The organism is Pseudomonas urmiensis, assembly GCF_014268815.2.
In the GTDB taxonomy this organism is placed as follows: Bacteria; Pseudomonadota; Gammaproteobacteria; order Pseudomonadales; family Pseudomonadaceae; genus Aquipseudomonas; species Aquipseudomonas urmiensis.
The window spans coordinates 4,272,451-4,327,750 of sequence record NZ_JABWRE020000001.1 but is presented as its reverse complement, the minus strand read 5'-3'; the positions used below and the strand labels follow the sequence as shown (position 1 = coordinate 4,327,750).

Below are 55,300 nucleotides of genomic sequence, written 5' to 3'. Positions count from 1 at the left end.
GCTGCAACGCCCGGATGCCGATGTCGAACCCCCTGACGAGCTGCGCAACCTTCTGGCGGCGCGCTCGGAGAGCGATCCCGCCGCCATGTCTGGCCCGGCGGGGCATATTTCGTTCGTCTGGCAGACGCCGCTCGCGGTGTCTGCCACGCAAATCCGACAGCTGCTGGCCAGCGGCAAGTCGGTGCGGTTCCTGGTGCCGGACGCAGTACTGGCCTATATCGAGGCGCACGATCTGTATCGTGCGTCCAACTGACGGCGCCATTGGGCGCCTCATTCAATGAGTTGAACGAGTTTTATATGACCAAGCAAAACATCATCAAGGCCGAAGAACTGGTCGAGCTGGCCAAGGCCGCACTGGAAGACGTCAAGGCCCAGGACATCCAGGTCATCGACGTACGCGAGAAGCACAGCCTGACCGACTACATGATCATCGCCACCGGTACCTCCAACCGCCAGATCAACGCGATGCTGGAAAAGGTTCGCGAACTGGTCAAGGCCAAGGGTGTGCAGCCGCTGGGCGAAGAAGGCAAGGGCGAGAGCGACTGGGTCCTGCTCGACCTCAACGACGTTATCGTGCACATGATGACCGCCGCAGCGCGTCAGTTCTACGACCTGGAGCGCCTGTGGATGGGTGCCGAGCAGAGCCGTGCCGCCGATGGCAAGCACCACAGCTCGGAAACCGGTGCCAACGAGTTCTTCGACAAGCTCACCAAGTAATAAGGAAGTGCCGTGCGTCTGCGATTGATCGCGGTCGGCTCGCGTATGCCCAAGTGGGTCGAGGAAGGCTGGCATGAATATGCCAAGCGCCTCCCTTCGGAGCTGTCGCTGGAGCTGGTGGAAATACCGCTGAACACCCGGGGCAAGAATGCCGACGTCGCTCGCCTGATTCGTCAGGAGGGCGAGGCCATGCTCGCCAAGGTGCAGCCGGGCGAGCGTATCGTCACCCTCGAGGTGCACGGCAAGCCTTGGAGCACCGAGCAGTTGGCGGTCGAGCTGGATCGCTGGCGCCTGGATTCGCGCACGGTGAATTTGATGGTGGGTGGGCCGGAGGGCCTGGCGCCGGAGGTGTGTGCGCGCAGCGAACAGCGCTGGTCGCTGTCGCCGCTGACCCTGCCGCATCCGTTGGTAAGGATACTGATCGGCGAACAGATCTACCGCGCCTGGACCGTGTTGTCCGGGCATCCCTACCACAAATGAGCCTGTAAGCCCGCCCGATGTCGCAGCCGATTCGCCTCAAAGACCACGAGAAAGACGCCCGCCTGGTGCGCAACCGCGTCGTGGTCGGCGCTGTGGCGATCATGTTGCTGGTGTGCGTGCTGATCGCGCGGCTGTATTACCTGCAGATCATCCAGTACGACTATCACTCCACCTTGTCGGAGAACAATCGGGTGCATGTGCAGCCGATTCCGCCGACCCGTGGGCTGATTTTCGACCGAAATGGGGTGATCATCGCCGATAACCGGCCCAGCTTCAGCCTGACCATGACCCGCGAGCGGGCCGGTAACTCTGGCAAATGGCAGGAAGTGCTGGATGTGATCGTCGAGGTGCTGGAGCTGACCCCGGATGATCGTGCGCTGTTCGAGAAGCGCATGAAGCAGGGGCGCCGACCGTTCGAGCCGGTGCCGATCCTGTTCGAGCTCAGCGAAGAACAGATCGCCCGGGTGGCGGTGAACCAGTTCCGTCTGCCGGGGGTGGAAGTGGCGGCGCAGCTGGTGCGCCATTACCCGCAAGGTGCGCATTTCGCCCATTCGGTCGGCTATGTCGGGCGGATCAACGAGAAAGAGCTGAAAACCCTCGATCCGGTCAACTACAGCGGCACCCACCATATCGGCAAGACCGGCATCGAGCGCTTCTATGAAGACGCCTTGCACGGCCAGGTCGGTTACGAGGAAGTCGAGACCAACGCGCGCGGTCGTGTTCTGCGGGTGCTCAAGCGTACCGACCCGATTCCTGGCAAGGACATCGTCCTGAGCCTGGACATCAAATTGCAGGAAGCGGCCGAGCTTGCCCTGGGCGGGCGGCGTGGCGCGGTGGTGGCGTTGGATCCGCGCTCGGGTGAAGTCCTGGCGATGGTCAGCCAGCCGAGTTTCGACCCCAACCTGTTCGTCACCGGTATCGGCTTCAAGGCCTATGCCGAGCTGCGCGACTCGATCGACCGGCCGCTGTTCAACCGCGTCTTGCGCGGCCTGTATCCGCCAGGCTCGACCATCAAGCCGGCGGTGGCGATTGCCGGGCTGGACAGTGGCGTGGTCACCGCCAGCAGCCGGGTCTTCGACCCGGGCTACTACCAGTTGCCCAACTATGACCACAAATACCGTAACTGGAACCGCAGTGGTGATGGCTGGGTCGATCTGGACCTGGCGATCATGCGTTCCAACGACACCTACTTCTACGACTTGGCGCACAAGATGGGCATTGATCGCCTGTCCACTTACATGAACAAGTTCGGCCTCGGCCAGAAAGTCTCGCTGGACATGTTCGAGGAGTCTTCCGGCTTGATGCCGACCCGTGAGTGGAAGCGCGCCACCCGCCGTCAGGCCTGGTTCCCGGGCGAGACGCTGATCCTGGGTATCGGCCAGGGCTACATGCAGACCACGCCCTTGCAGATGGCCCAGGCTACGGCGCTGATCGCCAGCAAAGGCAAGTGGTTCCGGCCGCATCTGGCCAAGACCATCGAAGGCCAGCCGCCGGTGGACGAAAACCCGATCGATGACATCATCCTGCGCGACAAGGCCGACTGGACCCGAGTCACCCATGGCATGGAGCAGGTCATGCACAACGCCCGCGGTACTGCCCGCGCCGCCGCCGCTGGCGCCCAGTACCGGATTGCCGGCAAGAGCGGTACCGCCCAGGTGGTGGCGATCAAGCAGGGTGAGAAGTACGACCGTAACAAAGTCCAGGAGCGCCATCGTGACCACGCTTTGTTCGTCGGCTTTGCGCCGGCAGAAGACCCCAAGATCGTGGTCTCGGTGATGATCGAGAACGGCGAAGCCGGTGGCCGTGTGGCCGCCCCCGTGATGCGTCAGGTGATGGATGCCTGGTTGCTCGATGAGAGCGGCCGGCTGAAAACCGAGTTCGCGCCGCCCACCGTCGCCCAGGAAGCGCCGCAATGATGAACAACTTTGATCGCATGCTCTCCAGCGAAGACGTGATGCGTCGGCGCGCCAGCTTCCTGCAGCGCATCCATGTCGACGGCCCGCTGCTGATCATCCTGCTGACCCTCGCCGCTGGCAGCCTGTTCGTGCTCTATTCGGCCAGCGGCAAGAACTGGGACTTGCTGATGAAGCAGGCCACCTCGTTCGGCATCGGCCTGGTGTCGATGTTCATCATCGCCCAGCTCGAACCACGTTTCATGGCCCGCTGGGTGCCGTTGGCGTACCTGACCGGGGTGTGCCTGCTGGTGGTGGTCGACGTCATGGGCCACAACGCCATGGGCGCGACCCGCTGGATCAACATCCCGGGGGTGATCCGCTTCCAGCCTTCGGAATTCATGAAGATCATCATGCCGGCAACCTTGGCCTGGTATCTGTCCAAGCGCACCTTGCCGCCGGATCTCAAGCACGTGGCGATCAGCCTGGTGCTGATCGGCGTGCCGTTCATTCTAATTGTCCGCCAGCCTGACCTGGGTACCGCGCTGCTGATCCTCGCCTCGGGCGCGTTCGTGCTGTTCATGGGGGGCCTGCGCTGGCGCTGGATTATCAGTGTGCTGGCCGCCGCGGTGCCGGTGGCCGTGGCGATGTGGTTCTTCGTCATGCACGACTACCAGAAGCAACGGGTATTGACCTTCCTCGACCCGGAAAGCGACCCGTTGGGCACCGGCTGGAACATCATTCAGTCCAAGGCCGCGATCGGCTCGGGCGGGGTGTTTGGCAAGGGTTGGTTGCTCGGTACCCAGTCGCACCTGGATTTTCTTCCTGAAAGCCACACCGACTTCATCATCGCCGTGCTCGGCGAGGAGTTCGGTCTGGTCGGGATCTGCCTGCTGTTGATCGTCTACCTGCTGCTGATCGGCCGCGGCCTGGTGATCACGGCCCAGGCGCAGACCCTGTTCGGCAAGCTGCTGGCGGGCAGCCTGACGATGACCTTCTTTGTATACGTGTTCGTCAATATCGGTATGGTTAGCGGTTTGTTACCCGTAGTGGGGGTGCCGCTGCCCTTCATTAGTTATGGCGGAACTTCGTTGGTGACGCTGCTGTCAGCGTTTGGCGTTCTGATGTCGATCCACACACACCGCAAATGGATCGCGCAGGTTTGAATAAGGTGACCAATTTCATGCAAGCAGTGCGTACCTGGGCTGCCCGTTGTCTGCCGTGGATCGGCGCAATCGGTCTGTTCGGCGCTGTCCAGCAAGCCAATGCCGGCGACTATGACGGCTCGCCACAGGTGGCCGAGTTCGTTGGCGAAATGACCCGCGACTACGGTTTTGCCGGCGAACAACTGATGGGCGTGTTCCGCGAGGTGCAGCGCAAGCAGTCGATCCTCGATGCGATTTCGCGTCCGGCCGAGCGGGTCAAGCCGTGGAAAGAATACCGGCCGATGTTCATTACCGACGCGCGCATTGCCCGCGGGGTCGACTTCTGGCGTCAGCACGAGGCCACCTTGGCCCGTGCCGAGCAGGAATATGGCGTGCCGGCCCAGGTGATCGTGTCGATCATCGGCGTGGAGACCTTCTTTGGTCGCAACACCGGCAACTACCGGGTGATCGACGCGTTGTCGACCCTGGGCTTCGATTACCCGCCACGGGCCGAGTTCTTCCGCAAGGAGCTGCGCGAGTTCCTCTTGCTGGCCCGGGAGGAGCAGCTCGATCCGCTGATGCTCAAGGGCTCCTACGCCGGCGCCATGGGCTTGCCGCAGTTCATGCCGAGCAGTTTTCGCAACTATGCCGTGGACTTCGACGGTGATGGCCACATCAATATCTGGAACAATCCCGATGACGCCATCGGCAGCGTGGCCAGCTACTTCAAGCGCCACGGCTGGGTTGCGGGCGAGGGCGTGGTCAGTCGCGCCCAGGTGCGTGGCGAGCGGGCCGATGAAGGCCTGACCACGGGTATCGAGCCGGTCAAGACGGTCGGGGAGTTGAAAGCCCTGGGTTGGTCGAGCCATGATGCGCTGCGCGATGATCTGCCGGTGACCGCCTTCAAGCTCGAGGGTGAAAACGGTCCTGAATACTGGATGGGCTTGAAGAACTTCTATGCGATCACGCGGTACAACCGCAGTGTGATGTACGCCATGGCGGTGCATCAGCTCTCGGAACAGCTGGTTCTTGCACGGGGCGTCAAGTAATGCGCGTATTTTCTCTGAATTCCTTCAAGCTGCTGACCTGCATCGCCGTTGGCGTGGTCCTGGCCAGCTGCTCGTCCAGCCGGCCGGCCCAGCAAAGCGGCGGCAACGTGGTTCGTTCGCAACCTGGCCTGGACATCAACCGCGCTCACAAGGACGGTGCGCCGTGGTGGGACGTGGATGTCAACAAGATCCCTGACGCCACGCCAACCGTGCACACTGGCAATTACAAGGCCAACCCGTACACGGTGCTGGGCAAAACCTACTACCCGATCCAGGACTCGCGCAACTACCGCGCCGAGGGCACTGCCTCCTGGTATGGCACCAAGTTCCATGGCCAGAACACCGCCAATGGCGAGGTCTATGACCTCTACGGCATGAGTGCCGCGCACAAGACCCTGCCGCTGCCGGCCTACGTGCGGGTGACCAACCTGGACAACCACCGTAGCGTGATCCTGCGGGTCAACGACCGTGGCCCGTTCTATTCGGACCGCATCATCGACCTGTCCTACGCGGCGGCGAAAAAACTCGGTTACGCCGAAACCGGCACCGCGCGGGTGCGCGTCGAGGGGATCGACCCGCAGCAGTGGTGGGCCCAGCGTGGTCAACAGGCGCCGTTGGTGCTCAAGGAACCGCAAGTGGCCCAGACCCAAGCGCTGCCAGCCAGCACGGGCAAGGTCGAGCAATGGACTCCGCCAGCGCAGCAGCATGCTGCGGCGGTAGTACCGGTGCAGATCGCCAGCAACAGCGCGCCAAGCGCCAATGGCGGCATGTACCTCCAGGTGGGCGCATTCGCCAACCCGGACGCAGCTGAACTGCTGCGCTCCAAACTCAGCACCATGGTCAGCGCCCCGGTGTTCATCAGCTCGATCGTACGTAACCAGCAGACCCTGCACCGCGTACGCCTGGGGCCGATGAGCAGCCAGGGCGAAGTCCAGCAGACCCAGGACAGCGTGCGCATGGCCAATCTTGGCCAGGCCAAGCTGGTGACCGACTAGGGAACTCCTGCGCCAGACGGTGGACTGAAGGGGCACGACGCACTGATTTGCGTCACCCCTTTCGCGGGCAAGCCCACTCCCACAAGGACAGCGATGACCCTGTGGCAGCGGGCTTGCCCGCGAAGAAGTCGACGCCGACCTGTCTGTTTTGTCATGAATTGCCAGACGCGCCCATGTACAATGGCCGTTTTTTCCCGCAAGGCCCCTGGCCTCGGGTTTGGGCTGCAGCGCAGCTCGCATAACTAGACTGACTAGCCGTTGGGCCTCGCCCACGAAACATCAGACCATTAGCGATTTTCGAGAGACGGATGAACATCACCAACCTTGCCAAACGACTTTGCCTGCCCGTACTGCTGATGATCACGCCTGCTGCCTTCGCAGCGGAGCAGATGATGCCATCGCCACCGCAGTTGGCCGCCAAGTCCTACGTACTCATGGACGCGTCCAGCGGCAACGTGCTGGTCGAAAACAACGGTGACGAGCGCCTGCCGCCAGCCAGCTTGACCAAGCTGATGACTGCCTACATCGCCACCCTCGACATCCGTCGTGGCCAGATCGGCGAAAACGACCCGGTCACCGTCAGCGAAAACGCCTGGCGTACCGGTGGTTCGCGCATGTTCATCAAGGTCGGCACCCAGGTCAGCGTCAGCGACCTGCTGCACGGCATCATCATCCAGTCGGGTAACGACGCGTCGGTCGCCCTGGCCGAGCACATCGCCGGCAGCGAAGATGCCTTCGCCGACATGATGAACAAGACCGCTACCGATCTGGGCATGGGCAACAGCCACTTCATGAACCCGACCGGCCTGCCGAACCCGGAGCACTACTCCTCGGCCCACGACATGGCCCTGCTGGCGCGTGCGATCATCAACGAAGACCCGGCTCACTACGCGATCTACTCGCAGAAAGAGTTCTTCTGGAACAACATCAAGCAGCCGAACCGCAACCTGCTGCTGTGGCGTGACAAGACCGTCGATGGCCTGAAAACCGGCCACACCGACGAAGCCGGCTACTGCATGGTCGCCTCGGCGGTACGTGACGGCCAGCGCCTGATCGCCGTGGTGTTCGGCACCAACAGCGAGCAATCGCGTGCTGCCGAAACCCAGAAGCTGCTGACCTACGGTTTCCGCTTCTTCGAAACCCAGACCTTCTACCAGAAGGGCACCGAGCTGACTCAGGCTCCGGTCTGGAAGGGCGCCACCAGCCAAGTCAAGGCGGGCCTGGCCAACGACCTGACCATGACTATGCCTAAAGGCCAATTGAAGCGCCTGGCCGCTTCGATGACCATGAACCCACAACTGACCGCGCCAATCGCCAAAGGTGACGTGATCGGTAAAGTGGAAGTCAAACTGGACGAGAAAGTGGTCCACAGCGCTGACCTCATCGCCCTCGATGGCGTCGAGGAAGGTGGTTTCTTCCGCCGTATGTGGGATAGCATTCGTCTATTCTTCTACGGGTTGTTCAACTGATAACGTGACCTGCCACGCTCCCGCTCACTCCAGCGGGAGCGTCGTTGTTGCCACGGCTTACGAGGCCGTTTCCGCCATGAGCGAACCTGACGTCAAGTCGCACAAGATTGAATTCCCCTGCGCCGATTATCCGATCAAGGTGATTGGCGACACCGTAGTCAATTTCAAGGACACGGTGATCGAAATCCTCAAGAAGCACGCCAAGGTCGACATGGCCACTCTGGCCGAGCGTCAGAGCAAGGAAGGCAAGTACACCACGGTGCAACTGCACATCGTTGCCGAGAGCGAGGACCAGCTGCACGATATCAACAGCGCCCTGCGCGCTACCGGCATCGTGAAAATGGTGCTCTGATGCCCGCTTGTCTCGGTTTTCGCGAGCTTGGCCTGCAGCCCTATGAACCGGTGCTGGAGGCTATGCGTCGTTTTACCGAGCAGCGTGGAGCGGACAGCCAGGACGAAATCTGGCTGGTCGAACATCCTGCGGTCTTCACCCAGGGCCAGGCCGGCAAGGCCGAGCACCTGCTGGTGCCGGGCGACATCCCGGTGGTGCAGACCGATCGCGGCGGCCAGGTGACCTACCATGGCCCCGGGCAGCTGGTGGCCTACCTGTTGCTCGACGTGCGCCGGCTGGGCTTTGGCGTGCGGGAGCTGGTCAGCCGGATCGAGCACAGCCTGATCGATCTGCTCGCCAGCTATGAGGTCGACGCCGCCGCCAAACCCGATGCGCCGGGTGTATATGTCGACGGGGCGAAGATCGCCTCGCTCGGCCTGCGAATCCGCAATGGTCGTTCGTTCCACGGCCTTGCCCTGAACGTGGACATGGACTTAGCGCCATTTCGCCGAATCAACCCCTGCGGGTATGCGGGGCTGGCCATGACCCAGCTACGTGATCTGGCAGGTCCGATCGAACTCACCGAGGTCAGGACAAGGCTGCGCGGACAGCTGGTCAAGCACCTCGACTATGCTGAGCAGACGACCCTCACGGGCGGAATCGACTGAATATGACAATTGTGCAAGAAGCCGTGCCGAACCTGATCCCATCCCAGGATGTCACCCCGCGCCCTGCGCCGAAGAAGGTGGAAGCTGGGGTGAAACTGCGTGGCGCCGACAAGGTGGCGCGTATCCCGGTCAAGATCATCCCCACCGAAGAGCTGCCGAAGAAGCCTGACTGGATCCGCGTGCGCATCCCGGTTTCTCCCGAGGTAGATCGCATCAAGCAACTGCTGCGCAAGCACAAGCTGCACAGCGTTTGCGAAGAGGCCTCCTGCCCGAACCTGGGCGAGTGCTTCTCCGGTGGTACTGCGACCTTCATGATCATGGGCGACATCTGCACGCGTCGCTGCCCGTTCTGCGACGTTGGCCACGGCCGACCGAAGCCACTGGATGTGGATGAGCCGCACAACCTGGCCGTGGCTATCGCCGATCTGCGCCTGAAGTACGTGGTGATCACCTCGGTTGACCGTGACGACCTGCGTGATGGCGGTGCCCAGCACTTTGCCGATTGCATTCGCGAAATCCGCAAGCTGTCGCCAGGCGTGCAGTTGGAAACCCTGGTACCGGACTACCGAGGACGCATGGACGTGGCGCTGGCGATCACCGCGCAAGAGCCGCCAGATGTGTTCAACCACAACCTTGAGACCGTGCCGCGCCTGTACAAGGCCGCCCGTCCTGGTTCGGACTACGACTGGTCGCTGGACCTGCTGGAGAAGTTCAAGCAGCTGGTGCCGCATGTCCCAACCAAGTCCGGCTTGATGCTGGGCCTGGGCGAGACCGACGAGGAAGTCATCGAAGTGATGCATCGCATGCGCGAGCACAACATCGACATGCTCACCCTCGGTCAGTACCTGCAGCCTTCGCGTAGCCACTTGCCGGTGCAGCGTTTCGTCCATCCAGACACCTTCGCCTGGTTCGCTGAGGAAGGCTACAAGATGGGCTTCAAGAACGTCGCATCCGGACCACTGGTGCGTTCGTCCTACCATGCTGACCAGCAGGCGCACGAAGCCAAGATCAAGCTCTGAGCCTGGCTTGAGTCAAACATGCCGATGCGCGCCGAAAGGCGCCATCGGCATTTTTATTGGGGGATCGCTACCCGCTGGGCAAGGCTGATGCTTTCGCCCATCGTGGCTCGCCTATCCCCACAAGGAGTTGCTCGATGAACTGTGTTGAACGCGGGGTTGCCCCATTGCCCCAGGCGCTGCCGACCAATGCCTGCTTCGCCATCATTGCTCCCGCAGGCCCTGCGCGGCTGGATCAGGCCAAGGCTGGTCAATGGTTTACCGACCGCGGCTACCAGTGCCGCATCTACCCCGGTGTCAGCCAGGCCCAAGGCTACCTGGCCGGCTCCGATCAGCAGCGTTTGCAGGATCTGCATGATGCCTTCAGCGACCCGCAGATCGACGCCATCCTGTGCATGCGCGGTGGTTACGGCAGCATGCGCCTGCTCGACCAGATCGACTTCGAGCTTATCGCGCGCCATCCCAAGCCGTTGATCGGCTATAGCGATATCACCGCGCTGCACACGGCGATCAACCAGCGCGCAGGATTGCTCACTTTCCATGGCGGCATGCTCAATGCCGATCTACTGGGAGAGAAGCTGGAGCCGACGGTCAGTTCCTTGTTGGAGCAGTTGCGCGGGCGGCTGGGGCAGGGCGCGGCGATTGCCCATCCGCACAACTACCCATTGACCAGCGTGCTGCCAGGCGCTGCCAGCGGGCGTCTGGTGGGCGGTAATCTGTCGTTGCTAGGGGCCACACTGGGCACCTTGGCTGAGATCGATACACGCGACAGCATCTTGTTCATCGAGGATGTCAACGAGCCGCTGTACCGGGTCGACAGGTTGCTGACCCAATTACGCCTAGCTGGCAAGCTGGAGGGTGTGCGTGGGGTGCTGGTGGGGGATTTTGCCGGGGTTACGGTTTCGGCCATGACGCCGCTGCTGGAGGATATCTTCGCGCCGTTGGCGGTGCCGGTGCTGGCCGGATGGCGCAGTGGCCATTGTGATCCGAATATTTGCTTGCCGCTGGGAGCGCGGGTGCGCTTGGACAGCGAAAAGCACAGCCTGAGCTTGGAGCAGACGTTGTTCAGGTCGTAAGGCTATCGCGGGGCAAGCCCGCTCCCACGTTGTAAACGTCAGTGGACGTAACGTGGGAGCGGGCTTGCCCCGCGACAGCTCGCTAGCGGCTACGCAGGCTGTCGAGCAACTTATGCGTCGGGTAGCCATCCGCCGGCATCCCTTGCGCTTGCTGCGCATTGCGAATCGCCTTGCGGGTATTGGCGCCAATGATGCCATCAGCATTGCCCGCCTCATGCCCGCTGGCATTGAGCAAGTTCTGCAACTCGATGCGCTCGCTGCGGCTCAATGGCAGATCTTCTTTCGGCCAGCTGCCAGCAATGAAGCCCCAGCCCGAGAAGCGATCACCCAGCAGGCTTACCGCCAGGGCATAGGATGATGAGTTGTTGTACTTGAGAATCGCGCGGAAGTTGTCCAACACCAGGAAGGCAGGGCCTTTGGCGCCGGCAGGCAGCAGCAGCGCGGCCGACAGCTGGTTGCTACCGGCAGGCAGTTGCGTGCCACTGGGCAGTTTCACGCCCAGTTGCAGCCACTCGCTGACCGTCTTGCGCTGGGCACCGTCGGCGATCCAGTAATCGAAGCTGGCTGGCACCTGGACTTCGAAGCCCCACGGTTGACCACGCTTCCAGCCCGAGCTTTGCAGGTAATGGGCGGTGGATGCCAGGGCATCGGCGGTGCTGTTCCAGATATCGCGACGGCCATCACCGTCGAAGTCCACCGCGTGGGTGTTGTAGGTGGTCGGGATGAACTGGGTCTGGCCCATCGCCCCGGCCCACGAGCCACGCATTGCCTCGGGTTGGATGTCGCCGTTCTGCAGGATCTGCAGCGCCGCAATCAGCTGGTCCTGGGCGAACTGCGGGCGACGGCCTTCGTAGGCCAGGGTCGCCAGCGAGCGGATCACCGACTTGCTGCCCTGGAACTGGCCGAAGTTACTCTCCATGCCCCACACCGATACCAGCACCTGGCGGTCTACGCCGTAGCGCTGTTCGATACGCGACAGCAGCTCGGCATTTTGCTCAAGCAGCTTCTTGCCGTTGCGCACGCGCAGTGGCGACAGCGCGCCATCGAGGTATTCCCACACTGGGCGGGTGAATTCGGGCTGGCTGCGGTCGGCCTTGATCACGTCCATATCGGGTGTGACGCCGCTGAAGGCGCGGTCGAACAAACTTGCGCTGATGCCGGCCTGCAGTGCTTGCTGACGGAAGCCCGCCTGCCATTGGGCGAAGGTCTGCAGGGGCTGGATTTCAGTACTGACGTCAGGTGTGCTGCCGGGCAGGTTGACCACCGGAGCGGGCTGGGCAGGGGCCAGCGGCAGAGCGTCGGCGGCGGTGGGTTTCTCCGCGCAGGCGACGAGCAGGATGAGGCTGGAGGCCGCGATCAGCTGGCGGGGTTGCCAGCGTGGGAACAGACTGAAGAGCATGCACAGATCCAGGAATTACAGGTCAGGTGCCGACCATACCATGCCTGCGCTTTTGATGCTTTCATGCGGCCAAAAAGTAACAAGCCTCCCAATCTCTCGATTGGAAGGCTTCGCGGCGGTAGCTGCCTTTGCCTTTGCCTGGTTGTTCCTGTCGGCTGCGGAACAGTGGCTGGGCGATGATGGATTTGGCCTTGTTCGGGCCGTGTTTTTTCGGCTTTTTGCTCATCTTGAAGGTCCAGCGTAGTGAGTGACGGGCGCACTGTAGGTCGCTTGGAACGGGTGGGCCAATTGATTGTTTATATGATCAGTGAATGGCTCCGCTACGCGGCCCCAAAATCTCAAGCCTACTGAGAAGGCAAGCTCAACCGCTGCCCAGCCATCAACAGCGACAACCGCGCCAGGCTGGTCCAGGGCGAGCCCTCGGCCTGGCCCTTGATCTGCGCATCGATGCGTTGGGCATCCTGCAGCAACTGCGCCCAGCGTTGCGCCGAGAGGCGTTGCAGGGCCTTGCTGACCAGGGGCCGGCGCTTGTCCCACACCGGTGGCCGGGCCTGGCTGAACGCCTTGTCCAGCGGCACGCCCTGGCTGAATTGCTGGGCAATACCCGCCAGCAAGCGCAACTCACGAGCCAGCGCCCAGAGAATCACCGGCGGCTCTACACCCTCGCCGCGCAACCCCTCGAGCATACGCAGCGCATGCGCCGCCTCACCCTTGAGGATCGCATCGACCAGGCCAAACACATCAAACCTGGCACTGTCGGCCACCGCCGCCTGCACGGTTTCCACCGTGATCTGGTTGCCGTCGGCCAGCAGCTTGAGCTTTTCGATCTCTTGCGCGGCGGCCAACAGGTTGCCTTCGACCCGAGCGGCGATCAGGTCCACCGCATCGCGCTGCGCCGACAAGCCTGCCTGGGACAAGCGCTGGTTGATCCATTGCGGCAACTGCTGGGCGTCCACCGGCCAGATCTGGATGAACTGGCAGTGCGCACCTTCGACCAGCGCCTTGCCCCACTTGGTCTTCTGCGCGCTGCCATCGAGCTTGGGCAGGCTGATCAGCAGCAGGGTGTCTTCAGCAGGGTTGGCGCAGTACTCCATCAAGGCCGCCGCGCCTTTGTCGCCGGGCTTGCCCGAAGGCAGGCGCAGTTCCAGCAGGCGGCGCTGGGCAAACAGTGACAGGCTGGCACCCGCCAGGAGCAGGCTGCCCCAGTCGAAGTTGGCGTCGGCACTGAACACCTGGCGTTCGTCGAAGCCTTGCTGGCGAGCAGCCGAGCGAATGGCATCGGCGGCTTCCTGGCACAGCAGCGGATCGTCGCCGCTGACCACGTAGACCGGGGCCAAGGCACCTTGCAGGTGTTTGTTGAGTTGGGCGGGGGCGAGCTTCATGAGCACAAGGCGGGGCACCCGAGGGTGCCCCGTACGGGCTTAAGTGCCCGGGATTTCCAGAGGGGACTGTTGCGGTGTTTCATCGCGATAGCGCTGGGCGGCAGCGGCGGCTTCGGCTTCAGCCTTGGCGCGCTCGTCGGCCTCCTGCTGCAACTGGTCAAGCTGGGCGGGGGTCAGCATCTGCAGGCGCACGACCATGCCTTGCACCAGGTCGCGACGCAGTTCTTCGCGAGTCTGGATGCCTTCCTGGTCGGAGCCGGTGATGTTGTCGCCGTCATGCACGTAGATCTTGCGCACTTCCAGCTTGTCGCTGAGCAGCGGCACGTTGTTCAGGCCAAGAATGCTGTAGTCGAGCACGGTGGTCAGCTCGTACTCGGCCGAACGGTTGCCGCCGCTGTAGGTGGCGGCGCGCTGAGTTTCTTTCTCATCGGTCAGCACCAGGCGGTAAGGAGCGCCGGTGTGCACGTCGACGCCGCTACGCTGCAGCACCTGGCGCAGTTGAGTGACGGTTTCGCCGTAGGCGTTGCGGGCACTGACGTCCAGCTCTTTGATCGCCAGTTCGCTGGTGCCAGTGCCGCGCAGCTGGAAACCACAGGCGCTGAGCATGACAGCCAGGCCCATTACCAGCAGATTGCGTTTGATCATGTTGAAGCTCCCTTGTGGGCCTGTTCCGCCCGCCCGCAGTGGCTGCGGGCGGGCGTTGCCATCAGTTGGCGACGATGTTGACCAGCTTGCCCGGAACCACGATGACCTTGCGGATTGTCAGGCCGTCGGTGAAGCGCAGGACGTTTTCGTTGTTGCGGGCGGCTGCCTCGACTTCCTCGCGGCTGGCGGCGGCAGGCATTTCAACCTGACCACGCAGCTTGCCGTTGACCTGGACCACCAGGGTCACGGTGTCTTGTACCAGGGCGGCTTCGTCGACGCTCGGCCAGGCGGCATCGATCACCGACTGGCTGTGACCCAGCGCTTTCCACAGCTCGTGGCTGATGTGCGGGGTGATCGGCGCCAGCAGCAGGGTGACCGCTTCCAGACCTTCCTGGAGCAGGGCACGGTCCTGCGCGGTGGCTTGTGGAGCCTTCTCCAGCACGTTCATCACGGTCATCACCTGGGCGATGGCGGTGTTGAACTTGTGGTATTGGCCGACATCGGTGCTGGCCTGCTTGATGGCTGCGTGGATCGAGCGGCGAATGCCTTTTTGCGCGTCATCCAGGGCGGCGATGTCGAGCTGGCCCGGCAGGCCTTGGCTAACGTGTGCCTGGGCCAAGCGCCAAACGCGACGCAGGAAGCGGCTGGCACCTTCGACGCCGGAGTCGGACCACTCCAGGCTCATGTCGGGCGGCGAGGCGAACATCATGAACAGACGGCAGGTGTCGGCGCCGTAGGCATCGATCATCGACTGCGGGTCGACGCCGTTGTTCTTCGACTTGGACATCTTCTCGGTGCCGCCGATTTCTACCGGCAGGCCGTCGGTCTTCAGACGCGCGCCAATGATCTTGGCCTTGGCATCACGCTCGATTTCCACGTCGGCCGGGTTGAACCAGTCCTTGCCGCCGTTGCTGGCAACGCGGTAGTAGGTCTCGGCGACCACCATGCCCTGGGTCAGCAGGTTCTTGAACGGCTCGTTCGAGGTGACCAGGCCTTCGTCGCGCATCAGCTTGTGGAAGAAACGCGCGTACAGCAGGTGCAGGATGGCGTGTTCGATACCGCCGATGTACTGATCGACCGGCAGCCAGTGGTTGGCCGCTTTCGTATCGACCAGGCCCTGGTCGTAGTTCGGCGAGGCGTAGCGGGCGAAGTACCAGGACGACTCGACGAAGGTGTCCATGGTGTCGGTTTCGCGCTTGGCCGCAGTGCCGCATTTCGGGCAGCTGCACTCGTAGAACTCAGGCATGCGCGCCAGCGGCGAACCGGCGCCGTCCGGTACCACGTTCTCCGGCAGGGTCACCGGCAGTTGATCTTCCGGCACCGGTACGTCGCCGCAGGACGGGCAGTGGATGATCGGGATCGGGCAGCCCCAGTAGCGCTGGCGGCTGATACCCCAGTCGCGCAGACGGAACTGAGTGCGCGATTTGCCCAGCTCCTTGCGGATCAGCGCGGCTTCGATGGCGTCGAAGGCGCCCTGGAAGTCCAGGCCGTCGAACTCGCCGGAGTTGATCAGCTGGCCATGCTCGCCGTAGGCGGCTTGCCATTCGCTGGACACTTCGTCACCGGCGCTGGTACGGATCACAGCCTTGACCGGCAGGTTGTACTTGTGGGCGAACTCGAAATCACGCTCATCGTGGGCAGGTACGGCCATGACCGCGCCGTCGCCGTAGTGCATCAGCACGTAGTTGGCGACCCACACTGGCAACTTCTCGCCAGTCAGCGGGTGCTCGACGAACAGGGAAGTGGGCATGCCCTTCTTCTCCTGGGTGGCCATGTCGGCCTCGGCGACACTGCCGCTCTTGCATTCGTCGATGAACGCCTGCAACGCCGGGTTGCCCTGGGCGGCCTGGGTGGCCAGCGGGTGCTCGGCGGCGACTGCGACGTAGGTGGCGCCCATCAGGGTGTCAGGACGTGTAGTGAAGACCTTCAGCGTGCCCTCATGACCGATGCTGGCCTGGTCATAGGGGAACTGCACTTCCATGCCGCGCGACTTGCCGATCCAGTTGCGCTGCATGGTCTTGACCTGCTCAGGCCAGCCCGGCAGCTCGTCGAGGCTTTCCAGCAGCTCGTCGGCGTAGTCGGTGATACGGAAGTAGTACATCGGGATTTCGCGCTTTTCGATCAGCGCGCCGGAACGCCAGCCGCGGCCGTCGATGACCTGTTCGTTGGCCAGTACGGTCTGATCGGCAGGGTCCCAGTTGACGGTGCCGTTCTTGCGGTAGATGACGCCTTTTTCGAACAGGCGGGTGAACAGCCACTGCTCCCAACGGTAGTAGTCGGGCTTGCAGGTGGTGACTTCACGCGACCAGTCGATGGCCAGGCCCAGGCTCTTGAGCTGGGTCTTCATGTAGTCGATGTTTTCGTAGGTCCACTTGGCCGGGGCGACGTTGTTTTTCATCGCCGCGTTTTCCGCAGGCATACCGAAGGCGTCCCAGCCCATTGGCTGCAGGACGTTTTTGCCGAGCATGCGCTGGTAACGGGCGATCACGTCGCCAATGGTGTAGTTGCGCACGTGGCCCATGTGTAGCTTGCCGCTCGGGTACGGGAACATCGATAGGCAATAGTAGGTGTCTTTGCCTGGCTGTTCGGTAACAGCGAACGATTGTTGCTCGTCCCAGGATTTCTGGGCGGCGGCTTCTACTTCACGGGGCGTGTATTGTTCGTGCATGGCTACTTTTGGCTGAGAGAGAAGAGACCTTGTTCCCGGCAGCGGAACCTCGCTGCGTCCGGCACTCCGGTGTCGGTAAGAGTGAACGCCGTAGCATACATGAGCGCTGCGCGTCGTGGGAAACCCTATTGCGCCGAGCGGCCTTGCGGGCCGTTTGTCGCTGCAAGCGGCTGCTTTTTGCAGTGACGCTAAGCTCAGGTGTGGGGGGAGATATCTTTATCTTCAATGAGGTGAACGGATGGGAGAATCGCAGCTACCCGCAAGCAAACCGGAGCTTTACGAACGCTTGATCGACCGTCTGGGACTGGCGCTGGAAGTGGCCAGGACCTCCGTGAGATTACGCGACGAAATGCCAGCAGAACTGGAGTTGCGCGGCCTCAGCCATGCAGAGTTCGAAGTGATCAAGGCCTACCTGGAATCCCTCCCGGAAAGCCGTTTTGCCAGTGCCGCTGCCCACCAGCAGCCGGAGCCGTCGTCAGCAAAGATCGTCTGGCTCAAGGACAAGAAACGCCCCGCCACCACGGCGAGATCCAGGACGCTGCCATTCCGATAGTCGTTCAGGATTCCAGGCGCAGAGGGTCACGCGCCGGTTCTTTTTCCAACACATACCACATGATCGGCGCCGGATGCGTACTTGTTGCCCGGCGCCGATCCTCTTAGGCTGCACGCCTTCACAGGAGGTGTGCGCCGTGCCGATTCGTTACTTCATCAAACAATGGTTGTTGCCCCCAGGATTACTGTTCCTGTTGCTGCTGGCTGCCTGGTGGCTGCGCAAGCGGCGGCCGCGCCTGGCGTTGGCCTGTTTCGTACTGGGCCTGGGCGGTTTGTGGTCGATGAGCTTGCCGTGGGTGGTGGAGCACGCTGCGCGGCAGTTGGAAACCGAACAGGCGTTGAGCCTTGAGCAGTGGTCCGGGCTGGCCGCACGCGCCGATGCGATCGTGGTGCTCGGGGCGGGGCGTGAGCGCGGTGATCCGGCTTGGGGGGGGCAGGACCAGCCCACCGGCACCGCGTTGGAACGCATGCGCTATGCCGCGCAATTGGCCAAGGCTTCGGGCCTACCGGTGCTGATCAGTGGCGGGCTGCATTATGGTACGCCGCCGAGTGAGGCGCAGTTGATGGCCGATCGGCTGCGCGATGACTTTGGCGTGCAGGTCAAGTGGAAGGAAGAGGGCAGCCGCACTACCTGGGAAAACGCCCAGATGAGCGCGCAAGTGTTGCAGCCGCTGGGTATTCGCCGGGTGGTGGTGGTGACTCAGGCCTGGCACATGCAGCGTTCGCGTTGGAGCTTCGAGCGGGCGGGGTTTGAGGTGGTGGCGGCGCCGGTGGGGTTCCTGGGCCAGGATCATGCGCGGCCGTTTGCCGGGCTGCTGCCTGATAGCCGGGCGGTTTGGCAGAGCGGGCAGTTGCTCAATGAGGCGGTGGGGTTGGTTGGGTATCGATTGTTCTACTGAGCGTAGGCGGTGGCGAAGCTATCGCGGGGCAAGCCCGCTCCCACGCCGCTGTAAGGATGATTGGCGTGGGAGCGGGCTTGCCCCGCGATAGGGCCGGTTTTGGCGCTGCCGTCAAACGGTCTTGGCAATGCGCCCGGCCAGTAGCGCCCACCCCATCAGCACTGCGCAGAGAATCGCCAACGGCCAAGAGCGCCATTGCAGATAAGGCGTGAGCTGCTGCATCGGCACCACTTCGCCATACAGGATCGCCTGCTGGAATTGCGGGATCTGCGCGGTGATCTTGCCAAACGGGTCGATCAGCGCGGTGACGCCGTTGTTGGTCGCGCGGATCATCCAGCGGCCAGCCTCCAGCGCGCGCATCTGCGCCATCTGCAAGTGCTGCAATGGGCCGATCGAGGTGCCGAACCAGGTGTCGTTGCTGATGGTCAGCAGCAGGTCGCTGCGGGCGGCCAGGCTGGCGGCGAACTCGGGATAGACCACTTCGTAGCAGATATACGGGGCGATCTGGTAGCCCTTGGCTTGCAACAGCGCCTGGTCTTCAGGGCCGCGGGCGAAGTCCGACATCGGCAGGTTGAAGAACTCGATCGCCCCACGCAGCATGTCTTGCAGCGGCACGTACTCGCCAAACGGCACCAGTTTCTGCTTCAGATAAGTGCCGTCGCCTTCACCGGCCACAGTGATGCCGTTGTAGTAGCGGCGCTGCTTGTGGACGATTTCCCGCACCGGCACCCCGGTGATCAGCGCCGAATGCCGCTCGGCGGCGAACCCGCCCATCATGTCGATGTAGCCCTGGGCCTGGTCCTTGAGCACCGGTACTGCGGTTTCCGGCCAGATCAACAAGTCAACCGGCTTGGAGGTGAAGCTCATGTCGCGGTACAGCGCCAGCTGGGCATTGATGTGGGCGGGGTCCCATTTCAGGTCTTGCTCGACATTGCCTTGCACTGCCGCGACCGTGAGCGGCTCGCCCGCCGGGCGGGTCCAGGCGTGGTTCTTCAGGGCAATGCCGAGAATCCATGGGCCGACCAGCAACAGCACGCCAATGGCCAAGAACGACCGCCGCGCGCGCAGGCGGTGCAGGTTGCACAGCAGCGCTGCCGTCAAGGCCAGGGCAAACGAGATCAACCATACGCCGCCCAGCGGGGCCAGGCCGGCCAATGGCCCGTCCAGCTGGCTGTAGCCGGAGTACAGCCAGGGGAAACCGGTCAGGAACCAGCCACGGAAGGCCTCCTGCAGCAGCCACAGGGCCGCGAAGCACAAGGCATCGGCCAGCGGCGCCTCGTTACGGCGCAGCCAGCGCGCCCAGAGCCAGGCGGGCAGAGCGAAGAACCAGGCAATGGCTGCAAAAAACGCCACCAACAGCACGATCGCCAGCAGCGGCGAGGCGCCGCCGTAGGTGTTCATGCTGACGTAGATCCAGCTGGTGCCGGCGCCATACAGGCCGAAGCCGAAGCACCAGCCACGGGCCATGGCCTGGCGTGGGCTCAGCTCGCGCAGGCCGGCGTAGAACAGGCCCAAGGCGAGCAAGGCCAGTGGCCAGAAGTCAAACGGCGACAGGGCCAGCAGGGTAGACGCGCCGGCCGCCATGGCCAGCAGGTTACCGGGCCAGCCGGGGCGGGTGATCCAGCGCATGGTTTTCCTTAACGGGTAATCGGGGTCAGGCGCAGCAAGTGAACACGCCGGCTGTCGGCGTTGAGAATGCGGAAGCGGTAGGCGCCGATCTCAGTGGTTTCATTGCGTTTGGGCAGGTGGCCGAAGGCACTCATGACCAAGCCGCCCACGGTGTCGAACTCATCGTCAGAGAACTCGCTGTCGAAGAACTCGTTGAAGTTCTCGATCGGCGTCAGCGCCTTGACCAGGAAATCGCCGCTGGGCAGTGGCTTGATGTAGCTGTCTTCCTCGACATCGTGTTCGTCCTCGATGTCGCCGACGATCTGCTCAAGCACGTCTTCGATGGTCACCAGGCCTGCCACACCGCCGTATTCGTCGATGACCACGGCCATGTGGTTGTGGTTGGCGCGAAACTCGCGCAGCAGCACGTTCAGGCGCTTGGATTCCGGCACGAAAGTGGCCGGACGCAGCAGGTCCTTGATGTTGAAGCTGTCGCCATTCTCCTTGAGGATCAGCGGCAGCAGGTCCTTGGCCAGCAGGATCCCGAGCACATCATCGTGGCTTTCGCCAATCACCGGGTAGCGCGAGTGGGCGGCGTCGATCACCGACGGCAGGAACTCACGAGGCGACTGGCTGGCCTTGATGCTGATCATCTGCGAGCGCGGCACCATGATGTCGCGCACCTGCAGGTCAGCGACCTGGATGGCACCTTCGACGATGGTCAGCGCTTCGCTGTCGAGCAGCTTGTTCTGATGGGCTTCGCGCAGCAGCTCGAGGAGCTCCTGGCGGTTTTTCGGCTCATGGGCAAAAGCCTGGGTCAGTTTACCCAGCCAGGACTTTTGCCCGTTGCTCGATCGGTCTTCGCTCATGGCGGTTACTCGTGTTCCTTGCAGATATCGTGGTGAGGGAGTTCGTCGTCGGCGTAGGGGTCCGGGTGACCCAGTTCGGCCAGCAATGTTCGTTCCAGTGCTTCCATTTCCTCGGCTTCATCATCTTCGATGTGATCGTAGCCGAGCAGGTGCAGGCAGCCGTGAATGACCAGGTGCGCCCAATGCGCTTCAAGCGCCTTGCCCTGTTCGGCCGCTTCGCGCTCGACCACTGGCACGCAGATCACCAGGTCGCCCAGCAGCGGAATGTCGAGCAGCTCGTCCGGCACGTCGGCAGGGAAGGAAAGCACATTGGTCGCGTAGTCTTTGTGACGATAGGTGTGATTGAGCTCACGACCTTCGGCTTCATCGACCAGACGGATGGTCATTTCCGAGTCGGCGCTGCGCTGGCGCAGGGCCAGTTCGCACCAGCGGCGGAAGGCGGCGTCATCAGGGGCGGCGGCATCCGTGGCCCGTTGCAGGTCGAGTTCAAGCATCGCGGGCAGGTGCCTCGGCCTGGGCCTGGCGGCCTTCGAAACGGTCATAGGCCTCGACGATGCGTTGCACCAGCGGGTGGCGCACGACGTCTTTAGGCTGGAAATGGGTAAAGCTGATGCCCGGCACGTCCTTGAGCACCTCGATCACGTGCGCCAGACCCGACTTGGTGCCGCGCGGCAGGTCGACCTGAGTGATGTCGCCGGTGATCACCGCGGTGGAGCCGAAGCCGATGCGGGTGAGGAACATCTTCATCTGCTCGAGCGTGGTGTTCTGGCTTTCGTCGAGGATGATGAAGCTGTTGTTCAGGGTGCGTCCGCGCATGTAGGCCAGCGGGGCGATCTCGATCACCTGGCGCTCGATCAGCTTGGCGACGTGTTCGAAGCCGAGCATCTCATAGAGGGCGTCGTACAGCGGGCGCAGGTAGGGGTCGATCTTCTGCGCCAGGTCGCCAGGCAGGAAGCCGAGCTTTTCGCCCGCCTCGACCGCCGGGCGCACCAACAGGATGCGCCGCACTTGTTCGCGCTCCAGCGCGTCGACGGCGCAGGCAACGGCAAGGTAGGTCTTGCCGGTACCGGCCGGGCCGATGCCGAAGTTGATGTCGTTGGCCAGGATCTCTTTGACGTAGCGCTGCTGGTTGAGGCCGCGCGGACGGATGTTGCCCTTGCGCGTGCGCAGCGAGACGCTGACTTCATTGACCGCCGGGTTGTCGATGTGCTCGACCGCCGACTCCTGTAGATAAAGGTGGACCGTTTCCGGCGACAGCTCGGTGGCCTTGGTCTCGCGATAGAGACGGCGCAGCAGCTGCTCGGCGGCGGAGGTGGCCTTGGGCTCGCCAAGCAGTTCGAACTGGTTGCCGCGGTTGCGGATCTCGATGGCCAGGCGTTGCTCGATCAGGCGCAGGTGCTCGTCGAACTGGCCGCACAAGTTGGCGAAACGGTGGGCCTCGAAAGGTTCGAGGATGAAACGATGAGGTTGTATGGGTGCGTTCAAGGTCGTTTTTGGCCGCTCGACGGCAATAGAGGTGAACCCAAGAATAACCCTTGATTGACAGTGGCGAAAGCACTGAAACGATCAAGGGTCGTTGCTAGCCAGGGTGCCTGAGTGCAGCTTGGCGGCGCAAGGGTGCTGGGGCACTGCGCGGCTGCCGTGGTCTGCTATGATGCGGCCCATTTTCAACCGTATGTGTCCCCACGCCGATCATGAGCAAACCTGAGCCTGCCATCTATAAAGTCATCTTCCTCAACCAGGGGCAGGTGTTCGAAATGTACGCCAAGCAGATCTTCCAGAGCGATCTGTGGGGCTTTCTGGAAATCGAGGAGTTCGTCTTCGGTGAGCGCACCCAGGTGGTGGTAGACCCCAGCGAAGAGAAGCTCAAGGCGCAGTTCGAGGGGGTGATCCGCAGCTTCGTGCCGATGCATTCGATCGTGCGTATCGATGAGGTCGAGCGACTGGGTACGGCGAAGATCAGCGAAGCGAAGAACACCGGCAATGTCATGCCGTTCCCGATGCCGATGCCGGAGAAGTAACGCTTAAGGCAGGGGAGAGAAGGGGCTGCGCCCTTCGGCGTTCTGCAATTCGAGCAGGTATTTGCGGAAGATCTGCCCCAGCACCTGGGTGGCATGCTCGAGTTCGTCGCGGGGCATCTGCTCGGTGACTTCGTCGGCCATGTCCAGCGCGTCTTCAGCGCCGTTGACCGCAGCCATCTTCAGCAGGATATAGGCCTGTACGTTGTTGGCCTTGACCCCTTCACCATGGAAGAACATCGAGCCGAGGCGGTACTGGGCTTGTGCGTGGCCTTGCAGCGAGGCTTTCTGGAACCAGTTGAGCGCTTTGTTCAGATCACGCGGGGCCTGATCGCCGCTGCCGGTGTAGTAGAACTCACCCAGCTCGTACTGCGCCTGGGCATCCCCAGCCTCGGCGGTTTGCTCACAGGCCTTGACGGCGGTTTGCAGGTCTTCGGGTTGAGCGCTCAGGGTGCAACGCCCCGTCGCTGGAATCAGCAACGAGTTACCGCCCTCCGCCAGGGCCAGCAGGGGCTGAAGAAGCAACAGGCAGCCCAGGGTAAGGGCGCGGCCGGCGCGGTTCATGGGGATCGACTTACCTCTGCAAAGCTGCGTCCGATGTCTCTGGTGGCACATTATGGGATAAGCAGCGCCAACCTTACAAAGTTTTACTCGAATTTCTGCACAGGTGGGGATTTGCTGGCGTGTGGTCTGGCGGTGTGATGCAGATCACACTAGCCCTCATCGCAAGGCAAGTCCGCTGCCACGAGGCAATGTGACGCGTCGTGGCAGCGGGCTTGCCCCGCGATGAGGCCGGTATGAGCGCCGATTACTTCAGCTTGGCAAACGCCCGCTCAGCCGCATCGAGGGTGATCTTCAGCTCGGTCTCGCCATGCACGATCGAGGTGAAGCCTGCCTCGTAGGCGCTCGGCGCCAAGTACACGCCGCCTTCGAGCATCAGGTGGAAGAAGCGCTTGAAGCGTTCCACATCGCTGGCCATCACATCTTCGAAGGTGACGATGTCATCGGCGCCGGTGAAGTACAGGCCAAACATCGCACCCGCTTGAGTGGTGACGAACGGCACGCCAGCGGCATCGGCGCGCTGTTGCAGGCCGTCCAGCAGCTTGCTGGTGAAGGCGCTCAGCTCATCATGGAAGCCTGGGCGGCTGATCAGTTTCAAGGTAGTCAGGCCGGCAGCCATGGCCAGCGGATTGCCCGACAGGGTGCCGGCCTGGTAGACCGGGCCCAGCGGGGCGATGCATTCCATGATCGCGCGCTTGCCGCCAAAGCAACCCACTGGCATGCCGCCGCCAACGATCTTGCCGAACGTCGACAGGTCAGGGGTGATGCCGTAGTGGCCTTGGGCGCCGCCGAGCGAGACGCGGAAACCGGTCATCACTTCGTCGAAGATCAGCACCACGCCATGCTTGTCGCACTGCTCGCGCAGGCCTTCGAGGAAGCCCGGCGCCGGGGGCACGCAGTTCATGTTGCCGGCAACCGGCTCGACGATGATGCAAGCGACGGTCTGACCGACGTCGGCCAGGGTCTTCTCGACCGCGGCAATGTCGTTGAATGGCAGGGTCAGGGTGTGTTTGGCGAAGTCTGCCGGCACCCCGGCCGAGCTTGGCACGCCCTGGGTCAGCAGGCCGGATCCGGCCTTGACCAGCAGGCTGTCGGAGTGGCCGTGATAGCAGCCTTCGAACTTGATAATGGCGTCGCGACCGGTGTAGCCACGGGCCAGGCGGATCGCGCTCATGGTCGCTTCGGTGCCGGAGCTGACCATGCGCACCATTTCCATCGATGGCACCAGCGAGCAGACCAGGTCGGCCATCTCGGTTTCCATGGCGGTCGGGGCGCCATAGGACAGGCCGTGCTCCAGCTGCTTGCGCACCGACTCCAGCACGTCAGGATGGCTGTGGCCGAGGATCATCGGCCCCCAGGAGCCAACGTAGTCGACGTAGCGCTTGTCATCTTCATCGACGACGTAGGCGCCTTCAGCGTGCTTGAAGAACAGCGGGGTGCCGCCAACGCTCTTGAACGCACGCACGGGCGAGTTGACGCCACCGGGGATGTGTTTCTGGGCTTGGGCGAACAGGGTTTCGGAACGGGACATGGAAATCTCTCTCGAATCAGGAAGCGAACAGGGCGTTGAAGGCGCGGGCGCGGCGGGTTACTTCCCGGGCGTCGTCGGCACCAAACAGGCCATGGATCACCGCCAGCAGGTCGGCGCCGTGGGCGACCAGCGGGGCGGCGTTGTCGAGGGTGATGCCACCGATCACGGCGATCGGCAGTTTCACCTGGGCGCGGGCCTGCTCCAGCAGCTCGAGGCTGGCGGCCGGCGCGCCGGGCTTGGTCACGGAATTGAAGAAGCGGCCGAAGGCCACATAGCTGGCGCCTTCAGCGGCGGCCTGCGCGGCCAGGTCGAGCTGGGCGTGGCAGGTCGAGCCAATGATCGCATTGCGCCCAAGCAATGCCCGGGCGGGTGTCAGCGGCCCATCGGTTTGCCCCAGGTGCAGGCCAACGCCCAGGCGCGCGGCAAGCTCGGCGTCGTCATTGATGATCAGCTCGGCGGCGTAGCGCTCGCACAGCGCTTTGAGCGCCTCGGCCTCACGCAGGCGCTGGGCCTGGTCGCTGCTCTTGTCGCGGTACTGCAGCAGGCGGACACCGCCTTCGAGCGCCGCTTCGACATGGGACAAAAACCGGCCGGCGAGCAGCTGGCTGTCGGTGATCGCGTACAGACCGCGTAGCTTCATTTCAAGCCTCGTGTGCGTCAATCAGGAACAGAAGTCCAAGGGCAGTCGGCGTGGCACGAACTGGCCGCGACCTAGTTGCTCGGCGTCGCGCAAGGTCCGCCAGGTGTAGTCCAGGGCGCTGCGTACGGCACTCTCGAGCTGCTCGCCAAGGGCCAGGCGACCGGCCAGGGCGCTGGCCAGGGTGCAACCGGAGCCATGGTAGCTGCCAGGCAGGCGCTGGCATTTCCAGGTATGGCTCTGGCCGTCGCGGCTGTACAGGCGGTTGTGGATTTGCTCTTCATCGCCGTGACCGCCGGTAATCAGCAGGTGTCTACAGAACGGCAGGAGTTTTTCCGCGCACTGGTCGGCAGTGCCTTCGGGCAGTTCGGCGAGGATGCGTGCTTCGGGCAGGTTCGGCGTGGCGATGGTCGCCAGCGGCAACAGTCGCCCACGCACGGCATAGCCGACTTCGTCCTTGCCCAGGCGGCCGCCACCACCGGCGCGCAGCACCGGGTCGCAGACTAGCGGCAAGTGCGGGTGCGCAGCGAGCAGCTCGGCGACCGTGTCGACCATCTCGATCGAGCCGAGCATGCCCAGCTTGACCGCAGCGACCGTGGAGTCGGCGAGAACGGCGTTGGCCTGGGCCAATACCCACTCGCGGTCGAGCACGCGGAAGTCGGAAACGTTGACGGTATCCTGGACGGTCAGGGCAGTCACGGCGGGCGCGGCGTGACAGCCTTGAGCGATCAGGGCTTCGATATCTGCCTGCAGGCCGGCGCCGCCACTGGGGTCGTGGCCGGAGAGACAGAGGACAACGGGGCGGGAGCTGTAGGTATTCATGGTCGGCGAGCTTACCACCAAACCTATTTGCGCGAAGCGCCCTGCATGTGGATTTTGTTGATCAAGTGGTCAGGATTGTTTTTTGTTCTGGCTTGAAAGTATTGATTTAGAGCCTTTCTGGTAAATTTACCAGTGGCTGATGGCCACCCCGGGAAGCTATGCTAGAGTGCACGGATAACTCGATAAACAGGCTCTGCCGCATACCGTCGTCTCAAAGGGAAGGGAGGCCGCCGCGACGCGACCGGACAGACCATGCTGGGGCTGTAATGCGCTATTTGCTGATTGTGCTTCTGGGCTACTGGCCCGTGCTCGCCGGAGCAGTCGATTTCGACGACGCTACCCGGCGTCTGCCTTTGGGCAAGGTCATGCAGGTCTTCGAAGACCGCGCAGGCAACGCCAGTATTGCCGAGGTCAGTTCGCCGGCCTGGGCCAATCGTTTCCACCAGCACCAGGATGATGTGCTCAACGCCGGTTATTCGACCTCGGTGTTCTGGCTGCGCATCGACTTGCGCTACAACGCGCCTACCACGCAAAGCAGCCGCCCATGGTTGCTGGAGCTGGCCTATCCGCCGCTCGATCACCTGGAGCTGTATTTGCCTGATGGCCAGGGCGGTTATCGCCTGGCGCAGCGCACTGGCGATGCCTTGCCCTACGCGACCCGGCAGATCCTGCAAAACAACTATCTGTTCGAACTGCCCATGCAGCCGGGGCAGGCGACCACGGCTTATCTGCGCCTGCACAGCCAAGGCTCGATCCAGGCGCCGCTGACGCTGTGGTCGGTCAATGCCTATATGGAAGACCAGCCAACCCGGCTATATGTGCTGGGCATGATCTACGGCGTGCTGCTGGTGATGTTGGTGTACAACCTGTTCATCTACATCAGCGTGCGCGATGTCAGCTATCTTTATTACATCCTCTATATCGCTTCGTTCGGCATGTACCAGGTGTCGGTCAATGGCGCCGGGGTCGCGTATTTCTGGCCTGACAACCCGTGGTGGGCCAATGCGTCTACGCCGCTGTTCATTGGCGCCGCTGGGTTGTTCGGCTGTCAGTTCGCCCGCCACTTCCTGCGCCTGGGCAGGCTCAGCCGAGGGTTCGATCGTCTGCTGCAGTTGTTGATGCTCGGTGGGGCAGTGGTCATGGTGCTGGCCGTGACCTTGCGCTATGGGGTGGCGCTGCGCATGGCCACGGTGCTGGCGCTGTTGTTCACGGTGAGCATCTTTACCGCTGGGCTGTACGCCTGGTGGAGCGGTTTGCGCGTGGCGCGCTGGTTCATCATTGCCTGGACGGCGTTTCTGCTCGGCGGGCTGGTCAATACGCTGATGGTGCTTGGCTACCTGCCCAACGTATTTATCACCATGTATGCCAGCCAGTTGGGTTCGGCGCTGGAAGTGGCGCTGTTGTCGCTGGCCCTGGCCGACCGCATCAACAGCTTGCGTGAGCAGCAAGCCCAGACCTTGCGCGAAACTGGCCGTACGCTTGAGCAGTTGAACCAGCAATTGGCCAGGAGTAACCGCCTCAAGGACGAATTCCTGGCCACGGTCACCCACGAGTTGCGTACGCCGATGAATGGTGTGATCGGCTCGCTGGAACTGATGCATACCCTGCCGATGAACGCCGAGCATGCCCAGTACCATCGCACCGCCGCAGGTTCGGCGCAGGACATGATGGCCATGGTCGACGACATTCTCATCCTCACGGAGCTGCAAGCCGGGCGCTTGCGAGCGCAGAACGTACCCTTCAGCCTGCGGCGTCAGCTACAGGACTTGCGCGCCGGATTTGCCGGACAGGCCTTGGGCAAGGGCCTGTACCTGAGCCTGGATATTCCCGCTGACCTACCTGACGAGTTGCTTGGCGATGCGCAGAAGCTGATGCGCTGCCTGGCTTGCCTGGTGGATAACGGCTTGAAGTTCACCCATCAAGGTGGGGTGATGATCCAGGTCCGCGGACGCCGGGTAGGGCCTGATAGCCTGGCGGTGTCGTTCATCGTCAGTGACAGCGGGATCGGCTTCGATGATCTGGACCAGGCGATTCTTTATCAGCGCTTCTTCCAGGTCGATGGCTCGATGACCCGACGTTATGGCGGGTTGGGGATTGGCCTGTCGATCTGCCGGCAATTGGGCGAGTTGATCGAGGGCAGGTTGTCGCATGAGTCGACGCGCGGGTTGGGCAGTCGGTTTGAGTTGAGCCTGAATCTGGCGGTGGCGCAGGTGCAGTTGCCTTCTGGGCGGGTGGCACGGCTTTAGAGTGTTGGGGCCGCTGCGCGGCCCATCGCAGCGGTTCGGCGCCCCGACAAGGCAGCTCCTACATAGGCATTTTTGTCACTTTGACTGAAGGCCAAGCGGTGCTTCACTGGGACTCTCAGGCCCACCCGGATCTAGGAGCCCCCGATGACCCTGCACCAGTACGCCGAAACCCACGAAGTGACCAACCAGCCGCCTTCTCTGGATGGCGCCAACCTCTACCGCCTCGACCTTCCCTTGCAGCAATGGTCGCGGCATTTCGGTGCCGGCTGGGCCGAGTCACGGATCGATGCCTACGGCGCCCTGGCGGGCGGCCCGCTGATGGCCGCAGGCTTTTTGGCCAACGCGCACAAACCCGAATTCAGCAGCCACGACCGCTACGGCCATCGCATCGACCTGGTCGAGTTTCATCCCGCCTATCACGAGCTGATGTGCACCGCGGTCGAACATGGCCTGCCGTCGCTGCCCTGGGCTGAGCCTCGCCCGGGCGCTCACGTTGCCCGCGCGTCGATGACCTACCTGCACAGCCAGGCCGAAGCCGGCACCGGTTGCCCACTGACCATGACCTTCGCCGCCGTGCCGGCGCTGCGTCTGCAACCTGAGTTGGCCCAGTACTGGTTGCCCAAGGTGCTGGCGCGTGAATACGATCCGCGCAATGTCGGCGACCGGCACAAGGCTGGGGTCACCCTGGGCATGGCCATGACCGAGAAGCAGGGCGGCACCGATGTGCGGGCCAATACCACTCGGGCCTATCCGGTGGGTGCGCCTGGGCCGGGCCAGGCCTATGAACTGGTCGGGCACAAGTGGTTCTGCTCGGCGCCGATGTGCGACGCCTTCCTCACCCTGGCCCAGACCGACAAGGGCCTGAGCTGCTTCCTGCTGCCACGCCACCGGCCGGACGACAACCGCAACCAGTTCTATATCCAGCGCCTGAAGAACAAGCTGGGTAACTGCTCCAATGCCTCCAGCGAAGTCGAGTTTCGCGGCGCCTTGGCCTGGATGATTGGCGAAGAAGGCCGCGGCGTGCCGACCATCATCGAGATGGTCGCGATGACTCGCTTCGACTGCATGGTCGGCTCCAGCGCCCTGATGCGCCAGGCGCTGACCCAAGCGGCGCATCACTGCGCCCACCGCAAGGTGGGCGGGCGGGTGCTGAGCGAGCAGCCATTGATGCAGAACGTGCTCGCCGATCTGGCTCTGGAGAGCGAAGCGGCGTTGGCCCTGAGCCTGCGCATGGGCCAGGCGCTGGATCAGTTGGACGATCCACAGCAAGCGCACTTCGCCCGACTGGTGACGGCGGTGGGCAAGTACTGGATCTGCAAGCGGGCGCCAGCGATGATCAATGAAGCCGCCGAGTGCATGGGCGGCGCAGGCTATGTCGAAGACAGCATCCTGCCGCGGTTGTACCGCGAGGCGCCGGTCAACTCCACGTGGGAAGGCTCGGGCAACGTGCAATGCCTGGATGTGTTGCGGGCGCTGTCCAAGGAGCCTGGGGTGCTCGATGCACTGTTCGTCGAACTGGGCGATGGCCATGGGGATCCGCGCTTGGCGGCGCATATCGGCAATCTCAAGGGCGCGTTTGCCGATAGCGGCGATATCCAGTACCGGGCGCGCCAGCTGACCGAGGATATTGCCATCGCGTTGCAAGCCAAATTGCTGCTGGAGGCCGGCAATAGCGTTGTCAGCGATGCGTTTATCGGTAGCCGGTTGGGTGGCGGAGGGCGGGTGTATGGCGCGCTGCCGCGTGGGATAGATGTCCAGGCGTTGGTGGCGCGGGCTACGCCAGTGTGGTCGGCCTGAGTCGCCTGTATCGCGGGGCAAGCCCGCTCCCACGCAATTCACAGGCAATAGAGGGTGCGTGGGAGCGGGCTTGCCCCGCGATGAGGACGAACAGACTTGCGGGGATGTAATTGCTCGCGAAGGCAGGCAAGATGGAAGCCATGCATGTCAGAAGACAGGAAGCCCAGCGTGAGCCAAGCGTTTGTAGTCGTTGATACCCCCGAACAGGCCGTCGACCGTCTGGCGGCTTTGCATGAACAGGCCACCGGGGCCCTCAGCCAGGCCCTCAAACGTTACCTGAAAGATCGCACCGAACCGGATGCCGAAGAGCGCAATCTCTACCGCTATCCCGCGCTGCGCCTGACCTACTACAGCCATGGCGAAGTCGCCGCGACCACCCGCGCCTATGCCAAGGTCCAGGTCGCCGGCACCTACAGCGTCACCATCACCCAGCCAGCAGCGTTTCGCGGTTACCTGCTCGAGCAACTGCGCCCGCTGATGCACGACTACACCGTGACGGTGGAAGTCGGCGTCAGCGAACAGAACATCCCGTACCCGTATGTGGTCGAGCAGGGTGACGAACTGGCCGGCACCGGCATTACCGCCGCCGAACTTGCGCGGGTGTTCCCCAGCACCGACCTGTCGGCTGCCACCGACAACATCGCCGATGGCCTGTGGGACTGGGGCAACGCCCAAACACTGCCGCTGGCCTTGTTCGATGCCGCCCGCGTGGACTTTTCCCTGCGTCGCCTGGTGCACTACACCGGTAGCGACTGGCGCCACGTGCAGCCGTGGATCCTGCTGACCAACTACCATCGCTATGTCGACCAGTTCATCGGCCATGGCCTTGAGCAACTGCGCGAAGATCCACGCTTCGTGCGCATGGTCCTGCCCGGCAACGTGATCATCGAAAAGGGCATGGATGACGGCGAGACCCAAGCGCTGGTCGCTAGTGTGGTCTGGCACCGCTACCAGATGCCGGCCTACCACTTGATTGCCGCCGATGGCGATGGCGTCACCTTGGTCAACATCGGCGTCGGTCCATCCAACGCCAAGAACATCACCGACCACCTGGCGGTACTGCGCCCGCACTGCTGGCTGATGATCGGTCACTGTGGCGGCCTGCGCCAGTCGCAGACCATCGGCGACTACGTGCTGGCCCACGCCTACATGCGTCGCGACGGCATTCTCGACCGGGTGGTGCCGCCGAACATCCCCATTCCGGCCCTGGCCGAAGTCCAGCTGGCGCTGCAGGAAGCTGCCGCGCAAGTCACTGGCGAGCGTGGCGACGAGCTGAAAAAGCGCCTGCGCACCGGCACCGTGCTGACCTACGACGACCGCAACTGGGAGCTGCGCTGGGCCCAGGAGCGGCCGCTGATCAACCTGTCGCGGGCGGTGGCGGTGGACATGGAAAGTGGCACCATTGCCGCCCAGGGTTATCGCCTGCGCGTGCCGTACGGCACCTTGCTGTGTGTGTCCGATAAGCCGCTGCACAGTGAAATCAAGTTGCCGGGCTCGGCCAACGCCTTCTACAACCGGGCGGTCAGCCAGCACCTGAAGATCGGCATTGCCGCGCTGGATCTGCTGCGCACCGAGCTCAATTCGCTGCACTCGCGTAAACTGCGCAGCTTCGATGAGCCGCCGTTCCGCTGAGGATCCATGTCCCTGCCACCCCGTTCCAAGCCGCGCCGCCCCCAGGCGCGGCCTGCTGCCGGCCCGCGTCGCCAAGCCAAGGCGCCGCCGGCCGAGCCGCGCCTGATCCTGTTCAACAAGCCATTTGATGTACTGACCCAGTTCAGCGACGGCGAAGGGCGCGCGACGCTCAAGGATTTCATCGATATCCCCGGCATCTATCCGGCCGGCCGGCTGGATCGCGACAGCGAAGGGCTATTGCTGCTGACCAATGACGGCCGCTTGCAGGCGCGCATTGCCGACCCCAAGCACAAGCTGGCCAAGACTTACTGGGTGCAAGTGGAGGGCGAGCCGACCGAGCAGCAGCTCAAGCAGCTGCGCGAGGGTGTTGAACTCAATGACGGCATGACCCTGCCGGCCGAGGCTCGGCAGTTGCCTGAGCCGCAGCTGTGGCCGCGTAATCCGCCGGTGCGGTTTCGCAAGAGCGTGCCGACCAGCTGGTTGGAGCTGGTGATTCGTGAGGGGCGTAACCGGCAGGTCAGGCGCATGACGGCGGCGGTTGGCTTGCCGACCTTGCGCCTGGTGCGAGTGCGCATTGGCGATTGGACCCTGGACGGACTGGATCAGGGCTGTTGGCGAGAGGTTGCGGCGAAGCTGTAGGTGTCGTGCCAGTGCTGGCGCTATCGCGGGACAAGCCTGCTCCTACAGGGGGCAGTCTGCCCCTCAAACGCCTTCGATCATCCCCACCACGATGGTCTTGATGATAAACGCCAGCACCCCGAGCCCTAGCACGAAGAACAGGATCAGCGTACCGAAGCGCCCAGCCTTGGACTTTTTCGCCAGGTCCCAGACGATGAAGCCCATGAAGCCGATCAGGAGGGTGACCAGGGTGATCATCATCCACTCTTCGAATTTTGCAGGATCCATCGGTGCTCTCCGGGCAGGCTGAAGCGGCGGATTATACGCCCGGCTTCAAGACCTGTTAACGCAGGTGGGTCAATGGCAGCTCAGTGCTGGCCAGCACCTGATTGAGCACGAAGCTCGAACGCACGCTGGTGACGCCTTCAATACGGGTCAGGCTGCCTAGTAGTAATTTCTGGTAGTGGTCCATGTCCGGTACCACAACTTTGAGCTGGTAGTCGGCGTCCATCCCGGTAACCAGGCTGCACTCGAGCACCTGCGGCAGGCTGCGCACGGCAGTCTCGAAGGTTTCGAAACGCTCAGGGGTATGTCGGTCCATGCCGATCAGCACGTAGGCGGTCAGGCTCAAGCCAAGCTTCTTGCGGTCCAGCAGCGCCACCTGGCGCGAGATGTAGCCGTCGTCTTCGAGCTGCTTGACCCGACGCGAGCACGGCGAGGGCGACAGGCCGATGCGTTCGGCCAGTTCCTGATTGGAGATGCGCGCATCGCGCTGCAATTCGGCAAGGATGCTCAGGTCGTAGCGGTCGAGTTTGCTCATGAAAGGGGCCTTTTCTGTTCGGATTGCGGTGAATTATCAATCCAGGGTTAAAAATTGCGCAAGTGCTATTTATCTGAGCAATCTTAGCAATCCCCTGCTGGTGCCTTGCCGGTATCTTTATCACCAGAATCACTGCCCGGACATCAGTCCACGGCGACCGGCCCAGGAGGCCGCTCGCGGCCCGCCATCCAACAGGATCCGCCGGCCCCCGGGCTACACACGGTTTACCAGACCGAGTGAGGTGAGCCGGCGCCACAAGTGCCGAGCACGGACGACAATTCGCAAAGGGAGGCCATTGGCCTCCCTTTTTTCATGTCTGGATTTTCATCTGCCTGCCAGGAGGTCGCGGTAGACTGCCAGCAGGTTCATTGCCGTATTCGAGAGGGACAACATGAGGTCGCGCATCTGGCAGTTGGCAGGTGTTGGTTTGCTGGGCATGGGCGTCAGCCTGGGGGTGCTGGCCCAGGGGCCGGGCGATGGGCACGGCGGGCACGCACCGCAGGATCCGAACTCCGGCAGCGCTGGCAGCTCGCCGCTGAACTCGCGAGACGAAGCGCGCCAGACCCAGCCTGCGCGCCAGGGTTATTACCAGGACATCCCTCGGCGCAATGGCGATAACCGCTACTGGCAGGCCGGTGGTCCGGGGCAGCGGCCAGGCGATAACTGGCCAGGGCGGCCGGATGGCCATGGCAATGGCTGGGGCCCAGGGCCGCAGTATCGGCCTGGGCAGGCGATCGAGCATTTCCCGGATCGCTACTGGAAGGTGCCGTACCGCGGGCAGGATTACTTCTACTCAGGCGGCTACTGGTACCGGCCGCATGGCGCTGGCTATGTGGTGGTGCGTCCGCCCTATGGCGTGCGGGTGACTTACCTGCCGTCGTATGCCCAGGAGGTCTGGCTCAGTGGCGCGTTGTTCTTCCTGGTGGCCGACACCTACTACCGCTACCAGGCTGATAGCCGTGAGTACGTGGTGGTCAGCCCGCCTGCCAGTATGCCGATGCCAGCGCCACAGGCAGGCAATGGCTACGATGTGATCGCCTATCCCAGCTATGGGCAGACGCCGCAGCAGCAGGATCAGGATCGCTACCAGTGCCATCGCTGGGCGGTGGAGCAGTCTGGATTCGATCCGGCGCAGGCCAGTTATGCACCGGCGGCCAATGTCGCCGACACCTATCGGCGGGCGCTGGGGGCCTGCTTGAGTGGGCGCGGCTACAGCATCAACTGAGTGCGCTATCGCGGGGCAAGCCCGCTCCCACGCTGTTCAGTCGAAGTCGATCCTGTGTGGTTCGCTAATCGTGGGGCAAGCCCGCTCCCACGCTGTTCAGTCGAAGTCGATCCTGTGTGGTTCGCTAATCGCGGGGCAAGCCCCACGTTGTTCAGGCGAAATCGATTGGCGTGGGAGCGGGCTTGCCCCGCGATAGCGAATCACACAGGATCAGCATGCACCATCACATCGGCCTGTGGATAACGCTGGCGGATCACCGCTGAAGCCTGCACGCACAGCTCATGGGCATCATGCAGCGCCAGCTCGCCAGGCAACTCCAGGTGCAACTGCACGAACCAGTAACTGCCAGACACCCGCGTGCGCAAATCATGCGCACCGCGCACGCCGGGAATCGCGCAGACCAACTCCAGCATCCGCTCACCCACGTCTGCCGGCAGCTCCTTGTCCATCAGAATCGCAGTACTTTCCCGAGCGATCTGAATCGCGCTCCAGAGAATGTACAACGCGATTCCCAGGCCAAACAGCGCATCCAGCTGCGGCCAACCAAAGCCTGCCAGCAGCAGCGCCAAGAGAATGCTGCCGTTGAGCAGCAGATCGGAGCGGTAGTGCAGCGAGTCGGCGCGCACCGCAGTGGAGCCGGTGGCGCGGATGACCTTGCGCTGAAACGCCAACAGCGCCAGGGTCAGGACCAGTGACAGCACCATCACCGCAATACCCGCCGCAGTATCCCCCAGCGGCTGTGGTGCGCGCAGGCGCTCCACCGCCTGCACGCCGATCAGCACCGCACTGACGCCAATGAACAGCGCCTGGGCCATGCCCGCGAGCGCCTCGGCCTTGCCGTGGCCAAAGCGATGATCATCATCAGCCGGGCGCAGCGCGTAGTGCACCGCCAGCAGGTTGAGCAATGACGCCACTGCATCGAGCGCTGAGTCGGTCAGCCCCGCCAGCAGGCTGACCGAGCCACTCAGCCACCAGCCCACGGCCTTGCTCAACACCAGGATACTGGCCACTGCCAGCGAGGCGCGGGTGGCCAGGCGCAGCAGGCGTTGCTGTTCTGCGGTTGGGGTCATGCGGGCGGCAAAGTCCTTGTGCGAATCAGGCGGCCGGTACCAGGCCGTAGGCAGCCAGTTGCTCGACGCTGCCGCGATGCTGGATCAGTCGCGGGTCGTTCAGCGGCAGGCGCTGGCCCAGTTCGCTTTCGAGGATAGCCTGCAGCTTGGCGTTGTCGACCTTGCCATCGGCATCGATCGCCGGCTTGAGCTTGGCCGGATCGACCTGCGCGGTAGTGCCGCCAGGGTAGTAGATGGCGCCGGTCGCGAAGTCGATGCCAAAGGCGATCAGCCCCGGGATCACGTAGAACAGGATGCCGATGGCGTCGAGGGCGGCGACCACCGGGTCGATCTTGCCTTCGATCTGGCCGCGGCGGTCTGGATAGAACAGCGTGCCGCAGGCCGTCAGCTGGGTCAGCAGGGTGGCGACTAGAACGCCACCGATGACACGGGATGGGATGCGCATGTAAATCTCCGATGGAAAGTCGCAACGATCGCGGCAAACGGCCGCTATCGAACATTATGACCATGATAGGTCCTGGCCGGTTCGCCGTTATACTCGGCGGCTCGTTCGAGGACCACCATGATTTCATTACCAATCGATGCCGTATTGCCCGCGCTGCGCCAAGCGCTCAGTAGCCGCCACGAAGCCGTGCTGGAGGCGCCGCCCGGCGCTGGCAAGACTACCCGCGTGCCGCTGGCGCTGCTCGATGAGCCGTGGCTGGCGGGGCAGCGCATCGTCATGCTCGAGCCGCGCCGGCTGGCTGCACGGGCGGCAGCCGAGCGGCTGGCCAGCGAGCTGGGGGAGAAGGTCGGCGAAACGGTCGGCTACCGGATTCGGCTGGACAGCAAGGTCGGCCCCACTACGCGTATCGAAGTGGTCACCGAAGGCATCCTCACCCGCCGCCTGCAAGCGGATCCGGCCTTGGAAGGCGTTGGCCTGCTGATCTTCGATGAATTCCATGAGCGTTCGCTGGATGCTGACTTGGCGCTGGCGCTGAGCCTCAATGGCCGCGAGCTTTTACGCGACGATCCGCCGCTGAAGATCCTGCTGATGTCGGCGACCCTGGAAGGCGAGCGCCTGTCACGGCTGCTTGATCAGGCACCGGTGGTTAGCAGCGAAGGACGCATGCACCCGGTGGATATCCAATGGGGGCGGCCGTTTCAGCCCGGTGAGTTCGTCGAGCCACGGGTAGTCGACTGCGTGCTGCAGGGGCTGGCCGAGCAATCCGGCAGCCTGTTGGTGTTCTTGCCCGGGCAGGCCGAGATCCGCCGGGTGCATCAAGCTCTTCAGGACGCGCTAGGCGAGCGGCCAGACATCCTGCTGTGCCCGCTACATGGCGAACTTGACCTCAATGCACAACGGGCTGCCATCGAGCCTGCGCCCGCAGGCCTGCGCAAAGTGGTGCTGGCGACCAATATCGCCGAGACCAGCCTGACCATCGATGGCGTGCGGGTGGTGATCGACGCCGGCCTGGCGCGGCTGCCGCGTTTTGATCCGGGCAGCGGCATGACCCGCCTGGACACCCAACGCATTTCCCGCGCCAGCGCCACCCAGCGCGCTGGACGGGCTGGGCGGCTTGAGCCAGGCGTGTGCTACCGCTTGTGGTCCGAGGCCCAGCATGAGCAATTGGCCGCGCACGGCAGCGCCGAGATCCTCCAGGCAGACCTGGCAGGCCTGGCCCTGCAACTGGCGCGCTGGGGTGTGACACCCGAGCAACTGCGCTGGCTCGATCAACCACCGAGCGCCGCCTACGCCCAATCGCAAGACCTGCTGGCGCGCCTTGGTGCGTTCAAGCCCGGCAGCCGCGACAGCCTGAGCGAGCATGGCCAGGCGATGGCTGAGTTGCCGGCCCATCCGCGCATCGCCCATCTGTTGTTGCGCGGCCAGCACCTTGGCCTGACCGATATGGCCTGCAATGTTGCCGCATTGCTCGGCGAGCGCGATATCCAGCGCGGCGGCGGCGCCGACCTGCATACTCGACTGGCGCTGCTCAGTGGCGAAAGCAAGCTGACACGAGGCGGCCAGGGTGGGGTACAACGTGCTCGTCAGCTGGCTCGCCAATACCGTGGCCTGCTGCGTGGCAACCCGGTCACCCCTGTGGCTGACCCTGAGCATCCGCGCTGGCTGGGCGCCTTGCTGGCGCTGGCGTATCCGGACCGGGTCGCCCAACAACGGCGCGAAGGCGGCGCCGAGTATCGCCTGGCCAACGGCCGCGCCGCGCTGTTTGCTGAAGTCGATGGGTTGATGAAGTGCCCATGGTTGGTGATTGCCGATCTGGGCAGCCGCCAGGGCCAGCGCGAAGAGCGGATCTACCTGGCGGCCGAGTTCGATCCTGGCTTGTTCGAAGAGGTGCTCGCTGAGCAGGTCGAAACCCTCGATCTTCTCGACTGGGATGAGCGCGAACAGGTGTTGCGCGCCGAGCGTCAGCGCAAGGTCGGCGAGCTGGTGCTCAGCCGTGAAGCGTTGCCTGGCCTGAGCGACGAGGCTCGGGCGCAGGCCTTGCTCGGCTTGGTCCGGCGCAAGACCTTGGCGCTGTTGCCGTGGACGCCAGCGCTCCGCCAGTGGCAGGCCCGCGTTGCCTTGCTACGCCAGTTGGATTTGCACAAGAGCGTGGAGAGTGAATGGCCAGATCTGTCTGACGAAGCGCTGCTCGCGAGTCTTGAAGACTGGTTGCAGCCTTATTTGGGCAAGGTCTCGCGGCTGAGTCACTTCGCTCAGTTGGACCTGTCATCGATCCTGCGCAACCTGCTGCCCTGGCCGCTGCCGCAACGCTTGGATGAGTGGGCACCAGAGCACCTCAATGTGCCATCGGGCTCCAACATCCGCCTGGACTACAGCGAAACCCCACCGATTCTGGCCGTGCGTCTGCAAGAGCTGTTCGGCCTGGCCGACACGCCGCGCATCGCCCAAGGCCGCCAGCAGGTCAAGTTGCACCTGCTGTCGCCCGCGCGACGGCCGGTGCAGGTGACGCAGGATCTGGCCAACTTCTGGCGCACGACCTATGCCGAAGTGAAAAAAGACCTCAAGGGCCGCTACCCCAAACATTACTGGCCGGATGATCCCTTGGTCGCGGAAGCGACGGCACGCGCCAAGCCCCGCGGCCGCTGAAAATCAGCTGCGGGAACCTTGGTATTGACTAATGGGAACGGACGATCAAAAACTCAAGCGGTACACCATCACCGATGGTCAGGTGGGCCATTTTTTGCTCGGAGACATGTTCGATTTTCACCTGGTGACCCTGATTATCACGGATCAGGCAGCGCAGCTCATCCTTGGACCATTCCACCGGCTGCAGCTTCCAGTAATCTAACTCGTCTGTCTGGTCGTACAGCCCCAGGTAGCCATTGTCGCTGATACCCAGCTTGCGGCGGCTGTTGGAGGCCAGAGCGACCTTGAAATGCAAGCGATTCTCGCCTCTTGAATGGAATCGAAAGAGAAACAACGAAGGACCTGCGCTGCCGCCGACCTTGAGCCAGCCATCGTCGACATGGATATCGACGCCAAAGCTCAGGTCGTGATGGGTCTTGAAGGGGTGGACTGGGTAGCGTTTGCCATCCTCTAGCAAGTAGATGCTGCCGATAAAAGACTGACCATCGGCCCAGTGGTTGCTAGGTTGCGGTTCGTTCATAGCCTGCGTCCCTGTGGATGAATGTCGCCACGGTAGACGAGGGACATGCAGGGCAGCAGGCTGAACGATTTCTCCGGCGGGCTGCTTTTCCTGGGCAGCGCTGATTGGCTTAGCGCGCTTTGGGCAAGACCAAACGTGCGGTGATCGGCAGATGATCGGAGATCTGCAGCGTATCTGCCTGCAGCACACGCGCCTCCAATCGCTGCAGGCGTGGACTGTGCAGCAGGTAGTCGAGCGTGCGGTCAGGTCCGCTCACGGCCGGGTCATTGGGGAAGTGGGTGAGCCAGGCGTCGCGCTCGGCGCCGCTGGCTTCGGCATTACTGGGGATCATCGGGTACTTGTCCCACAGCAGGTGCAGGTCGCTGTCGGCCGGGTAGTTACCGCGCTGGGCCGGTGGCAGGCGACGGTACTGGCCCAGCGGCAACAGGTTGAAGTCGCCACCAATCAGCCAGGGGGTGCCCTGGGTTTCCAGGCGATCGAGCACTTTGCTGACGTGCGCCACTTGCCGTCGTTGCAGGTCGCTGCCTGGCCGGTAGGGCGACAACCGCGTATTGAGCACCGCCAGACGGCCGCCATCGGCCAGCGGCAGATAGCTGACTAGCAGGGCCGGTTGCGACTCCAGCAGGCGGGCCAGGGCGTTACTGGCGGTATTGGGCAATTGCAGGCGCTCGGCCTTGGCGATCGGGTACCGGCTGAGGGTTGCCAGGGTACGGCCGACGCTGCCGGCGATGTGCCGGTCGGGGACGAAACCGGCTTTCCATTCATCGGTCTGCACCGCGCAGGGGTACAAGTCGGCCAGACGCTCGCGCAGCAGGGCCAATTGATCCTGGTAGTCGCTGGCCTTGGCGTCCTTGTCCAACTCCTGCAACAGGACGATATCGGGCTGTTCGGCGCGGATCACGCGCGCCACTTCATCGAGGTTGAACGCCAGGTCTTCACGGGTGGGGCGGGTGTCGCTGCCGCGGCCTTGGTCGTACCAGAACACATAGCGCTTGCCGGCCAGGTACTGGACGTTCCAGCTCATCACGCTCAAGGTCTGCCCGGGCTGCAGCGGCTGGCCAGGGCCTTGGCAGGCGACTGCCACCGATTCGCGGGGGGAGGGCTGCCAGCTCAGGTGCTCAGCGAGCAGCCAGAGCAAGGCCAGCATCAGCAGCAGGAACAGCAGGACGTTGCGCAGTAGTCGGGTCATCGGCTCGGCTTGTCGGTGCGGATCGCGCCAGCATAACCGAGCCGTTCGTCGCCAGGCCAGTTCAAGCGCCGGCGTCGGCTTCCAACAACATGAAGATGCGGAACAGCACCACGCTGCTGAACAGCTGCAACAGGCCGCTGAGGCTGTCCATGGCCAGTTGCACGCCAGGTTGCGGCTGCGGGAAGGCCATCATCAGCAGGCCGTCGAGCAGCCACACCGGCGCCAGCGAGGCGAACACGCAGACCAGGATGCGCATGAAGTGCCCGGTGGTCATGCGTGCGCTCTCGCGCATCGACTGCACCACGGGCAAGCCGCGCAGCACCAGCAGGTATTCGGCGAACACCAGGTTGATCATGATCCAGATGCCGGGAAACACGAACAGTGCCAGGCCCGCCATGATCAGCAGGGTACTGATCATGATCAGCAAGGCCAGCTGCGGCCACAGCTGCAGGGCGCGGGCGAACAGGTTGCGCTTGAGGATGTCCTGGCCCTGGGTACGGGTGTCGAGGTAGAGGATCAGCGCCGCGCTGTACAGCGGATACAGCAGCAGGCTGACCAGCATGCCGTAGGCCGGCGACGCCTGTTCGCCCATCTGGCGGTACAGCAGCTGGGTGAGCAGGGCCTCGAGCACGATCAACGGCAGGCAGAGCTGGATGATGCTCGCCAGGTGACGGCGGAAAAAGTACAGGGAGTCGCGCAGAACGCTCAGCGGATTCATCAGTCAACATCGCATGGCTGTAAAAGCAGGGGCGTAACTTTAGCCCACTCAAGGCCTGGCTGAAAAAAGTTTCACGCGTCCGCTGATTGAATCCCGCGCCTGCGCCCCCCATCTTTGACGCTGTCCGATGTCCCGCTTGCCCGCACGAGGTAGCCCATGAATACTGAAGAACAAACCCTGATCGACGGCCTGTTTGGCCGCATCAAGCAAGCCGAAGACCCCAGCCAGCCGCGCGACGCCCAGGCCCAGGCGTGCATCGAGGAACATGTGCGCCAGCAGCCGGCGGCGCCTTACTACATGGCCCAGGCGATCCTCGTCCAAGAGGCAGCGATCAAGCGCCTCGATGAGCAAAACAAGCAGCTGGAAAACGAACTCAAGCAGGCCCGCGCTCAGCTCGAGGCCAGCCGTGGGGCTAGCAATGGCGGCGGCTTCCTGTCGAGCATCTTCGGTGCCGGTAGCCGCGCACCTGCCCCGCAACCGCAACGCTCTGTCGCACCAGGTGCCAGCGCTGGTGGCTGGCGCGAGCCGTCGGCACCGGGTTACGCGCAAGCGCAGCCACAGCAGGCTTCGGCCTTCAACGCCGCGCCCGCGCGCAGTGGTGCCAGCAGTTTCCTCGGCGGCGCCATGCAGACCGCTGCCGGGGTCGCGGGTGGGGTCTTGCTGGCACAAGGCCTCAGCAGCCTGTTCAACCATCATTCGCAACCTGAGGAAGTGGTTGAAGTGATCAAGGAAGAGCCAGCCCCGGCCAGCGATTCGGGCGGCTGGAATGACCAGGCCGGCCAGCAGCAGGTGGCCGACAATGGCGGCTATGCTGGCGATCAGGGCGGCTTCATGGACAGCGACTACGGCAACGACGACGGCGGCTTCTTCTCTGACGACGACACCTTCGTCTGAGGCCTCTGGCATACTGCTGGGCTTGTGGGGTTGCACGCCAACCCCTTTCTCGCAGGATTACCCAAGGGTTGTGTGGTGAAAAAGATCGCGCTGTTCGCCGATGTGCAGAACCTCTACTACACCGTCCGCCAGGCCCATGGCTGCCATTTCAACTACACCGCACTGTGGGCCGAGGTCAGCCGCCAGGGGCAGATCGTCGAGGCGGTGGCCTATGCCATCGACCGCGGCGACAGCAAGCAGCAGCAATTCCAGCAGATCTTGCGCAACCTGGGCTTCGAGGTGCGCTTGAAACCCTACATCCAGCGCAGCGATGGCTCGGCCAAGGGTGACTGGGACGTGGGTATTACCCTGGATGTGATCGAGGCGGCGAGCCGGGTCGACCAGGTGGTGCTGGCCTCGGGTGATGGCGACTTCGACTTGCTGCTGGAGCGAGCGATCCAGCGCTATGGGGTCGAGGCTGTGGTGTATGGCGTGCCCGGGCTGACGGCGTTGTCGCTGATTCGCGCGGCCACTGACTATGTGCCGATCGAAGGCTCGCTGCTGCTGCGTCATTGATTGAGCACGCTATCGCGGGGCAAGCCCGCTCCCAGGCAGAGCCAACTTGGCGTGGGAGCGGGCTTGCCCCGCGATAGCGTCAGGCCAGACACCGCAGGTCTCAGCTCTTTTTGCCATTGCCCGCGAGTTGCTGCAACGGCACCCGCCGCTCCACCGCACTTGAAAGAATGATCGAGGTCTTGCTGAAGCCCAGCTGCGATACCCGATTGATCAGCGCCTCCAGCTCACTCATCGACCCCACTGCCGCCTGCATGATCACGCACGGATCGCCCGTGACCCGATGACACTCAGTGAGCTCGGGAATCCGCGCCAGCTCATCGTAAGCCTGCTGGTTGCCATGGCTGGCCAGGCGCAGCTCGATCACGCACTGGATCGGCAGGCCGATCTTTTCCAGGTCCACCTTGGCCGTATAGCCGGTGATCACCCCGCTGGCCTCAAGCTTGGCCACCCGCTCGGCCACCGCAGGTGGTGAAAGGTTCACCTGTCGCGCCAGCTGCGCGTAAGTGGCCCTGCCGTTTTCCAACAGGGCGGCGAGGAGCATGCGGTCGTACTTGTCCATGACGGGTTTCGCTCGTTTCAAGCAATCAACGGCAAAGGCAGCAAATAACCATTCATTGCAAAGTGTGTGGGTGATTTAAACGTGTTTTGTAACTTAAGTTTGCGCAAGGCCCTTTCTAAACTAAGTCACCCGTAAACGGATTTCGAGTGTTTTCCCCATGCCTGCCTCCCGTCGTGTTCCCTGGTTGCTCATCGGTGCCTTTCTTGCCCTGTATCTGGTCTGGGGCTCGACCTACCTGTTCATCCGCATTGGCGTCGAATCCTGGCCGCCGATGATGATGGCGGGGATTCGCTTCGTGATCGCCGGCAGCCTGTTGTATGGCTTTTTGCGCTGGCGCGGGGTGCCGGCGCCAACCTGGCCGCAATGGCGCGCGGCCGGGGCGATTGGCTTTTTGCTGCTCAGCTGCGGCAATGGCGGGGTGACCCTGGCCGAGCATGCGGGCGTCGCCTCAGGAGTAGCAGCGCTGGCGGTGGCCACGGTACCGCTGTTTACCCTGGTGTTCGGTCTGTTGTTTGGCCATCGCAACTCGCGCCTGGAATGGGCGGGCATCTGCCTCGGATTGGCCGGCATCGCCATGCTCAACCTGGGCTCTAACCTGCAAGCCAGCCCGATGGGCGCGGCGCTGATCCTGTTTGCCGCCGCTGCCTGGGCGTTTGGCTCGGTATGGAGCAAGAGCCTGCCGCTGCCCCAAGGACCGATGGCCAGTGCAGCCGAGATGTTGGTTGGCGGCGCGGCGCTGCTGATTGGCAGTGCGGTCAGTGGCGAACGCTTGACCCAGATGCCAACCGCTGCTGGCTGGGGCGCGTTGGCGTACCTGGTGTTGTTCGGCTCGATCCTGGCCTTTAGCGCCTACATGTACCTGCTCAAGAACGTACGCCCGGCGGCGGCCACCAGCTATGCCTACGTCAACCCAGCCGTAGCAGTGCTGCTCGGGATCGCCTTCGCCGGTGAAGCCATTGGCGCCGAAGAATGCGTGGCGATGGCGGTGATCATCGGCGCGGTGGTGCTGATCGGCCTGCCGCAGTGGCGCAAGGCGCCCGAGCAGCCGGCGCCGCTGAAGGGCGAAATGTGCAAATAGGCCCGCGTCTGTGGGGCTGCGGGTGCGGCCCTATCGCGACACGAGGGTACTGGCGCAGGTAAACTGCCGCCTTCGCTGAACCCCCTGACGGTATTGCCATGAATTTCGCCAAACTCGGCCTGATCGAACCTTTGCTGCGCACCCTGCAGCAGCTGGACTACACCACCCCAACCCCGGTCCAGGCCCAGGCCATCCCCGCCGTACTGGCCGGTCGCGACCTGATGGCCGCGGCCCAGACCGGCACCGGCAAGACTGCAGGCTTTGCCTTGCCAGTGTTGCAGCGCCTGGCGTTGGAAGGTGAGAAGGTCGCCAGCAACTCGATCCGCGCCCTGGTGCTGGTGCCGACCCGCGAGCTGGCCGAGCAGGTCCATGCCAATATCCAGGAATACGCCGAGAACCTGCCGGTTTCCACTTATGCGGTCTACGGCGGGGTGAGCATCAACCCGCAGATGATGCGCCTGCGCCGGGGTGTCGATTTGCTGGTGGCCACCCCCGGTCGCTTGCTCGACCTGTTCCGCCAGAACGCGGTGAAGTTCGGCCAGGTGCAGACCCTGGTGCTCGACGAAGCCGACCGCATGCTCGACCTGGGCTTTGCCGAGGAGTTGCAGTCGGTGTACGCCGCGCTGCCGCGCAAGCGCCAGACCCTGTTGTTCTCCGCCACCTTCTCCGATCAGATCCGCATGCTCGCGGGCCTGGCCCTGAATGATCCGCTGAGCATCGAAGTCAGCCCCCGCAATGCCACCGCCAGCACGGTCAAGCAGTGGCTGGTGCCGGTCGACAAGAAGCGCAAGGCCGACCTGTTCTGCTACTTGCTGCGCAAGCAGCGCTGGAGCCAGGTGCTGGTGTTTGCCAAGACCCGTAATGGGGTCGATCAGTTGGTCGAGCGCTTGCTGGGCGAGGGGGTGAATGCCGATGGCATCCATGGTGATCGCCCGCAAGCGACTCGCCAGCGCGCGCTGGACAGCTTCAAGGCACGCGAGATCCAGGTGCTGGTGGCCACTGATGTCGCTGCACGCGGGCTGGATATCGACGATCTGCCGCTGGTGGTCAACCTCGACCTGCCGATCGTCGCCGAAGATTATGTGCACCGCATCGGCCGTACCGGCCGGGCGGGCAACAAGGGCGAGGCGATCTCGCTGGTGTGTGCCGATGAAGTGCAGATGCTCTCGGCGATCGAGACCCTGATTCGCCAGACCCTGCCGCGCCATGAAGAGCCAGACTTCATCCCAGATCACCGGGTGCCGATGACCGATGCCAGCGGGCAGGTGATCAAGAAGCCGAAAAAGCCCAAGAAGCCCAAGGAAAACAGCGCCAAACGCGGTTTGGGCAAGTGGATGGACAGTACCGAGTCGGGGACTTCGGCGCCGACCGTCAAGGCGGTGCGCAAGGTGCCGAGCTTCAATGGTGGGCCGCGTAAGCGTAAGCCTTGAGATCCGGCCCATCGCAGGCTCCCTCAGCGCCTACAGAGGGTGGTGAAGCAGCAGTGTGTCAGTGCAGGACCCTTCGCGGGCAAGCCCGCTCCCACAGGGGCTTGTGCTGGTAGGGCGGGTTTAGTTGTGTCAGTGCCAGCCAGCAACGGCAGGTGCTGACACAACCGGGAAGTGGCTCCACCCGAAGCCGGTGCTGACACAACAAAACAGTTGATACACCAGCAATCCCTGTGAGAGCGGGCTTGCCGGCAGGTTTAGTTGTGTCAGTGCCAGCCAGCAACGGCAGGTGCTGACACAACCGGGAAGTGGCTCCACCCGAAGCCGGTGCTGACACAACAAAACAGTTGATACACCAGCAATCCCTGTGGGAGCGGGCTTGCCCGCGAAGAGGCCGTTCCTGGCACCCTCGGGGCAGGGCCTTGCTTCTAGGCTTGCTTAAGCCAATCCGCTGCCGCCCGACCTGCGCGCAGGCCGCTGGCAAAACATGCGGTCAGCAGATAGCCGCCGGTCGGCGCCTCCCAGTCGAGCATCTCGCCTGCACAGAACACCCCTGGCAACTGGCGCAGCATCAAGCCCTCATCCACCCCTTCAAAGCGCACCCCACCGGCACTGCTGATCGCCTCATCCAGTGGCCGCGCGCGCAGCAGTTCGATCGGCAACGCCTTGATCGCCGCGGCCAGTGCCTGCGGATCGGCGAAGGTCGCCTGATCGGTCAGCTCACGCAACATCGCCGCCTTGACCCCGTCGATCCCCAGCTGGCTGTGCAGATGCTTGGCCATCGAGCGTGAGCCGCGAGGCTTGGCCAGGGCCTGGGCGATTTTGTCCACAGGCCGGTCAGGTAGCAGATCCAGCAGCAGCGTACCTGTGCCTGCGCGATTGATCGCTTCACGGACCTGCGCCGACCAGGCATACACCAAGCTGCCTTCCACGCCTTGCGCAGTGAGGATGAACTCACCCTTGCGCGCAGCACTGCCGGGAACGCTCAGGGCAATGTTCTTCAACGGTGCGCCGGCGAACTTGTTGACCAGCAGTTCGCTCCAGCCCGCAACTTCAAAACCGCAGTTGCTCGCTTGCAGCGGTGAGATATCCACAGCCCGTTCGGCCAGCAATGGCACCCAGGCGCCATCGGAACCCAGGCGTGCCCAACTGCCACCACCCAGCGCCAGTACTAGTGCATCGGCGCGCAGGTTCAACTCACCCTGTGGATAAGCGATCCGCAGCGATCCATCATCGTTCCAGCCCAGCCAGCGGTGGCGCGTGTGGATAACTACCCCGCTGTCGCGCAGGCGCTTGAGCCAGGCGCGCAGCAGCGGCGCGGCTTTCATGTCGCAAGGGAATACCCGCCCTGACGTGCCAACGAAGGTTTCGATGCCCAGCCCGTGGATCCACTGGCGTAGCGCCTGGCCATCGAAGTCGCGCAGCAGCCCATCGATCTCGCCGCTGCGCTCGGCGTAACGCGAGACGAAGGCCGGGTACTGCTCGGAATGGGTGATGTTCATGCCGCCGACCCCGGCCAGCAGGAACTTGCGCCCCACCGAAGGCATGGCATCGAACACCTGCACCGTCATACCGGCCGCAGCCAGCGCCTCGGCGGCCATCAGCCCGGCAGGGCCGCCACCGATCACGGCGACAAGGGGAGGGGAAGCGGGGCGTAGTTCAGGCATGGAGGGCGGCAGGCTGTGGAAAAGAGCTGGCATTCTACCCCAGCGCACCCCGTCGAAGCACTGTGCAAAAAATGACCACTCCTTTGTAGCTCAGGCAGTTAGCGGTCTGTAGCCGCTTTCACTCAGGTTATCCACAAGCGGTTCCACAGTCATTGTGAACAACTGATGACCTTTGCCGCGCTGTGATGAAGGATACCGTGGCGTTTGGCTAAGGCTATGCGGTCCTTGCTGTAGCCGCCGCCGATGACGCCGACTACCGGAATGTCGCGGCCCAGGCAGTGGCGCAGCACGCTTTCATCGCGAGCGGCCAGGCCTTCATCGGTCAATTGCAGGTAACCGAGGGCGTCGTCCTTGTGTACATCGACACCGGCGTCGTACAGCACCAGGTCAGGCTGGTACAGCGCCAGCAGGTAGTTCAGTGCATCATCCACCACCTTGAGGTACGCCGCATCGCTCATGCCTCGCGGCAGGGGGATGTCCCAATCGCTGTGGGCCTTGCGCGCCGGGAAGTTCTGTTCGCAGTGCAGCGACACAGTGATAGCTTCAGGGGTGTCATGCAGGATCCGCGCGGTGCCATCGCCCTGGTGCACGTCACAGTCGAAAATCAGCACCCGATGCACCCGCCCGGCTTCGAGCAGGTAGCGGCTGATCACGGCCAGGTCGTTGAAGATGCAGAAGCCGGCGGGGTGGCCGTAGTGAGCATGATGCGTGCCGCCTGCAAGGTGGCAGGCGATGCCGTCGCGCAGGGCCATTTCGGCGGTCAGTAGCGAGCCGCCAACGGCGCGCACGGTGCGCCGGGCCAAGGCTTCGCTCCAGGGCAGGCCGAGACGGCGCTGGTCTTCGCGAGACAAGTCGCCGCTCAGGTAACGCTCGATGTAGTCGCGGTCGTGGGCCAGGGCGAGGATGTCGTTGGGGCAGAGCTCTGGGCGCAGCAAGGCCTGGTCCGTGGTCAGGCCGGTGTCGACCAGGTGGTCGCGCAGCAAACGGAACTTGTCCATCGGAAAGCGATGCTCGGCGGGAAACTCCGGGCTGTAGTCATCGTGGTAGATCAGCGGCAACGGCATGGTCGGTTCGCGGTAAGGTTCAGTGCTGATAGTGCCAGTTGGGTTGTTTATGCGCTATTGCTGGGGCCGCTGCGCGGCCCTTCGCGGGCAAGCCCGCTCCCACAGGTACACCGCCGCTCTCAAGATTGGCGCGGTACCTTGTGGAAGCGGGCTTGTCGGAGCGCCGAACCGCCGCGAAGGGCCGCAAAGCGGACCCAATTTCGCCTAATCTAAAGCGTGTAGGACAAACACCCGGAGCTCACTCGATGACGCCAATTCTTCACCTGGAAAGCGCCCGCCTGACATTGCGCCAATGGCACGATGACGACCTGCGCGAGTTCGCTGCGATGTGCGCCGACCCGCAGGTGATGCGTTACTTCCCGGCGCCGCTGACGCGCCTGGAAGCGGCCGCGCTGATCGGCCGGATTCGCGGGCATTTCAATGAATACGGCTTTGGCCTGTGGGCGCTGGAGCGCAAGGACAGCGGCGCCTTCATCGGCATGACCGGCTTGCTCCACGTCAATTTCGACGCCCCGTTCGGCCCAGCCGTAGAGATCGGCTGGCGCCTGGCACGGCGTCACTGGGGGCTGGGCTTTGCCAGCGAGGCGGCGTGGACCTGCCTGCGTTGTGCTTTCGCCCAATTGCGCCTGGATGAGGTGGTGTCGTTCACTAGCCAGAGCAACCTGCCATCGCAGAAAGTCATGCAGGCGATCGGCATGCTGCACGACCCGGATGGCAGCTTCGAACACCCCCGCCTGCCGCCCGGCCACCCCTTGCGCTCCCACGTGCTGTACCGGATCAACCGCGCGCATTGGCAACAAACCCTGCGCGGCTGAATGGCTGGGCATGCGCGGTACTGATGACAAACCCTGTATCATTCTTCGTCTTAAAAGTGCTGTAGCGCCGTGATGCCTTGCTAGGAGAAAACCCCCATGAGCCATGTGTTGGACGACCTGGTCGACCTGCTGAGCCTCGAAGCGATCGAGGAGAACCTGTTCCGCGGACGCAGCCAGGACTTGGGCTTTCGCCAGTTGTATGGCGGCCAGGTGCTCGGCCAATCGCTGTCGGCGGCTAGCCAGACGGTCGAAGACGCCCGTCATGTGCATTCGCTGCATGGCTACTTCCTGCGCCCAGGCGATGCCAGCCTGCCGGTGGTCTACTCGGTCGACCGGGTACGTGACGGCGGCAGCTTCAGCACCCGCCGGGTCACCGCGATCCAGAAAGGCCACACCATTTTCACCTGCAGCGCCTCGTTCCAGTACGACGAGGAAAGCTTCGAGCACCAGGCGCAGATGCCTGATGTAGTCGGGCCGGAGAACCTGCCCAGCGAAGTCGAGCTGGCCAGCGCCATGGCCGATCACCTGCCTGAGCGCATCCGCGATAAAGTGCTGTGCGCCAAGCCAATCGAGATTCGCCCGGTGACCGAGCGCGATCCGTTCAACCCCAAGCCGGGCGATCCGGTGAAGTACGCCTGGTTCCGCGCCGACGGCAACCTGCCGGACATCCCGGCGTTGCACAAATACCTGTTGGCCTATGCCTCGGACTTCGGCCTGCTGACCACCTCGTTGCTGCCGCATGGCAAGTCGGTGTGGCAGAAGGACATGCAGATCGCCAGCCTCGATCATTCGCTGTGGTTCCACCGCAACCTGCGTGCCGACGACTGGCTGCTGTACGCCACCGACAGCCCCTGGGCCGGTAATGCTCGTGGCTTCTGCCGCGGCAGCATCTACAACCGCGCCGGCCAGCTGGTGGCCTCGTCGACCCAGGAAGGCTTGATCCGCCATCGCAAGGACTGGGCATGAGCCTGAGTGACGTGCGCAACTGGGTGTTCGACATGGACGGCACCCTCACCGTCGCGGTGCATGATTTCGCCGCGATTCGCCAGGCGCTGGGCATCCCGCCCGAGGACGATATCCTCACCCACCTGGCGGCGTTGCCGGCCGCTGAAGCGGCAGCCAAGCATGCCTGGTTGCTGGAGCACGAGCGCGACCTGGCGATGGCTTCGACCGCCGCCAGTGGTGCGGTCGAGCTGGTGCGTGAGCTGGCCGGGCGTGGTTGTCGGCTGGGGATTCTCACCCGTAATGCGCGGGAGCTGGCGCATGTCACGCTGGAGGCGATTGGCCTGGCCGATTGCTTTGCCGTCGAGCACATCCTGGGGCGTGACGAAGCGCAGCCCAAGCCCAGCCCTGATGGCTTGTTGAAGATTGCCCAGGCCTGGGAGGTGGCGCCGAGCGAGCTGGTGATGGTTGGCGATTACCGGTTTGATCTCGACTGCGGCCGGGCTGCCGGGGCGCGTACAGTGTTGGTGAACTTGCCGGATAACCCTTGGCCTGAGCTGGTGGACTGGCATGCGGCGGATTGCCGGGCATTGCGCGCCATGTTGGGTTGAGCGCACCGGCCTCATCGCGGGGCAAGCCCGCTCCCACGCAAACCGCGCCCTAAGCACGCCTCTGTAAAACACGAACTTGCGTGGGAGCGGGCTTGCCCCGCGATGACGGCGGCCCATGCAACGCCAGCTCTCATCTAAGCTGCATTGCACTTCTTGCCCACCATTAAAGGAATCCAGCCATGTCCAGCAAGGCCATCTACGTTCAACCCGGCGGCGGTTACGACAAGGTCCAGGTCGGCACCCGCGAGGCTGCCGCGCCACAGGCGGGTGAGATCACCGTGCGCCTGCACGCCAGCTCGCTCAACTACCACGACTTCGCCGTGGTCAGCGGCATGTGGGGGCCGAGTGAGCGGCGTATTCCCATGGCCGATGGCGCTGGCGAGGTAATCGCAGTTGGCGCTGGGGTCAGCGAATTCAAAGTCGGCGATGCCGTGGTCAGTACCTTCTTCCCCGATTGGCTGGACGGTCAGGCCCAGGTCGAAGGCTTTGCCAGCGTGCCCGGCGATGGCATCGACGGCTATGCCCGCGAGCAGGTAACCGCCCGCGCCACTTCATTCACCCTGGCGCCCAAAGGCTACAGCCACGCCGAGGCCGCGACCCTGACCACTGCAGGCCTCACCGCCTGGCGTGCGCTAATGGCCGATGATCGTTTGAAACCTGGCGACAGCGTGCTGGTGCAAGGCACTGGCGGGGTGTCCATCTTCGCCCTGCAATTCGCCAAACTGGCGGGCGCTACCGTGATCGCGACCTCGTCCAGTGACGCCAAGCTCGAACGGCTGAAGTCGTTGGGCGCCGATCACTTGATCAACTACCGCAGCACCCCGGCGTGGGGCGAGAAAGTTCGTGAGCTGACCGATAACCGCGGGGTTGATCATGTCATCGAGGTGGGCGGCCCGGCGACCCTCGAGCAGTCGATGATCGCTGCGCGTATTGGTGGGCATGTTTCGTTGATCGGGATTCTGACCGGCGTGGCTGGGCAGTTGCCGCTGGTGCAGGCGTTGGTCCGGCAGATTCGTCTGCAAGGCGTGCTGGTGGGCAGCCGCGCCCAGCAGCAGGCCATGGTGCGGGCGATCGATGCCAATGGCTTGCGGCCGGTGGTGGACAAGCATTTCGAGCTGGAGCAGATCGTCGAGGCGTTCCAGTACCAGGAGAGCAACAAGCATTTCGGCAAGATCTGCCTGACCTTCTGAGTCCATGGTTTTTGGGGGCTGCGAAGCAGACCCCAAAGCCAATTTCAAAGATGTAATGGATTGTGTTGGAAAGCCCCCCGAGCAATACATTTGCGCACACCGGAGAGGCAGACCTGCTCGCTAAAATGCCGCGCTTCGATTCCCCGCAAGAGGATTCCCTCCGATGCGCCGCGCGCTCCATGCCTTGCTGTTACTTGCCATCTGCCTGGGCTTCGCCCACCCCGCCAGCGCCATTGAAGTCACCGACGTACTCGGTCGCAAGGTGTCGATGGACCACGCGCCGCAGCGCATCGTCCTCGGTGAGGGGCGGCTGTTTTTCGCCCTGGCGCTGCTCGACCGTGACAATCCGTTCCAGCGGGTAGTCGGTTGGCAGAACGACATGCGCCTGCTTGACCCGCACACCTACCAGGTCTACGCCGAGCAATACCCACAAATCGCCAAGCTGCCGCTGATTGGCCAAGCCTCGGAGCAGAGCGTCAGCGCCGAACAGATCCTGGCCCTCAAGCCCGACCTGGCAATATTCAGCATCGCTGGCGAAGGCCCGACGCAGCACAGTCCAGTGGCCGACCTGCTGGCCCAGGCGGGCGTGCCGGTGTTGTTCATCGACTTTCGCGTCCAGCCAATTCGCAACACCCGCGTCAGCCTGCAAGCGCTCGGCCAACTGCTGGGCCGTGAGCAGCAGGCGCAGGACTACCTGAAGCTGTATGACTGCCACCTGGCGCGGGTCACCGAGCGGGTTGTCGGGCTCAAGGAGAGCGAGCGGCCCAAAGTCTTCCTTGAGCTGCTGGCGGGGGTCTGGCAGGCCCCTGGGCACACCACCGGCAAGAGCGGCCTGGGCAGCCTGGTGCTGGCGGCGGGCGGGCACAACATTGGCGCCGACGTGGTGCCTGGGGCGCTCGGTGATGTCAGCGTCGAGTATGTGTTGCAGGCCGACCCGGATGTCTATATCGCTACCGGCAATCGCGCACCTGGGGTGTTGCTGGGTGCAGGCGTTTCAGCCGACACCGCCCGGCAAAGCCTGTCGCGTATCACCGCCCGGCCAGAGTTCGCGCCATTGCGACCAATCCAGGCAGGCCAAGCTCACGCCCTGTGGCATGACTTCTACAACTCGCCGTTCAACATCCTGGCGCTCGAAGCCATGGCGCGCTGGATTCATCCCGAGCGCTTCGCCGATGTCGACCCGCAGGCAACCATGGATGACATCAACCAGCTGTTGCGGGTAGGCCTTGCCGGCCATTACTGGATCGACGCCAAGTGACCGCGCTGGTGCAAGACGGCGCGACGCTGGCGGCCTGGCGCTACCGTCGACTGCTGTGGCGCCGGGCCGGGCTGGTGGCCGGGCTGGCGCTGTTGCTGCTGCTGGCGGTAGTGGGCGATCTGGCCAGCGGCTCGTCGGGGATGGGCCTGGGGCGCCTGCTGCAAGGGGTGTTCGAGCCACACAGCCTGAGCGCCACCGAGCAGGTGATCATCTGGAATGTGCGCTTGCCCTACGCCCTGATGGCGGTGCTGGTTGGTTCGGCGCTGGCCCTGGCTGGGGCCGAGATGCAGGCGATCCTCGATAACCCGTTGGCCAGCCCGTTCACCCTGGGGGTGTCCTCGTCAGCGGCGCTCGGCGCCTCGTTGGCCATTGCCTATCCCGTGAGTGTTGCCTGGTTGCAGCCGAGCGTGCAGGTGCCGCTGATGGCGTTCGTCTTCGCCTGCTTGTCGGTGCTGCTGTTGCAGGCCATGGCGCGCTTGCGTGGGGCGGGGGTCGAGAGCCTGGTGCTGTTCGGCATCGCCCTGGTGTTCAGCTGCAACGCGCTGGTGTCGCTGTTGCAGCTTCTGGCCAGTGAAGACGTGTTGCAGCAACTGGTGTTCTGGACCTTGGGTAGCCTGGCCCGGGCCACGTGGCACAAGCTGGCGATTCTTGCAGCGGTGCTGGCGCTGGTGCTGCCGTTCTCGTTGCGCGCGGCGTCGGCCATGACCCTGTTGCGCATGGGCGAGGAGCGCGCCCGCAGTTTTGGCGTCGATACCCGGCGTTTGCGGATTGCGTCGTTGCTGCGCATCAGTCTGCTCTCGGCAACTGCCGTGGCGTTCGTTGGCACCATCGGTTTCATTGGCCTGGTCGGTCCGCACATTGCCCGCCTGTTGGTGGGCGAGGACCAGCGTTTTCTGCTGCCGGCCAGTGCGTTGGTCGGGGCGCTGCTGCTGTCGCTGTCATCGATTGCCAGCAAGCTGATTTTGCCGGGGCTGATCGTGCCCGTCGGGATCGTCACGGCCTTGGTCGGTGTGCCGGTGTTCGTCGCCTTGGTGTTCAGCCGGGGGAGGCGTCTATGAGCCTGCTGATCAACGATCTATCGGTGGCCTACGGGGCGCGCACGATTATCCACAACGTGAGCTTGCCGACCTTGCCGGCCGGCAGTCTGGTGGCGCTGGTCGGCCCCAATGGTGCCGGCAAATCGACCTTGCTGCGGGCGATTGCCGGGCTTGAACGGATGCAAGGGGAGATCAGCCTTGCCGGTGAAGACGTCAGCCGACTGGGCTTTGCCGAACGCTCGCGGCGCTTGGCCTACATGCCGCAGCAACTGCCGCCGGGGCTGGCGCTGGGGGTGTTGGAAAGTATCGTCGCGGCGTTGCGGGTGAGTGGCGTCGACAACCTGTTGGCACTGGCCTATGAGGCGCTGACCAGGCTGGGTATCGAGCATTTGGCCGAGCAGCCGCTCAATAGCCTTTCTGGAGGGCAGCGCCAGTTGGTGGCGTTGGCGCAATTACTGGCGCGCAATCCGCAGGTGTTGTTGCTGGATGAACCGACCAGTGCGCTGGATTTGCACTACCAGCTGCGGGTGATGGATACGGTGCGGGAGCGGGTGGTCGCGCATCGTTTGCTGGCGGTGGCGGTGTTGCACGATATCAACCTGGCGGCCAGCTACGCCGACTGGCTGGTGGTGCTGCACCAGGGCAGGGTGGTGGCCTGTGGTACGCCGGAGCAGGTGCTGGAGCCGGGAATGCTGGCTGAGGTGTATGGCGTCCAGGCTCGGGTGGAGCGATGCTCGCAGGATCGTTTGCAGGTGTTGGTGGATCGTGCGTTGGTTTGAATATGGGTTGGGGCAGTGGCGGCCTCTTCGCGGGCAAGCCCGCTCCCACAGGTATTGCGTGGACATGAA

At 63.5% G+C, this 55,300-nt stretch carries 55 protein-coding genes (1 of these 55 cut by a window edge); 32 read left to right on the top strand and 23 right to left on the bottom strand.

Annotated elements, in window-relative coordinates:
* The 12 genes from nadD to HU737_RS19475 all read left to right on the top strand — a co-directional run.
* On the top strand, positions 1–253 hold the 3' end of the coding sequence (nadD, locus tag HU737_RS19530) for a nicotinate-nucleotide adenylyltransferase (protein WP_186556662.1). 440 nt of this gene lie to the left of the window's left edge; the window shows 253 of its 693 coding nt (coding positions 441–693); its start codon lies off the left edge, out of view; it ends in the stop codon at positions 251–253.
* 44 nt (positions 254–297) lie between these two features.
* On the top strand, positions 298–717 hold the full coding sequence (rsfS, locus tag HU737_RS19525; protein ID WP_186556663.1) for a ribosome silencing factor: 420 nt from the start codon (positions 298–300) through the stop codon (positions 715–717).
* A 12-nt stretch (positions 718–729) separates the two neighbouring features.
* Positions 730–1,197 (top strand): 23S rRNA (pseudouridine(1915)-N(3))-methyltransferase RlmH, encoded by a 468-nt coding sequence (rlmH, locus tag HU737_RS19520; protein ID WP_009397919.1) that lies wholly within the window; start codon positions 730–732, stop codon positions 1,195–1,197.
* A 17-nt stretch (positions 1,198–1,214) separates the two neighbouring features.
* Complete coding sequence (gene mrdA / locus HU737_RS19515; protein WP_186556664.1) at positions 1,215–3,113, top strand: penicillin-binding protein 2; 1,899 nt, start codon at positions 1,215–1,217, stop codon at positions 3,111–3,113.
* A 38-nt stretch (positions 3,114–3,151) separates the two neighbouring features.
* The gene (gene rodA / locus HU737_RS19510) at positions 3,152–4,255 is read left to right on the top strand and encodes a rod shape-determining protein RodA (protein WP_186556704.1); all 1,104 of its coding nucleotides are present in this window, start codon (positions 3,152–3,154) and stop codon (positions 4,253–4,255) included.
* Positions 4,256–4,272: 17 nt separating this feature from the next.
* Positions 4,273–5,283, top strand: coding sequence for a lytic murein transglycosylase B (gene mltB, locus HU737_RS19505; RefSeq protein WP_186556665.1), 1,011 nt, complete (start codon positions 4,273–4,275; stop codon positions 5,281–5,283).
* Positions 5,283–6,278, top strand: coding sequence for a septal ring lytic transglycosylase RlpA family protein (locus HU737_RS19500; protein ID WP_186556666.1), 996 nt, complete (start codon positions 5,283–5,285; stop codon positions 6,276–6,278). Before mltB ends, HU737_RS19500 begins: the two co-directional genes overlap by 1 nt.
* Positions 6,279–6,586: 308 nt before the next feature.
* Positions 6,587–7,747: a D-alanyl-D-alanine carboxypeptidase family protein gene (locus HU737_RS19495; protein WP_186556667.1), complete on the top strand. Its 1,161-nt coding sequence runs from the start codon at positions 6,587–6,589 to the stop codon at positions 7,745–7,747.
* A gap of 76 nt (positions 7,748–7,823) precedes the next feature.
* Positions 7,824–8,099 (top strand): DUF493 domain-containing protein, encoded by a 276-nt coding sequence (locus HU737_RS19490; protein ID WP_186556668.1) that lies wholly within the window; start codon positions 7,824–7,826, stop codon positions 8,097–8,099.
* Positions 8,099–8,746, top strand: coding sequence for a lipoyl(octanoyl) transferase LipB (gene lipB / locus HU737_RS19485; protein WP_186556669.1), 648 nt, complete (start codon positions 8,099–8,101; stop codon positions 8,744–8,746). The genes HU737_RS19490 and lipB overlap by 1 nt, the downstream gene beginning before the upstream one ends.
* A gap of 2 nt (positions 8,747–8,748) precedes the next feature.
* Entirely contained in the window at positions 8,749–9,765 is a 1,017-nt protein-coding gene (gene lipA / locus HU737_RS19480) for a lipoyl synthase (RefSeq protein WP_225915626.1), read from the top strand.
* 134 nt (positions 9,766–9,899) lie between these two features.
* Positions 9,900–10,838: a S66 peptidase family protein gene (locus tag HU737_RS19475; protein ID WP_186556670.1), complete on the top strand. Its 939-nt coding sequence runs from the start codon at positions 9,900–9,902 to the stop codon at positions 10,836–10,838.
* 82 nt (positions 10,839–10,920) lie between these two features.
* Here the strand turns inward: HU737_RS19475 and HU737_RS19470 are convergent, their stop codons facing one another.
* From HU737_RS19470 to leuS, 5 genes are all read right to left on the bottom strand, one after another.
* Positions 10,921–12,237, bottom strand: a complete 1,317-nt coding sequence (locus HU737_RS19470; RefSeq protein ID WP_186556671.1) for a lytic murein transglycosylase — start codon at positions 12,235–12,237, stop codon at positions 10,921–10,923.
* A 61-nt stretch (positions 12,238–12,298) separates the two neighbouring features.
* Positions 12,299–12,463, bottom strand: a complete 165-nt coding sequence (arfA, locus tag HU737_RS19465; protein ID WP_186556672.1) for an alternative ribosome rescue factor ArfA — start codon at positions 12,461–12,463, stop codon at positions 12,299–12,301.
* A 118-nt stretch (positions 12,464–12,581) separates the two neighbouring features.
* Positions 12,582–13,619, bottom strand: coding sequence for a DNA polymerase III subunit delta (gene holA, locus HU737_RS19460; protein ID WP_186556673.1), 1,038 nt, complete (start codon positions 13,617–13,619; stop codon positions 12,582–12,584).
* A 39-nt stretch (positions 13,620–13,658) separates the two neighbouring features.
* On the bottom strand, positions 13,659–14,264 hold the full coding sequence (locus HU737_RS19455; RefSeq protein ID WP_186556674.1) for an LPS-assembly lipoprotein LptE: 606 nt from the start codon (positions 14,262–14,264) through the stop codon (positions 13,659–13,661).
* 61 nt (positions 14,265–14,325) lie between these two features.
* On the bottom strand, positions 14,326–16,932 hold the full coding sequence (gene leuS, locus HU737_RS19450) for a leucine--tRNA ligase (RefSeq protein WP_186556675.1): 2,607 nt from the start codon (positions 16,930–16,932) through the stop codon (positions 14,326–14,328).
* Positions 16,933–17,170: 238 nt separating this feature from the next.
* On the opposite strand from leuS, the gene HU737_RS19445 reads away from it, so the two are divergent.
* On the top strand, positions 17,171–17,485 hold the full coding sequence (locus tag HU737_RS19445) for a hypothetical protein (RefSeq protein ID WP_186556676.1): 315 nt from the start codon (positions 17,171–17,173) through the stop codon (positions 17,483–17,485).
* A gap of 136 nt (positions 17,486–17,621) precedes the next feature.
* On the top strand, positions 17,622–18,383 hold the full coding sequence (locus HU737_RS19440; protein WP_186556677.1) for a YdcF family protein: 762 nt from the start codon (positions 17,622–17,624) through the stop codon (positions 18,381–18,383).
* A 111-nt stretch (positions 18,384–18,494) separates the two neighbouring features.
* Here the strand turns inward: HU737_RS19440 and lnt are convergent, their stop codons facing one another.
* From lnt to HU737_RS19420, 4 genes are read right to left on the bottom strand one after another with little or no spacing between them, the layout of a single operon-like run.
* A complete protein-coding gene (gene lnt / locus HU737_RS19435; protein ID WP_186556678.1) occupies positions 18,495–20,012 on the bottom strand; it encodes an apolipoprotein N-acyltransferase in 1,518 nt (505 codons plus the stop codon).
* Between the two features lie 8 nt (positions 20,013–20,020).
* On the bottom strand, positions 20,021–20,860 hold the full coding sequence (locus HU737_RS19430) for a CorC family transporter (RefSeq protein ID WP_186556679.1): 840 nt from the start codon (positions 20,858–20,860) through the stop codon (positions 20,021–20,023).
* A 5-nt stretch (positions 20,861–20,865) separates the two neighbouring features.
* Entirely contained in the window at positions 20,866–21,354 is a 489-nt protein-coding gene (gene ybeY, locus HU737_RS19425) for an rRNA maturation RNase YbeY (protein WP_186556680.1), read from the bottom strand.
* The gene (locus HU737_RS19420; RefSeq protein ID WP_186556681.1) at positions 21,347–22,345 is read right to left on the bottom strand and encodes a PhoH family protein; all 999 of its coding nucleotides are present in this window, start codon (positions 22,343–22,345) and stop codon (positions 21,347–21,349) included. The genes ybeY and HU737_RS19420 overlap by 8 nt, the downstream gene beginning before the upstream one ends.
* 209 nt (positions 22,346–22,554) lie before the next feature.
* Here HU737_RS19420 and HU737_RS19415 point away from each other — a divergent pair, with 209 nt between their 5' ends.
* Positions 22,555–22,881, top strand: coding sequence for a DUF1820 family protein (locus HU737_RS19415; RefSeq protein WP_186556682.1), 327 nt, complete (start codon positions 22,555–22,557; stop codon positions 22,879–22,881).
* A gap of 3 nt (positions 22,882–22,884) precedes the next feature.
* Here HU737_RS19415 and HU737_RS19410 read toward each other — a convergent pair whose 3' ends face one another.
* The 4 genes from HU737_RS19410 to HU737_RS19395 form a co-directional block, all read right to left on the bottom strand.
* Positions 22,885–23,442, bottom strand: coding sequence for a tetratricopeptide repeat protein (locus HU737_RS19410; RefSeq protein ID WP_186556683.1), 558 nt, complete (start codon positions 23,440–23,442; stop codon positions 22,885–22,887).
* A gap of 244 nt (positions 23,443–23,686) precedes the next feature.
* Positions 23,687–24,970 carry a glutamate-1-semialdehyde 2,1-aminomutase gene (gene hemL, locus HU737_RS19405; protein WP_186556684.1) on the bottom strand — a complete coding sequence of 428 codons (1,284 nt, stop codon included), beginning with the start codon at positions 24,968–24,970 and terminating at the stop codon, positions 23,687–23,689.
* Between the two features lie 16 nt (positions 24,971–24,986).
* A complete protein-coding gene (thiE, locus tag HU737_RS19400; RefSeq protein WP_186556685.1) occupies positions 24,987–25,610 on the bottom strand; it encodes a thiamine phosphate synthase in 624 nt (207 codons plus the stop codon).
* A 21-nt stretch (positions 25,611–25,631) separates the two neighbouring features.
* Positions 25,632–26,429, bottom strand: a complete 798-nt coding sequence (locus HU737_RS19395; protein WP_186556686.1) for a hydroxymethylpyrimidine/phosphomethylpyrimidine kinase — start codon at positions 26,427–26,429, stop codon at positions 25,632–25,634.
* A 266-nt stretch (positions 26,430–26,695) separates the two neighbouring features.
* Here HU737_RS19395 and HU737_RS19390 point away from each other — a divergent pair, with 266 nt between their 5' ends.
* The 4 genes from HU737_RS19390 (at position 26,696) to HU737_RS19375 (ending at position 32,743) form a co-directional block, all read left to right on the top strand.
* Complete coding sequence (locus HU737_RS19390; protein ID WP_186556687.1) at positions 26,696–28,675, top strand: sensor histidine kinase; 1,980 nt, start codon at positions 26,696–26,698, stop codon at positions 28,673–28,675.
* Positions 28,676–28,819: 144 nt separating this feature from the next.
* Entirely contained in the window at positions 28,820–30,472 is a 1,653-nt protein-coding gene (locus HU737_RS19385; RefSeq protein WP_186556688.1) for an acyl-CoA dehydrogenase family protein, read from the top strand.
* 144 nt (positions 30,473–30,616) lie between these two features.
* Positions 30,617–32,104, top strand: a complete 1,488-nt coding sequence (gene amn, locus HU737_RS19380) for an AMP nucleosidase (RefSeq protein ID WP_186556689.1) — start codon at positions 30,617–30,619, stop codon at positions 32,102–32,104.
* A 6-nt stretch (positions 32,105–32,110) separates the two neighbouring features.
* Positions 32,111–32,743, top strand: a complete 633-nt coding sequence (locus HU737_RS19375) for an rRNA large subunit pseudouridine synthase E (RefSeq protein ID WP_225915625.1) — start codon at positions 32,111–32,113, stop codon at positions 32,741–32,743.
* 63 nt (positions 32,744–32,806) lie between these two features.
* Here HU737_RS19375 and HU737_RS19370 read toward each other — a convergent pair whose 3' ends face one another.
* A complete protein-coding gene (locus HU737_RS19370; protein ID WP_186556690.1) occupies positions 32,807–33,010 on the bottom strand; it encodes a DUF2788 domain-containing protein in 204 nt (67 codons plus the stop codon).
* A gap of 55 nt (positions 33,011–33,065) precedes the next feature.
* Positions 33,066–33,542: an Lrp/AsnC family transcriptional regulator gene (locus HU737_RS19365; RefSeq protein WP_186556691.1), complete on the bottom strand. Its 477-nt coding sequence runs from the start codon at positions 33,540–33,542 to the stop codon at positions 33,066–33,068.
* Between the two features lie 391 nt (positions 33,543–33,933).
* Between HU737_RS19365 and HU737_RS19360 the strand changes: the two genes are divergently transcribed.
* Positions 33,934–34,767, top strand: a complete 834-nt coding sequence (locus HU737_RS19360; RefSeq protein ID WP_186556692.1) for a DUF6515 family protein — start codon at positions 33,934–33,936, stop codon at positions 34,765–34,767.
* A 200-nt stretch (positions 34,768–34,967) separates the two neighbouring features.
* Here HU737_RS19360 and HU737_RS19355 read toward each other — a convergent pair whose 3' ends face one another.
* Positions 34,968–35,837 (bottom strand): cation diffusion facilitator family transporter, encoded by an 870-nt coding sequence (locus HU737_RS19355; RefSeq protein ID WP_186556693.1) that lies wholly within the window; start codon positions 35,835–35,837, stop codon positions 34,968–34,970.
* Positions 35,838–35,862: 25 nt separating this feature from the next.
* A complete protein-coding gene (pmcY, locus tag HU737_RS19350) occupies positions 35,863–36,282 on the bottom strand; it encodes a periplasmic Zn2+ metallochaperone PmcY (protein WP_186556694.1) in 420 nt (139 codons plus the stop codon).
* A 117-nt stretch (positions 36,283–36,399) separates the two neighbouring features.
* Between pmcY and hrpB the strand changes: the two genes are divergently transcribed.
* On the top strand, positions 36,400–38,928 hold the full coding sequence (hrpB, locus tag HU737_RS19345) for an ATP-dependent helicase HrpB (protein WP_186556695.1): 2,529 nt from the start codon (positions 36,400–36,402) through the stop codon (positions 38,926–38,928).
* Between the two features lie 28 nt (positions 38,929–38,956).
* Here hrpB and HU737_RS19340 read toward each other — a convergent pair whose 3' ends face one another.
* From HU737_RS19340 to HU737_RS19330, 3 genes are all read right to left on the bottom strand, one after another.
* Positions 38,957–39,448 carry a hypothetical protein gene (locus HU737_RS19340; RefSeq protein WP_186556696.1) on the bottom strand — a complete coding sequence of 164 codons (492 nt, stop codon included), beginning with the start codon at positions 39,446–39,448 and terminating at the stop codon, positions 38,957–38,959.
* Positions 39,449–39,557: 109 nt separating this feature from the next.
* A complete protein-coding gene (locus tag HU737_RS19335; RefSeq protein ID WP_186556697.1) occupies positions 39,558–40,637 on the bottom strand; it encodes an endonuclease/exonuclease/phosphatase family protein in 1,080 nt (359 codons plus the stop codon).
* Positions 40,638–40,698: 61 nt separating this feature from the next.
* Positions 40,699–41,355, bottom strand: coding sequence for a YciC family protein (locus HU737_RS19330; protein WP_186556698.1), 657 nt, complete (start codon positions 41,353–41,355; stop codon positions 40,699–40,701).
* A gap of 156 nt (positions 41,356–41,511) precedes the next feature.
* On the opposite strand from HU737_RS19330, the gene HU737_RS19325 reads away from it, so the two are divergent.
* Both HU737_RS19325 and HU737_RS19320 read left to right on the top strand, forming a co-directional pair.
* The gene (locus tag HU737_RS19325) at positions 41,512–42,249 is read left to right on the top strand and encodes a DUF2076 domain-containing protein (protein ID WP_186556699.1); all 738 of its coding nucleotides are present in this window, start codon (positions 41,512–41,514) and stop codon (positions 42,247–42,249) included.
* A 75-nt stretch (positions 42,250–42,324) separates the two neighbouring features.
* Entirely contained in the window at positions 42,325–42,804 is a 480-nt protein-coding gene (locus HU737_RS19320) for a LabA-like NYN domain-containing protein (protein WP_186556700.1), read from the top strand.
* A 100-nt stretch (positions 42,805–42,904) separates the two neighbouring features.
* Here the strand turns inward: HU737_RS19320 and HU737_RS19315 are convergent, their stop codons facing one another.
* Complete coding sequence (locus HU737_RS19315) at positions 42,905–43,363, bottom strand: Lrp/AsnC family transcriptional regulator (protein ID WP_186556701.1); 459 nt, start codon at positions 43,361–43,363, stop codon at positions 42,905–42,907.
* Between the two features lie 157 nt (positions 43,364–43,520).
* Here HU737_RS19315 and yedA point away from each other — a divergent pair, with 157 nt between their 5' ends.
* Together yedA and rhlE1 are read left to right on the top strand one after the other, a co-directional pair.
* Positions 43,521–44,441 (top strand): drug/metabolite exporter YedA, encoded by a 921-nt coding sequence (yedA, locus tag HU737_RS19310; protein WP_186556702.1) that lies wholly within the window; start codon positions 43,521–43,523, stop codon positions 44,439–44,441.
* A 98-nt stretch (positions 44,442–44,539) separates the two neighbouring features.
* Positions 44,540–45,871, top strand: coding sequence for an RNA helicase RhlE1 (rhlE1, locus tag HU737_RS19305; protein ID WP_186556703.1), 1,332 nt, complete (start codon positions 44,540–44,542; stop codon positions 45,869–45,871).
* 425 nt (positions 45,872–46,296) lie between these two features.
* Here the strand turns inward: rhlE1 and HU737_RS19300 are convergent, their stop codons facing one another.
* Positions 46,297–47,535 (bottom strand): TIGR03862 family flavoprotein, encoded by a 1,239-nt coding sequence (locus HU737_RS19300; RefSeq protein WP_186557728.1) that lies wholly within the window; start codon positions 47,533–47,535, stop codon positions 46,297–46,299.
* Positions 47,536–47,684: 149 nt separating this feature from the next.
* On the bottom strand, positions 47,685–48,599 hold the full coding sequence (locus tag HU737_RS19295) for a histone deacetylase family protein (protein WP_186557729.1): 915 nt from the start codon (positions 48,597–48,599) through the stop codon (positions 47,685–47,687).
* A gap of 245 nt (positions 48,600–48,844) precedes the next feature.
* Here HU737_RS19295 and HU737_RS19290 point away from each other — a divergent pair, with 245 nt between their 5' ends.
* The 7 genes from HU737_RS19290 (at position 48,845) to HU737_RS19260 (ending at position 55,231) form a co-directional block, all read left to right on the top strand.
* Entirely contained in the window at positions 48,845–49,414 is a 570-nt protein-coding gene (locus HU737_RS19290) for a GNAT family N-acetyltransferase (RefSeq protein WP_186557730.1), read from the top strand.
* A 96-nt stretch (positions 49,415–49,510) separates the two neighbouring features.
* Positions 49,511–50,380 (top strand): acyl-CoA thioesterase II, encoded by an 870-nt coding sequence (gene tesB, locus HU737_RS19285; RefSeq protein WP_186557731.1) that lies wholly within the window; start codon positions 49,511–49,513, stop codon positions 50,378–50,380.
* Positions 50,377–50,967 (top strand): HAD family hydrolase, encoded by a 591-nt coding sequence (locus HU737_RS19280; RefSeq protein ID WP_186557732.1) that lies wholly within the window; start codon positions 50,377–50,379, stop codon positions 50,965–50,967. The genes tesB and HU737_RS19280 overlap by 4 nt, the downstream gene beginning before the upstream one ends.
* A gap of 179 nt (positions 50,968–51,146) precedes the next feature.
* Positions 51,147–52,157, top strand: coding sequence for a zinc-dependent alcohol dehydrogenase family protein (locus tag HU737_RS19275; protein WP_186557733.1), 1,011 nt, complete (start codon positions 51,147–51,149; stop codon positions 52,155–52,157).
* 163 nt (positions 52,158–52,320) lie between these two features.
* Positions 52,321–53,415 (top strand): ABC transporter substrate-binding protein, encoded by a 1,095-nt coding sequence (locus tag HU737_RS19270; protein ID WP_186557734.1) that lies wholly within the window; start codon positions 52,321–52,323, stop codon positions 53,413–53,415.
* A complete protein-coding gene (locus HU737_RS19265; RefSeq protein ID WP_186557735.1) occupies positions 53,412–54,473 on the top strand; it encodes a FecCD family ABC transporter permease in 1,062 nt (353 codons plus the stop codon). The genes HU737_RS19270 and HU737_RS19265 overlap by 4 nt, the downstream gene beginning before the upstream one ends.
* Entirely contained in the window at positions 54,470–55,231 is a 762-nt protein-coding gene (locus HU737_RS19260; protein ID WP_186557736.1) for an ABC transporter ATP-binding protein, read from the top strand. Before HU737_RS19265 ends, HU737_RS19260 begins: the two co-directional genes overlap by 4 nt.
* Positions 55,232–55,300: the final 69 nt, after the last annotated feature.

Bases quoted from the DNA above. Each gene is read 5' to 3' on its own strand.
- rsfS (WP_186556663.1), top strand. From the start codon at position 298: ATGACCAAGCAAAACATCATCAAGGCCGAAGAACTGGTCGAGCTGGCC.
- mrdA (WP_186556664.1), top strand. From the start codon at position 1,215: ATGTCGCAGCCGATTCGCCTCAAAGACCACGAGAAAGACGCCCGCCTG.
- rodA (WP_186556704.1), top strand. From the start codon at position 3,152: ATGCGTCGGCGCGCCAGCTTCCTGCAGCGCATCCATGTCGACGGCCCG.
- mltB (WP_186556665.1), top strand. From the start codon at position 4,273: ATGCAAGCAGTGCGTACCTGGGCTGCCCGTTGTCTGCCGTGGATCGGC.
- HU737_RS19500 (WP_186556666.1), top strand. From the start codon at position 5,283: ATGCGCGTATTTTCTCTGAATTCCTTCAAGCTGCTGACCTGCATCGCC.
- HU737_RS19495 (WP_186556667.1), top strand. From the start codon at position 6,587: ATGAACATCACCAACCTTGCCAAACGACTTTGCCTGCCCGTACTGCTG.
- HU737_RS19490 (WP_186556668.1), top strand. From the start codon at position 7,824: ATGAGCGAACCTGACGTCAAGTCGCACAAGATTGAATTCCCCTGCGCC.
- lipB (WP_186556669.1), top strand. From the start codon at position 8,099: ATGCCCGCTTGTCTCGGTTTTCGCGAGCTTGGCCTGCAGCCCTATGAA.
- lipA (WP_225915626.1), top strand. From the start codon at position 8,749: ATGACAATTGTGCAAGAAGCCGTGCCGAACCTGATCCCATCCCAGGAT.
- HU737_RS19475 (WP_186556670.1), top strand. From the start codon at position 9,900: ATGAACTGTGTTGAACGCGGGGTTGCCCCATTGCCCCAGGCGCTGCCG.
- HU737_RS19470 (WP_186556671.1), bottom strand. From the start codon at position 12,237: ATGCTCTTCAGTCTGTTCCCACGCTGGCAACCCCGCCAGCTGATCGCG.
- arfA (WP_186556672.1), bottom strand. From the start codon at position 12,463: ATGAGCAAAAAGCCGAAAAAACACGGCCCGAACAAGGCCAAATCCATC.
- holA (WP_186556673.1), bottom strand. From the start codon at position 13,619: ATGAAGCTCGCCCCCGCCCAACTCAACAAACACCTGCAAGGTGCCTTG.
- HU737_RS19455 (WP_186556674.1), bottom strand. From the start codon at position 14,264: ATGATCAAACGCAATCTGCTGGTAATGGGCCTGGCTGTCATGCTCAGC.
- leuS (WP_186556675.1), bottom strand. From the start codon at position 16,932: ATGCACGAACAATACACGCCCCGTGAAGTAGAAGCCGCCGCCCAGAAA.
- HU737_RS19445 (WP_186556676.1), top strand. From the start codon at position 17,171: ATGGGAGAATCGCAGCTACCCGCAAGCAAACCGGAGCTTTACGAACGC.
- lnt (WP_186556678.1), bottom strand. From the start codon at position 20,012: ATGCGCTGGATCACCCGCCCCGGCTGGCCCGGTAACCTGCTGGCCATG.
- HU737_RS19430 (WP_186556679.1), bottom strand. From the start codon at position 20,860: ATGAGCGAAGACCGATCGAGCAACGGGCAAAAGTCCTGGCTGGGTAAA.
- ybeY (WP_186556680.1), bottom strand. From the start codon at position 21,354: ATGCTTGAACTCGACCTGCAACGGGCCACGGATGCCGCCGCCCCTGAT.
- HU737_RS19415 (WP_186556682.1), top strand. From the start codon at position 22,555: ATGAGCAAACCTGAGCCTGCCATCTATAAAGTCATCTTCCTCAACCAG.
- HU737_RS19410 (WP_186556683.1), bottom strand. From the start codon at position 23,442: ATGAACCGCGCCGGCCGCGCCCTTACCCTGGGCTGCCTGTTGCTTCTT.
- hemL (WP_186556684.1), bottom strand. From the start codon at position 24,970: ATGTCCCGTTCCGAAACCCTGTTCGCCCAAGCCCAGAAACACATCCCC.
- thiE (WP_186556685.1), bottom strand. From the start codon at position 25,610: ATGAAGCTACGCGGTCTGTACGCGATCACCGACAGCCAGCTGCTCGCC.
- HU737_RS19395 (WP_186556686.1), bottom strand. From the start codon at position 26,429: ATGAATACCTACAGCTCCCGCCCCGTTGTCCTCTGTCTCTCCGGCCAC.
- HU737_RS19390 (WP_186556687.1), top strand. From the start codon at position 26,696: ATGCGCTATTTGCTGATTGTGCTTCTGGGCTACTGGCCCGTGCTCGCC.
- HU737_RS19385 (WP_186556688.1), top strand. From the start codon at position 28,820: ATGACCCTGCACCAGTACGCCGAAACCCACGAAGTGACCAACCAGCCG.
- amn (WP_186556689.1), top strand. From the start codon at position 30,617: ATGTCAGAAGACAGGAAGCCCAGCGTGAGCCAAGCGTTTGTAGTCGTT.
- HU737_RS19375 (WP_225915625.1), top strand. From the start codon at position 32,111: ATGTCCCTGCCACCCCGTTCCAAGCCGCGCCGCCCCCAGGCGCGGCCT.
- HU737_RS19370 (WP_186556690.1), bottom strand. From the start codon at position 33,010: ATGGATCCTGCAAAATTCGAAGAGTGGATGATGATCACCCTGGTCACC.
- HU737_RS19365 (WP_186556691.1), bottom strand. From the start codon at position 33,542: ATGAGCAAACTCGACCGCTACGACCTGAGCATCCTTGCCGAATTGCAG.
- HU737_RS19360 (WP_186556692.1), top strand. From the start codon at position 33,934: ATGAGGTCGCGCATCTGGCAGTTGGCAGGTGTTGGTTTGCTGGGCATG.
- HU737_RS19355 (WP_186556693.1), bottom strand. From the start codon at position 35,837: ATGACCCCAACCGCAGAACAGCAACGCCTGCTGCGCCTGGCCACCCGC.
- pmcY (WP_186556694.1), bottom strand. From the start codon at position 36,282: ATGCGCATCCCATCCCGTGTCATCGGTGGCGTTCTAGTCGCCACCCTG.
- hrpB (WP_186556695.1), top strand. From the start codon at position 36,400: ATGATTTCATTACCAATCGATGCCGTATTGCCCGCGCTGCGCCAAGCG.
- HU737_RS19340 (WP_186556696.1), bottom strand. From the start codon at position 39,448: ATGAACGAACCGCAACCTAGCAACCACTGGGCCGATGGTCAGTCTTTT.
- HU737_RS19335 (WP_186556697.1), bottom strand. From the start codon at position 40,637: ATGACCCGACTACTGCGCAACGTCCTGCTGTTCCTGCTGCTGATGCTG.
- HU737_RS19330 (WP_186556698.1), bottom strand. From the start codon at position 41,355: ATGAATCCGCTGAGCGTTCTGCGCGACTCCCTGTACTTTTTCCGCCGT.
- HU737_RS19325 (WP_186556699.1), top strand. From the start codon at position 41,512: ATGAATACTGAAGAACAAACCCTGATCGACGGCCTGTTTGGCCGCATC.
- HU737_RS19315 (WP_186556701.1), bottom strand. From the start codon at position 43,363: ATGGACAAGTACGACCGCATGCTCCTCGCCGCCCTGTTGGAAAACGGC.
- yedA (WP_186556702.1), top strand. From the start codon at position 43,521: ATGCCTGCCTCCCGTCGTGTTCCCTGGTTGCTCATCGGTGCCTTTCTT.
- rhlE1 (WP_186556703.1), top strand. From the start codon at position 44,540: ATGAATTTCGCCAAACTCGGCCTGATCGAACCTTTGCTGCGCACCCTG.
- HU737_RS19300 (WP_186557728.1), bottom strand. From the start codon at position 47,535: ATGCCTGAACTACGCCCCGCTTCCCCTCCCCTTGTCGCCGTGATCGGT.
- HU737_RS19295 (WP_186557729.1), bottom strand. From the start codon at position 48,599: ATGCCGTTGCCGCTGATCTACCACGATGACTACAGCCCGGAGTTTCCC.
- HU737_RS19290 (WP_186557730.1), top strand. From the start codon at position 48,845: ATGACGCCAATTCTTCACCTGGAAAGCGCCCGCCTGACATTGCGCCAA.
- tesB (WP_186557731.1), top strand. From the start codon at position 49,511: ATGAGCCATGTGTTGGACGACCTGGTCGACCTGCTGAGCCTCGAAGCG.
- HU737_RS19280 (WP_186557732.1), top strand. From the start codon at position 50,377: ATGAGCCTGAGTGACGTGCGCAACTGGGTGTTCGACATGGACGGCACC.
- HU737_RS19275 (WP_186557733.1), top strand. From the start codon at position 51,147: ATGTCCAGCAAGGCCATCTACGTTCAACCCGGCGGCGGTTACGACAAG.
- HU737_RS19270 (WP_186557734.1), top strand. From the start codon at position 52,321: ATGCGCCGCGCGCTCCATGCCTTGCTGTTACTTGCCATCTGCCTGGGC.
- HU737_RS19260 (WP_186557736.1), top strand. From the start codon at position 54,470: ATGAGCCTGCTGATCAACGATCTATCGGTGGCCTACGGGGCGCGCACG.